This is a genomic window from Bartonella sp. AP19HLJMH (genome assembly GCF_042196245.1).
In the GTDB taxonomy this organism is placed as follows: Bacteria; Pseudomonadota; Alphaproteobacteria; order Rhizobiales; family Rhizobiaceae; genus Bartonella.
Genome location: NZ_JBHIPX010000014.1, coordinates 1 through 57519, shown reverse-complemented (window position 1 = coordinate 57519; position 57519 = coordinate 1). Strand labels below are relative to the sequence as shown.

The following is a 57519-nucleotide window of genomic DNA, read 5'->3' as shown; positions in this document are numbered from 1 at the left end:
TGCATTCTTTATGGTTATAAACGCATATAAAATGCATTGCTATAAACATATCATAAAAGAGAGAGTAACATAAAAAAAGCCGTGTCAAATGATATGACGCGGCTTTCAAATAGCGATTATAATGATAGAAAAATAATCATCCACAATGGAGTAATGAATGCATATATACAAAACGTATCATATTGCAAGCGCTCTATGAGAGATATGAAAACTTATCAAAAGAAACGTAAATGTGCGTATGATCTTTAATCACTCATTTGAATGAGAGAACCTATAACGCTTGTTATGGCTATTAAACGTATCAAATAAATCAAAATGCTCGGTAGCTTTAACAATCCAATCAAAAGAACATGCATATTAAGTGAATATCTTATAACAAAACGGTTTTTTACATTTACGAGCATTGGTTTTTAAAAGCAGATTTTTATAAGATAAATAAACAAACGCTTTTATAAAATGTAAGGTTTGCAAGATTTTGCTCTGCTGTGAAAGCTAAATCTTAGTTTTCTCATAAATGAAACGTTTTTAAGAGCAAATGATAACTAAGTTATAACTGTTATAAAAAAAGTTTTAACGTTTCTTATAAAGATCTCATTTTATGTTTCAAACGTTTAAACGTGCATTTAAAGAGGTTCTCATAAGCGTATTTGTACTTTTCATTAAAACCTAATTTCTTTAAATATTAGCCGGTCCATTTTTGGAGGCATTATCTTAGAATAGAGCATTCTTTAAACATTACAGCTTTTGACTCAAAATTAAGTAAAAACCCATACCTTATGATGTTACAATGGTTTTGAAGTTTGTTTGCTTATCTTTGTCTTAATAGCTGCCCCCAAATTTGGAAAGAGCTCATTTGGTTTCGTATTTTTAAACTATAACTTTTAAAACGTTTTTAGTACCAAATCTAAAGTAGATAGTTATTCTACTGCCATGGCATTATTTGCCTCCATTTTTTTGTGGAAGCGAATAGTTCCATTCTTAAAGACTAGCCTGCAATCTATTCATTAAAAAGCTTTTCATTTCATAAGATATAGCATTTTGAATTTCATGACCTTTATTTCCTACCTCGGTAAAAAAATACCGTGGTTATAAAATCGATCTTGTCTTTAAATCCTTTTATGCAATCTTTAAAATGTTCGGTGTTATGATGATGCTGTTATGACAGCTCTCTATTTTGCGCTCGCCAATTTTGGCGAATGTTAATTTGCTCTTTTATGTGATTAACAATCCAATCTTTAAAACAAGATGTGATCTTTAAACGTATGTTATCGATATTTTCAAACGACTAAATTTAAAACAATGTGATTTGTGCTGTGATAAAAACGTATCATAAAATTTATGAACTGTTATGAATGATATCGGCTTTTCATTTCATTTGAATACACACATGCGTTATAATACTTACATCATGATTTGCTTTTTATGGTCTATTCATGCATGGCAATCTTATATCAAAAATGGTCAAATGAATCACGTATAAAAGTGTGGATTCTTAAGTGGATTCATATAAAATAATTTCACACAACCTATTGACTTTATTGTGTTTTTTGATATGATATCGAATATCAACATAAAACCGAAGATATTGTGGGACTTGATGATTTTAGAGCTAAGATCAACGAAGATCTCACAAGCTATGGTCGTTTAGCCAGCCCCAATGAATGGCAGAATTATAATAAATTTACCAGCAAAGTCACTATGAGTGGTGGCTTAGAACTGTTGGGAAACACATCATTGAATATTACCCATAATAACAAAATGATCACTAACTTAAGTACAAGCGGAAGCTCACTTAAAGGACCTTTGAGAGTCGATGGAGAACTTGTTTATACGAAATCAGAAATAGATATTCTCAAGCAGGAAATTAAAAACATCAAAAAAGATTTGATTAATAAACTCATTATTGCCGATGCTGAATTGCTGTATACGCAAGATGGGAAAATTAAATGGCCAGATTGGGTAACAGACCAAACTAGGTTAGAAATTCAAGCATGGGGTGGCGGGGGGTGGCGGTGGTAGTGGTGGCGGAGCGGATACGCCAAGATTAGGAGGAGGTGGCGGCGGTGGCGGTTGTTCAGTCTGGTATGGCTATAAAGCCAGTTTAAATGGTCATGAAGATATCACAATTGGTAAGGGTGGAACTTCTGTTGCATCACTTCGTGCAACAGGTAATTCTGGAGGAACAACGACCGTTGGCAAAAATTTTATTACGGCGACAGGAGGACATGGTGGTGGGGGTGCTTATTATAATACATCAAGGGGAAATACTTATTACTATTCAGGCATTGGTGGTGCTGGGGGCATTGGGGGAAATTTTGGTTTAGCAACAGACGCACATCTAGGAATTGCCAAAGGCAGAAATGGTTATGCTGGAACGAGTGGAATTACGAGTGAAACAAGCGGCAATGGCGGTGATGCTGGAGGTGATACATCAAGGGGTGGCTCTGGAGGAGTCGGCAAAGGTCACTATAGTTCAGGAAAAGCAGGGCGTGGTTTTGGCGGCGGCGGGGCTGGTGCTCACTCTGATTCTTATCCAAGTGGTGCTGGAGCTGATGGCGCTGTCCTTATAAGGTTATGGAAAGATTAATTACATAACCAAAGATAGCACAAGTCAAATTGATGCTTGTAGCGAGCTTTATATGATTTTAAAAGCCCTTTAAAGAGCTTTTTGACTGACAGTGTCAGTCTTATGAGAGAGTGAGATGATTGTTATGGTCTCTTCATTAATTTGGAGAGCAAAATGACAATAGAATTTAAACTTCGTATTCACTTTATTAAGAATGGCAAGGGATCTAAGTTTTTAGCAATATTTGATCAGACAGCCGTTGGTATGTTTGTAAAATCCTTGATGTTAACGTGCAAATTTATCCCCTCCATGCACCTATTCTTCTCTTTACGCATGAGGTGAAGAAACAGGATAGTGTTCTGTTTCATAAGCTTCAATTAACAAAACAAGAGTTTTCATTCTATCAAATTCTGGAGTATTAACTTCTGGCTGCTTATCAAACATTGCAGACACAATTTCTAAAGCTTCTTGGTACTCCCTCTCAGCACGAATTGGTTTGATATTCATTTCTTAAATTCTTGTAGTTCCACAGTGTTGGCATCAATCACATTAAATTGTAACATTTTTGTTGACAATTGTCACTTAATACATTACATCTTACTTAAAATAAAGTTGTTGAGTTTGCTATGATCAAAACATTTAAAAATAAAGACCTCCAATCTCTCTGGGAAACAGGAAAAAGTAAGATTGATAGCAGGCTTCAACAGCGTATTATTCGCCGTCTTGATGCCCTTGACGCTGCTTCTCAAGTTAGTGATATCAATGTACCAGGTTATAATTTTCATATGCTTAAAGGCTTTACTCCAACTCGCTACACAATTCATATCAATGGTCCTTGGTGTATCACTTTTGAATTTAAAGACAGACACGTTTACCATGTTGATCTAGAGCAATACCACTGAAGGTTTTAAGATTTGTAAAGGAAACTATCCATGACCACACGTAATCCTAATCGTTGTCCTTCTCATCCAGGAGAAATTTTAGCTGAATCCTTAGAACATTTAAATGCAAGCAAAACCGAAATTGCTAGGATTCTTCAAATATCACGCCAGCACTTGCACAGTATCCTTAAAGGAGAACGTCCAGTCACAGCCGTAACAGCAGCTCGCATTGGTAAATTGTTAGGAAATGGACCAGCCCTTTGGCTACAGCTTCAAGCCAATTATGATACATGGCATGCCTTGAGGGACATTGATGTCTCTTCTATTCCAACATTAACAGCTAATAAAGTGGATATACAAATGGAACAGAGCCATTAACTGCCTCCCCGCCTCAAAGACGAGGAGATAAAATCATGTTTTTAACTTAAGCTACTTTTACAACAGGGCTTACTAAAACTCGCTTGGCTTCTTCAACAAGCGTTTTATAATGTTTGCTCTCTTCTGCTAATGTAAAAGCTTTAACAAGATGCATGTGAAGCGGTCCATAAATATAAACAGCTTTTTCAGTAGGTCCCATTTCATCCCAGTTTCTTGGAAAATCAAAGCGTGTATCACGGTCATTATCAATTAATTGGTTTTTTAAATCATAGAAAGCTTTGACGAGTGCTTTTTTGAATGCACGCACCGTATCATTGTTACGCATATAGGTCATGAGTAGAGTGGCTTGTGGTTCGTTGAGAATAGCAACTTCTCTCTTTTGACCACCTTTACCGTCTCTTTTACTCACTTGGATTTCAAATCCAAGTGAACCAAACTCTTCAAAATCCTTACGATTATTGCGTACTAACTGTATAACTGTTTTATGCGTATTACCCACACCCTCTGCAATTTTTAAAGAAGTTGTAACAGCAATACCAGCATTGTTGATTGTCACTAAATTGTTCATGATGAACTCCTAATGGTTTTAATGTCTCTATTGACACCCCCAAGGGTGCCGGGCGTTAGAAACACGGCCATTAGTCCGTCGCTATGTCTTCCCCTCGTGAGAAGGTATTGTATAGCATAGCTACACCCGACAAAATCGTTATATGCCAATAATAGCATAAAAGACAATCAGTATTTTAAATGCATGAGAGAGATCTTACGTGACCTATCCGCTAATGGTTTAGTGTTTCTAGCACTTGTGATTCGATTAACATGAGGGTTTATTAGTGTCAATATGCTTTTAAAAAATTATTTTACATATTGTTGTTTTCAAAGGATCGCATTTGAAATGCTACCCTTTACTATTCACTCGCATTTGAAATGCGAGTGAACCAAAATCCTTATGATTTGCTGTTTTAAAGGGTGCGATTTCAAATCCAACCCTCATTTTTCCCTTTCATTTTCATTCACCCCTCATTTAAAGGAGCATAAAGTATGGCAACAGGTTTTCTACACGGTGTTGAAGTCGTTGAAGTTGACGACGGCACCCGACCCCTTCGCGCGGTACAATCGGCAGTTATCGGGATTGTTGGCACAGCACCCGATGCCGATGAACAAGCATTTCCCCTTAATACACCCGTTTTGGTAACGGGCTCTCTTTCACAAGCAGCTAAACTGGATAAAACGGGTAAGCGTCAAGGCACCCTACCCAATGCCCTTGATCTTATTTTTAAACAAGTAGGAGCAATTGTCGTTGTCGTACGCGTGAACGAGGGTGACAACGAAAATGCAACACTCACCAATATTCTGGGTGGTGTAAACGCAAATGGCGCTTATGAAGGTGTTCATGCTTTTATTGGAGCACAATCCATTGTGGGACAAACACCACGCATTCTGATTGCGCCAAGCTTTACACATCAACGCCCTTCCAGTGTGAATATTGAAGAGAATGGAACTGGTGCAACTGCCAACCCCGTCGCAGCAGAACTGATTGGCATTGCAGAACGTTTGCGCGCCATTGTGGTGCTTGATGCACCCAACACAACAGATGAAGCCGCTCTTAGCACAGCAAAGGATTTTGATTCAAAGCGCGCCATTCTTATTGATCCATTTGTAAAAGTGAATCGTAATGGCAAAATTGTAGAACAGCCAGCAAGTGCAGCAGTTGCAGGTGTCATTGCCAAAACTGATTTTACACACGGTTTTTGGCATTCTCCTTCAAACAAAGTGATCAATGGCATTGTTGGTATTGCACGCCCCATTGATTTTTCCATTGGGGACAGATCCAGCCGTGCCAACCTTCTTAATGAACAAAACATCACAACAATTATCCGCGAAAATGGTTATCGCCTCTGGGGTAATCGCACCCTTTCAAGTGATACAAAATTTGCTTTCTTATCCGTAGTACGCACCGCAGATATGATCAATGATGCCATTTTACGCGGACATCTATGGGCTGTCGACCGCAATATCAAAAAAACCTACATGAATGATGTCAGTGAAAGCGTCAATGCCTATTTGCGTGATTTGAAAGCACAAGGCGCCATTCTTGGTGGGCGCTGTACGCCTGATCCAGAGTTGAATACAGCAAGCGCCATTGAAGGCGGCAGAGTCTATTTCAATGTCGAATTCACACCAACAACACCAGCAGAACACATCACATTCCGTTCACGCATTGTGAATGATTATTTAGAGGAGATTTTTTAATGGCTATACCTGTTTTACCAAGAGTTTTGAAATATTTTAACATTTTTGTCGACGGCATTCCCTATCAAGCAAAATGTGAAAGCGTAACATTACCGAATTTGAATTTGGTTGTTGAAAGTTATCGTGGTGGAGGCATGGATAGCTCTATTGAAGTTGACCTTGGTCTTGAAACCCTCACACTTAGCATGACCATTTCTGATTGCTCTCCAGAATTGATGGCACTGTTGGGGCGCACAGATGTCGATATCTCATTACGAAGTTCAATGCAAGCGCAAGGCACACCAGCAGAAGGTGTTGTCATTACCATGAGAGGACTATGCAAAGGCTTTGAAATGGCAGAATGGCAACCGGGCAGCAAAGCAACATCCACAACTACCTTCACATTGCAGTATTTCAAATATGTCCAGAAGGACGTTGAAATCGTTGAGATAGATGTCCTCAACTTGGTGAGAAAATTCAATGGCGTCAATCAACTCGCAGACCATAGAGACAACATAGGATTATAAAAATGACAGTCCAAACAAGCATTACACATAAATTATTGATACCTGTTACTTTTGAAGGAAAAGAGCACACCGAAATTACTTTACAGCGCCCCAAAACAAAAGATGTGCAAGCAATCGACAAAAAAGAAGGCATAGAGCAAACAATCGCTATGATCGCACGTCTTTCTGGATGGGCACATGAAGCGGTTGGAGAACTCGATATTAATGACTTGTCGAGCATTGGAGAGATTTTGGAGTCTTTTATCAAGCGGCGGGATACCTCGACTGGGAAACCGCCGCTAAACTCATAGCCGATATTACCATTGTGTTCCATTGGTCCCTTTCAAAGATGATGGAAATGGAACCGCAAGAACTCATATTCTGGCGAAATCAAGCAGCAGAAAGGTATAAGACAAAATGAGTGAAAAAGTTGCTGATGCAAAGGTGAAGCTATCTCTTGAAGACAAACTCACCGCACCTCTCAAACATCTTCAAAAAAAATTCGATACATTGTCAAAAACACTCTCACATAGTTTGGGTATTCCCCGCTTTTCTGCTGCTGTCAAAAACATGACAAAAAGCCTTCATGGCGTTCAAAGTGCTCTTGGAGTGGCGGCAAGCCGTGCTTCGGTCTTTACTGGTGTCTTGGGGCTTGCTGGTGGTGGTCTTGTGGCAAGTGTAGCCGCCCTCACCATGAAAACCATGCATCTGGGAGATAGTCTTTATCACGCATCACACCATTTAAATATGAGTGTTGCATCACTTCAATTATGGGGTGATGCAGCCGATAATTCAGGCACTTCTGCCGAACTTTTTCAACAATCCTTAGCGGTTTTAAATAGGCGTTCAGCACAAGCATATGCTGGACAAAAAAGAGGCATGATGGGCTTTGAAGCACTTGGCATTTCTGTCAAAAACACTTCTGGAAAACTCAAATCCACTTCTGTCTTGTTAGAAGAAATTACCGACAAGATGAGTAAGATGAAAAGCCAAGCACAAAGACAGCATATTGCCGCTCTGCTGTTTGGGGGCGATGGTAAAGAAATGGCGACCATGCTTGCACAAGGCATGGCACCCATTAAAGAACTGTTTGCAAAGGCGCGGAAAGGAAAATGGCTGATAGGTGCCGATGTCGCACGCTATGCAGCAGATTTGAGTGATAAGCTTGGTGCTTTTAAGAAAAAAATAGGCGGTATCGCGAGCTTTATTGGCGCCCGTTTCATGCCCGTGATTAATGATATGATTGACGGTTTTTCAAAGTTGATTGATGAAAACCGCGACCTCATTCAAACAACTGTTGCGAGCTGGGCAAAAACCTTAAAAAAAGTCCTTAATGATTTGCTTAATCCTACCTCTGATTTAAGAAAAGGCATCAGTGATCTCACAGAGAGGATTAAAGGCTGGTTCCAATGGCTAGAACCTCTGATTGGTGAAATAACCCTCTTTAAGGTAGGACTTGTGGCACTTGGTTCGTTCATTTTTGGTCCACTCATTGCCGCATTAGCAGCCGTAGGAACAGCGTTTGTTAGCCTTGGTATCACAATTATGACGACACCTATCGGTTGGTTAATGGGTGGCATTGCAGCGCTCTTTGTCCTCTATCAATATTGGGACAAACTCAATGGTTGGGTAGCAGCATCTTTAGCCGCGGTTGGGGCAGTTCTTACCGGAGCATTCATTGCGGCAATGGTACCGGCAGCTTCTGCAGTTGCGGGTCTTGCACTATCTCTTGTAGCTTCACTCATTCCAGCAATAACTGCCGTTAGTTCTGCTTTTATATCGCTTGGTATCGCAATCATGACCACACCTATCGGCTGGATCGCTGGCGGCATTGCAGCTCTTGTTGCTGCTGGATATCTGCTCTACAAACATTGGGATACAGTCATAAGCTTTATAAGCAAGCTATGGGATTCTTTTTACAGCTTATGTAGTAACGTTTTCAATAACCTCTTGACGCTCTTTAAAAACTTTTCACCGCTCTCTTGGATTTCAAAAAAAATCAATGCATTGATTGAGTGGCTGTTTGGGATCAATCTCATGGAAGCAGGAACCAATCTGATTAACGGGCTTTGGGACGGCATCAAAAGCAAATGGGATGATCTGTATAACGGTTTTGGCAATATGATGAAGAAATTAACCAGTTGGATGCCTAATTGGATGAAAGAAAAGCTAGGCTTTAATGTTTCAATCAACAAAACTTCAACCCAAACAATTAAAACCTTTACCGATGATACCAATGCACGTGCAAAAAAAATGGTTGATACAGTAGTGGTTACAAACACCCCGCCTGAAAAACGCAAGAGTGGTTTTAATACAAGTGTCGTTGAAACAGGACAAACGCAGGCAACAAATAAAGTAGGTGCCTTTAAAGCTCCAAAGCCAATTACAGTTCATAAACCTGTTGAAGTAGATGCCCGTGTAACCATTACAAATCTAAATATTTCAGTACCAAATGGTCTCAAGGACGAAATCAGAGACGCTGTCAATCAAGCACTTGAACGCTATGCAAAACAGCAACGTTTAGCCATAGCCTCTAGCCTTTCGGATTAAATACCATGATGTTAGCTTTGGGTGGTTTTATTTTTTCGATTGAAACAGCAGCTTATCAAACACTTGATATGTCTTATGGGGTTCCATGGGTAGAGCAAGGACGATTGGGGCGCAAAGCAGCTCTTCAATTGCCTGCCGTTGCAAATGCGGAATTTTCTTTAACTGGTGTGATTTATCCAGATTTCAAAGGTGGTCACAGACAGCTCGAATATTTACGGCAAATGGCACATGAAGGACCTCACATTCTTGTGACTGGTCAAGGCAAAATCTTAGGTAAGTTTGTCATTCTTTCTGTAGAGGAAAAACAAAGCATTTTTCATCATAATGGCATCCCCAAAAAACAAGAATTTACAATAAAGTTGAGAGAATATGGTGAAGACCTATGAGTGATCTTTATATGACCAAAGATGGTGATATGGTTGATGCCATTTGCTGGAGATACTATGCAAAGGGTCAACAAGCCCTTGCTGTTGAACGCGTCTATGCAGCGAATTTGGGGCTTGCAAACTATGGACCCATTTTAAAAGCAGGCATCACGATACTCTTACCAACCCTCCCCTATCCGAAAGCCACACCAGTAATCAGAATTTGGGGTAGCAAATCATGAAACCTTTTTGCATGGTTCTGGCAAATGGAGAGGACATCACAAGAATGCTGATGGACTATGTTTTATCAATTGAAATTACCGATGAAGCAGAAAACAAAAGTGATCGTATCACTATAGAGCTTGATGACCGTGCGCGTGACAGTGATAACGGCTTTCTTGATATTCCTCTTATCGGGACAGTTATTTCCATAACACTTGGCTATGAAGGCGGGAAAAACCGCGATATGGGAGCCTATCTGATAGACGAAATTTCTGTAAGCAGCCCACCGCAAAGCTTAAGTGTTACAGGACGCGCCGCCTCTATGAACACGTCTTATAGAACACCCAAAAGCCAATCCTATCACCAACAAACCCTTGGCAGTATTATTCAAGAGATAGCACAGCGCAATGGCTATACACCAAAAGTTGACCCTGCTCTTGCCAAAATTGTTGTGCGTCACATTGACCAAACTTCTGAAAGCGATATGGCTTTTGCCACGCGCCTTGCAGAAAACTATGATGCGGTAGCAAAACCCGTTGATGGCAAATTGGTGCTTGCCAAACGGGGTGAAGGCAAAGCCATTACCGGTGAAACACTGCCCGTCGTTGTCATCCATGAAAAACATTGCACCTCTTGGGATTTTAAATACAGCGCACGGGATGAAGCAGGTGCAGCAAATGGCTTAGAAACAGATGTGGGAGACGACCAAAAAGCCGCTGCTGATGCACGAGAACCAGAAGAGATTGATGATGATGAAAACTTTATCCATATGGATGACAATGACAGAGCACCATCATCATCTGAATCAGAAAAAGCAGAAAAAGAATCTGAGAAAGAAGAAGACAAAGAGAAAAAAGGCGGTGTTCTCGCAACCTATCATGATATCCGCAGTGGTGAAAAAAAAGAAGTCAAAGTTGGCAAAGCACCGTTTCATGAACTCAAATATACCTACCATAACCAATCAGAGGCTGTTGCAGCCATTGCTGCTTATCGCAATAAATCATCACGCGGTAAGTCTTCTTTCTCATGTGATATCGGAGGTAATCCGTTTGTACAAGCAGAAGCAAAACTTGTTCAAGAGCCCCCTTTCCGCCCCTATATTCCAGCAGAATGGCGCATCAAGAGCGTTAAACACAAACTTGATAAAACGGGTGGTTACACCACAAAAATAGAGTGCGAACTTTTTGATGCATCACAAGAAGATGCGGCTGGAAACGTTGCAAACACAACACCAGACAAAGATGATACCCTTGACCCAAACGCTCCACCAAACGCATGCGACGAAGGCGAAGGCGTTATCCATATGGATGAGGATTAATATCAACTTTAGGTCATTCGTTGTGCTGTCCCTTTTAGGGAAGAAGGTCAATGAACGTTTACGACAGATATTTTTTCATCTGCAATGCGATAGCTTTAATAACTGGAACAGACACACTGTTTCCAAATTGGCGATAGGCTTGCGTATCAGATACTGGAATCTGGTAGCTTTCAGGAAACCCTTGCAAGCGTGCTGCTTCTCTTGGCGTCAGTTTTCTAGGATTTTTATTATCCTGCATTATAAGTATTTCGCTTCCATCTTTGTAATAACGTGCAGAAAGTGTATTTGTGTATGGCGATTCCACATCGAAAAGCCCATAACCAAATCCCTTTCCTTTCAGTTTATTCAGAACTTTTCTTCGTTGGTGTCCATGCCAAAGAGCATTACTAATTGTATATTTTTCATCAACCTCTTTATCTAAAATATCTCCCACCCTTGTTTTAATATTCATGGGAGAGGGAAATTTAAAATCTATCGAATGATCTAAAAAACCAATGATATATATGCGTTCACGATTCTGAGGAACTCCAAAATCCCGTGCTTTTAAGATATCATAAAAAACTTTATAACCGCTTGATTGTAAATGCTTTATAATACTAGAGAGAGTACGTCCCCTATCATGCCCCTTTAATTGCTTAACATTCTCTAATAAAAATGCTCGAGGCTTCCTATGTGATAAAATTCTATTGATATCAAAAAATAAAGTTCCACGTGCATCCGCAAACCCCTTCTTCAAGCCTGCTTGCGAAAAAGGTTGGCAAGGAAAGCCTGCTAATAAAATATCATGCTCTGGTATTTCTTCTTCATTGATCTGAGTAATATCGCCATGGACGTGATCGTTGTTAAAATTAAGTCGATAAGTTTGAATAGAGTATTTATCAATTTCTGATGTAAAAACACATTGGGCGTTATCTAAGCCAAATGCAGACTCGAAACCCAAACGAATTCCTCCAATGCCGGCAAATAAGTCAATTAGTTTAAACATTTTACTGATTTTTCCAATAATTAAACATCTCAGGTAGTTCTTTTAAAAAATACGTTTCAAAATCTATGACGCTGTGGTTATGCAATATTTTTTCTTGATTTTTAACTGTTTTTAGTACGACGACAACAATGTTATGCTTGTTCATTTGTTCAATTTTATTTACAGAGATTTTATCATCAACTGTCAGTAAGTGAATGTTAGGAACTTGAGATCTTGACTGCTCTTCAATAACTTCTTGCCAACGTTCACGCAAAGTGGTTTTCATTGTGCCAATAATAGCCTTATCGCGTCTTTTCTTAAAATGCTCTATGCTCGGTAGTACTGAATCAACCATTTTACCCAAACCGGCTTTTTGAAATGTTTCTTTTCCGATTTTTTTTTGAGCTTCGAAACGATATCGAAATTGATTATATAAAAAATAAATAATTTCTTCAAATGTTTTTCCCGCACGTGAACGGCGTGACTGTGTATTGCTAAGACATAATAAATAAATATATGGAATAATTTTTCCTGCATATTGGCCAAAACAATTTATTAGCTGCTCGTTAAATTTGTGAGAATCTTGAATGTTAAGCCGAAATAATTTTAAACTTAATTCAGTAATAATTCTTTTAGGCATCTCAAACTGATGGCTAATTTCCATCAAAATCGCAGAATTGAAAGTAGATTCTTGCTTTAACAATGCGGAATACGATAATTCTCGCATATTAAAAATTGTTTTAGAAACTTCCTCTTTTTTGAGCAACTCATCTATAATTTGTTTATTTTCCTGTACTATTTGACTTACTATTTCATCAGTAGGTGAAATCAGTTCACTTCTTCTTTTCTTGAGAAAGTTTACGAAGCTTTTTTTTTCTTCCTCATCAAGCCCACAAAAATCTTCTAAGTTTTTGTATCTTATATCAGTCATTGCATTAAATCCTACGATTAGACAAGTATAACTGATTAGCAGATTCTAAATTTTAACCAATGATATTTTTGTCCGTTACCTGTCCTTTAGGCGAGGAGGAAGTTAATTTTTTTACTAATTGAACGGCTTTTTCAATATCTTTTTGTTGAGTAGATTTCTTACCGTCCTTTAAGAGGGAAAGACGTTCATTTCATATTTTTCACGCATCCCCGCCTTTTGCGGGGCTTTTTTTATGGAGAATCATATGCGAAAAATATCATCAGAAGGACTTGCACTTATCAAACAATGGGAAGGTTTGCATTTAAACGCCTATAAAGATGCCATTGGGGTGTGGACAATAGGTTATGGACATACAAACAGTGCTGGAAAACCTTTTATTTACGAAGGCATGACAATCACTGAAAAGCAAGCAGAAGAACTTCTTTGCCAAGACTTAAGACAATTTGAAAATGCTGTTGAACGCGCTGTTACAGTTTCATTAACAGATGAACAATTCGCGGCGTTAGTGTCCTTTTGCTATAATGTAGGAACAGGAGCCTTTTGTAACTCGACACTGTTAAAAAAGCTCAATCAAGGTGAATATGAAGCTGTCCCTGCAGAGCTACAGAAATGGACCAAAGCAGGCCGGTAAGCGTCTTGAAGGTCTAGCACACCGGCGTGCGGCAGAAACAGGCTTATGGGCGAAAGGGGCTTTTGTTTCCTCCAATTATCAAACAGTAGAAACGCAAGCACCAACGGGGGTTTTCAAAGCCGAAGCCCTTGCACCGATTATTGGTTCTTTTTCTGGGCTTGGAGGCTTATTAGCAGGAAATGGACCAATCCAATGGGCTTTGGCCACCATTATGGTTTTAGCCGCATGTGCTGGTATTTTCTTTGTTGCTAAACGCTTTCAGGAGCACCGCCTATGATCTTATGGATGAAAAAAAATCTGATGGTGACAGGCGCGGTTTTAGCCGCTTTTTTTATGATTTTAGCAAGAGTTTTTACTCTTGGTAAAAAAGCAGAGCAACAAAAGCAAACAGAAAAAACCTTAAAAGCAGCAACAACACGGCTGGAGGTAGAAAATGAAGTTAATCAAAAAAGTGATACTGATGTGCGTGCTGCTCTCTCTGACTGGTTGCGCGACAAATAAATATGCTTCTTCTTGTGTTGGCTGGTTGCCAATTTATTTAGATAAGCAAGATCTGAACGCCATCAGTTCAAACTTAGCAAGAGAGATCTTAAAGCACAATAATCTAGGTGAACGCGTGTGTGGGTGGAAACATGGCTAGAAAAAAAACACAAGATGATACAGAACTTACGGAAGCAGAAAAAGAAATCCTTCAAGAAATCATCATGACCTACAAAAGTGTAAAAGTGATGTCGCGTTATACGAAATGGATTGTACTCATTATACTCTTATTAGCGCTTGATTTTTCACGCCTTATAGATGCTGTAGGAAATATTTTTACACAAAAACCAAATATCCGACTCTAAACATACTCTGAGACGCGCGAAATTCTTTAGAAAATGGTTTCTTAATTTTGCTCGTCTCATGGAGGTGATAGAGAATGTCTTCTTCCATTTAAAACAGTGGATTTCAAAAAATTAAAAATTTGTTCTATAATAATAAAAAATTGTTAATATACGTGCGTTTAATAGGTATATTTCGTAATATTATCGGCTAAAAAGGTGGGAATAATTATGGAAAACGTCGCAGTTCAAAAACAAGAAAAGAATAAAACTGAAAAGTTTTCTATGAAAGAGAATCTTGCTGGAAGAGTTTGTCGTTTTCCTAAACCGTCCACTGAAATGGAAGCTTTGCAGCCTGTTTTTGAAGCGGTAAGCAACGCTATTCACGCGCTTGAAGATTCTAAGCAAGAAGATTACAAAAGCGCGGGTAACATAGATATAGAAATCAAAGATATAGATAAAAATGAAACACTTGAAATTATAGTTAAAGACAATGGTGTAGGATTGGATGATGAGCACTTTCAAGCTTTTCGCACTGTAGATACTAATTTTAAATTAGAAAAAGGAGGAAAAGGAGTTGGGCGGCTGCTATGGTTGGATGCCTTTAAGAAAATACGAGTTAAAAGTATATTCCTTGAAGAAGATCAGCTTTACCAGAGAAGCTTTACATTTTGTTTGGAAGAGGAAAATCAGATTCTTGATCATTCAAAAATACCTCTTATTAATCAAGAAGTAACCGGAACAGAAATTATTTTTACCGGTTTAAGAGATGTAGCGTACCAAAAATATTTTCCACGCAAAACTGAAGCAATTATCGATCATATTGGAGCACATTTTTTTTCAGATTTAATTTTAGAACAACTTCCTCAAATAACTTTTCGTGATAATCAGATATCTGTCAATTTAGCGCAGAAAGTTAAAAAATATTTAGTAGAAAATAGGGGAGAGATTACACTTGAAACCGCAGATTTTGGTTTATTTAAAATTCGTAATTTTATTTGCATGGCGGATGCTAACCTTAACTTTAAAGGGAAGAACCACTATCTACATCTTTTCGCACATGATCGTACTGTGACTACTGAAAGCATCGATAACCTTATTGGTTTCGGAAAATTTGGAGACCAAGGGCTAGTGTATCATGGTTGCATAAGTGGTCAGTATTTAGATGATAGAGTTAATCAAGAAAGAACGCATTTTTCTTTTAAGAATAAAATATTGAAAAATATTTTACGTTCCGTTGCTAACAATATTGTAGATAGCGTTCTTGCTCCAGAAAATGAAGAGTACGAAGAAAAACGTTTAAATAAATTAAAAGAATTTTGTAGAACACATCCTTCCTATTGTTTTGATAGTTATGAAAAACTATTAGAAAAACTTCCTAAATCTGCAAAGGATACAGAAGACTTTGTTAAGACACTGGCTATTCATAAGCTTAGAAGAGAAAAAAAGCAAAATTCGAGAATTGAAAAAATATACCGTGAAATTACTAAAGGGAATACTAATACATACAGCTTTTCCCAAAAAGTTTCTGAACTTGCAAAAGAAGTTAAAGATGAAGAAACAAGACAGTTAGCAGAGTATGTTATACGTCGTAAAGTTATACTTGATATTTTAGGAGAATTAATAATAGAGGTTAAGAAAAATGTTAATGGTCAAGAAGTCCCGCATCTAGAGAAAACATTGCATGAACTTATTTGTCCAATGCGTGTTCGGGGCGATGATCCTGAATCTCAGAAACCTTCAACGCATGATTTATGGATTATTGATGAGCGATTAACATTTACAAGATACTTCACTTCGGATATGTCTATCAAAAAAATCGCGAAGAATAGTACGAAAGGAATTCGTCCTGATTTATTATGTTATGATAAATTACATGCTCTAGGACTTGAAGGTCGTCTTGATGCAGATCTAGACAAGTTAATGTTGGTGGAGTTTAAAAGACCAGGTCAGAAAAAATATAAACCGGGTTACAACCCCATGGAACAAATAAACATATACCTTAATGAACTTAGAGGACAGCGTATAAAGACATTTGATAATAAGAAAATAAAAATTTCAGAACAGTGTGTTTTTTATTGTTATATTATTGCTGATATAGAAGGTGAACTTAAAACGCAAACGTCTACATGGCAAAAAACAGCTAATGGGCGAGGGAGAACTTTTCCTCTACAGGGAGAATTTCGAGGAACCGTTGAAATAATAGAGTGGTGTGATTTATTAGAGGATGCAAAATTAAGGAATGAAGCATTTATTTCTAGATTAAAGGTTTAATTTTTAGATGCGCGAGACAACCTCTTTGCGCATTTAAAACAATAGATTTCAAAAATTAAAACTTCACCCCCTCCCCACTTTTGATACAGGGAAAAAGAGATTATACCGTAATCTATCCGCTAATCACTTAAGTGTTTCTTAGATACCTGAATCGACAATAGACATATTATCAAGCCTTTCCTGATATGAATACAGCCCACTGTTCCAAGAGAACATGTCGCTGTTCTAAAAAATCCGTTCGCATATAAGCTTTTGTCACTGAACTCCCAACTGAATGGGCAAGAACAGTTTCGGCAATCTCGAACGGTGTTGACGTTGTCTCTGCTATCCAATCCCGTAAACTTGAACGAAAACCATGGGGACGATAGGTTAAGCCGCAAACTGTCATATATTTTGCCATGGTGGCATCAGAAATGGGGTTGCCTGTAAGACCAGAAAAGAGAAAACCATTTTTTTCAAAGGGAAGAGACTTTTCAATCACTTTTAAAGCTTCATTACTCAATGGTACTCGAAAATCTGAAACCTTTCCTACAATGCCCTTCATATTTTCTTTGGGTATCGTCCATATATTTTTGTCAATTTGTTCAAGGCGCAAATAGCGCAATGGATATGACCGTGCTCCTGTCAAAATCAATAACTTCAGTGCTAAATTTGAAAGGATCTTATCATCCAAGCTTTGATAAAAAACCGGCACTTCTTGCCATGGCATAGCAGGAATATTTGTTGATGTCGCACGTGGTTTTCCTAAAAGCGCGCGTGCCTTCATACAAGCCTGTAGATCAACATCTAAACCAAGAGCCGCAGCATATTTCAAACAAATATTGATACGGTTAAGTGCTTTTCGCGCTGTATCTGCTTTTTCATGCCAAAGGGGTGAGAGAACATTGCGAATAATATTGGCTGTTAATTTTTCTATAGGTAAATTACCTATGTGTGGAATCACGTGCAACTCTAGTGGAGAAAACCAGCGGCCGTTTTTACCTTCATTTTTTAACTCTGTTTTTTTGCTTTCAAAAGCCGCTTTTGCAATTTCTTGAAAAATATTGCTTTGCTGTTTTAAAATAGTCTGTTCTCGAAAGACAATAGGATCATTGCCTTCTTTAAGAATATCACTATAATATCTTGTAAGCTCACGCGCTTCTTTTAAAGAGAGTTTCGTAACAGGACCAAGTCCCATTTCACGGCGCTTATTGTGGTGCGTATAGCGAAAAAACCAAGAGCGTGTATTGTCTTTTCGAACATTCAACCACAACCCTGCCCCGTCACAATATTTACCCTGCGGAGACGTCTTTACGAATGATGCTGATAACCGATGAATCGCCCTCACTTAACGTCCCCTCTCGTCCACCTTTTCAAGCATTGCTCGTCCACCTTTTTTGGTCCACCTTTTAGACCACCTTTAATTTCTGATTTGAGATTTTTTCTTTAATACTTACTTTTTTTATTGAATCATAAAAAGCTATAGACATCAATACGCCCTTACACATCTTTATATACTTTGAATCTTGTTGCTAAAGCCTGATTCGCTCTCTGGGGGCACCATATGTTTTTTTAATTACGTGTAGCTTATTCATTTTCCGAGTGTTTTTAAATTCAAGAGAAGGTAGAGGTGAACGTGAATTTACAAAACATGTTATTTTTATCAAACTTCTTTTTAATGCTTTAAATTCAGCTAATTTCTACCAAAGTTTAAGTTTCTAATGAATATACTAACAACTTCATAACATTGGTAAAATTATCCGGCGGACTATTATTAAAAGAATCAGAAAGTTTTTTGTAAAATTCTTTCCACAAACATTTTTTTCAATAAAGCCACCTAATTCATCAGCCTTAACTTTAGCAAAGATATAAGGCATGTGTTTCATTTATTAAAGAAAAGAATTTGCTTTAAAAAGGTTATAGCCTTCTATCTAACAGCGTTTTTGCTGTAAAATTCAAATTATCTATCTGCTCAACTAAAGAACTTTTATTGTTTAGCTTTTGTGCTTTTTTCAAAGAGATGTGGGCTTTCAAGAATAAGCTTTTCTCGTGCTTTTTGTAACTGTTTAATGACTTCATCAATCTTTGATGGAGAACAAAAAGATTCTTGGCTATTCAACAAATGCAGCCTCTCCTTTCCCTCATACAAACATTGCATCTGAGATTGAAGTATTCTAACTTCTTGAAAAAAAAGACGTCCTGTTTCCTTAAAACCATTATTAAGTGCAAAAAGTTGATCAGAAATGGATAGCAGAATTTGTTTTAAAAAACGCTCATTTTCTTGGCGTTTACGATATTCTAAAATAAGAGCATGGCTTATCTCATCTAACTGTTTTTTTGTAGAATCAATTTGACGCAATAAATTTGGTTTTTCCCCCATATCACCTTTTCTCACCTTCACAAGCATAGCATGAATGTCTAATAACTTAATTGCGGAATGAGATAAATAATCAACAACTGTAGGCGTATTAACATAGCGTTTCCGTGCAATCATCACAAACTCACCTAATGACTGTTTTTTACATTCATCCCGCTATTTATTTTTCATTTTACAAGACCATTCTAAAGAAAGTGCTAAAAAATATTACCTCCAATACATTATTCGATGGAGCCCCTTCTCTCTTTTCACGATCAACGTGGAATCCGTGGAGAGAGAAAACGTACAGGTGTATAAAGGATAAGATGTGTTGTTTTTTCCAACACACTACTGCCATCAGCAAGAAGGGCTTGACTAGGTGACAATTCTGTACCTTGCATAATTGTGGAAGCCAAAGAACCTTCTCGAGAAAGAGCCATCAACGTTGGCGAAGATGCAAAGACATTGTGTGCTCCCCCATCCACATGAGAAAAATCAAGAACAGCTATTCCATTTTTACGCAACATTTCAATATCTGAGCCATCGCCCACACGATGATGTCCACCCGTAAGACGTCCTGAAACCGCAAGAGCTTTATCCGCTCTGGATACTAAAATAGCGGTTGGCTGCGGAAGTTTTTTTATATCATTAAGTTGGCGCTCAAATACATCAACATCAATATCTGGTGCAGCCATTAATAAACTTGTAATACGACGAATAGGCTTATATTTTCCCTGTAACGCTAACGTTCTAAATGCTTCCATTATAACAAAATTGCCCATAGAATGTGCAATAACCGAAATTTGATCAGCATTGGTTTCACTAATAAGTGTTAAAAGCTCTATCAATCCGTCACGGGCAAAATTAGCACTGTCACGATCATAAATATAAAGAGGAACTGATCCGGCCGAAGGCCAAGAATAATGCACAGCGACAACATTTAAAGAATAATCGTGTGTAAACTGTGCTGTACGAAATGTACCATCTGCAAAATTATTATTATACCCATGGATAAAAAGAAAAATTTCTCTTTTTCCTTTTGGCTTTTTTGCTAAAGCAGCATTTAATTGCTGTTTAAACTGTTCTTTATTATCGTATTTTTGCAATGCTACTGCTGCAAAATACTTATCATGCGTAGGTTTATAGGCATTTATTTCAACAACTCCCTTTACATGTTGCTGAGGAATTCCTACGTCAACGCGATTATAATGAACTTTATTTGATCGCTCTGCACCATAAGGTTGAGCGTAATTATTTTGCATCATACGACTTGTTGCAACATACACTGGAACGATGGCTTTTGGAGAAACTGGTTTCCCTTCAACTTCCCTTTCTACGGCAGTCATAGAAGGTGTTGCATGCACCCCATGCCAAAGTACAGCACGTGAATCACTACACGCTGATAATAAAGAAATACAAATAAGAAGTGTTAAATATCTCAGAATCATTATACTTCTCACTGCAACTTCACCCCACCTTATAAAAATATAACATTTCAAATGCATAGATAAAGTAATAAAAAACGAAACATTATTGGCAACACACCAACAAATAACATACAAAAAAGATTTTTCTATAATGCCTATAAATCCCCTCTCTCTAACATAACTTCATCTCATTATGGAGAGACTCACTGCTAACTGGTGCGGTCGAGAAGACTCGAACTTCCACGGGTTGCCCCACAGCGACCTCAACGCTGCGCGTCTACCAATTCCGCCACGACCGCACGTGGAAAGAAAAAATCTTGGTTTTTAGCCTTTAACAAATCATAAAGAAAGGTACAAGCCAATTTTCTTTTTCTCATAATTTATTTTATCCGGATGCTTTATAACTTAATAAAGATTACGAGAAATATGGGCTTTACTATGACCTTTGAACCATCATCATAAAATGTGCTTGTGCCGCTTGATCTTTTTCATAATAACCATGAAAGTTTTTTGTAATTGTTGTAGAGCCCTGTTTTTGGATTCCTCTCATAGCCATACACATGTGCTCAGCCTCAATCAATACTGCTACACCATGAGGCTTCAGATACGTTTTTAACGCGTGAGCCACTTGCGCTGTCATAGCTTCTTGAGTTTGTAAACGACGAGAAAAAATATCTACAACACGTACAATTTTTGAAAGACCAACAATTTTTGCATTAGGAAGATATGCTATATGTGCTTTCCCAATAATTGGGATCATGTGATGCTCACAGTGTGAATAAAAAGGTATATTCTTTACGATTACGGCTTCATTGTATCCTGAAACCTCTTCAAAAACTGTACCTAAGGTTTCTTTAACCGATTGACTATAACCATTAAAAAGCTCGCGATATGCCTTGGCTATACGTTTTGGAGTATCTAAAAGCCCTTCTCTATTTGGATTTTCCCCTATCCATAAGAGTAATGTACGAATCGCTTCTTCCACCTTTTCAATACTCGGACGCTTTTCTTCAGATAAAATTGCGTCTTCTTTAACAACATTACGCATTCAAAAACTCCAAGCTTACTCTATACAAAGCATTTGCTCCATACCTATCTCATTTTGTATAATCTCTATATAAGCGAATTAAAAGTTTAAACAATCACGACTCTCAAAATTTCAGGCAATAGCGCATGATTGATAATATCTATAATGATAAAATACTTAAATATGCTGCACATATAGGCAAAATTGGGCGTCTTAATAATCCTGATGCAACATCAAGAAAACATGCACACCTTTGTGGTTCGACAATCACTGTAGATTTAAAAGTGGAAAATGGTATTATTACCGATTTTGCTCACGAAATACATGCATGTGTGCTAGGGCAAGCTTCAGCTTCACTTTTAGCATCTCATATCATCGGACAAACAACTCAAGATCTTAAAATATTGCGTGAAGTTATCTACCAAATGCTAACGCAAAATGGTCCTTCTCCTCAAGCTCCATTTGAGGATTTTTCTTGCTTACAGCCCATTAAAGACTATAAAGTGCGCCATGCAGCAACACTACTACCCTTTGATGCAATGATAGACTGCATTCAAAAAATTGAAGAAAAATAAATGTTCAAATCACAATCTAGACAAAAAAAGTTGACTCGGAATTACACAGGCACTTGGAAAAAAACACCCGGACGATTATTGGGTATTTTCTTAATACGGTTCTATCAAATAACACTTTCGAGCCTTATAGGCAATCAATGTCGCCATGCTCCGACTTGTTCAGAATATACATATGAAGCGATTGCTCGCCATGGGCTTTGGGCTGGTGCATGGATGGGACTCTTTCGTATCATGCGTTGTGGGCCCTTTGGAACAGATGGCTTTGATCCAGTCCCTCCATCGCTTGGAAATTCTTGCTGTTTTTATAAACCTTGGCGTTACTGGAAAATTTCTGACAAACACAACAAATAATCCTTTTCTTTTTTCACATGTATTGATAAAAAATTAGTCTATAAGCTTTTTACTCAATTTTCACGAAACCATCCGCAATCGTTAGCGGAATTGGATTAAAAGGGTGTTTTTATGTCTTGCTCTATTTCTCTTTTTTTTCCCGATGGTTCAAAACGTAATTACCCCGCCGAAATGACAGGCTTGGAATTAGCAGAATCTATTTCTAAATCACTTGCAAAAAAAGCAGTCGCCTATAGTCTTGATGGTATCACGCGAGACTTATCGGATCCATTGGGACAATCTGGTCAAGTAGAGATTATTACCCGAGAAGATTCACGCGCTCTTGAGCTCATAAGGCATGATTGCGCCCATGTCCTTGCTGAAGCAGTGCAAGAGCTCTTTCCTGAAACGCAAGTAACAATAGGTCCTGTCATTGAGAACGGATTCTATTATGATTTTGCACGCCAACAACCTTTCACATTAGATGATCTCACCGTCATTGAAAAGAAAATGCGTGAAATTATCCAACGCAATAAACCTTTTAGAAAAGAAATTTGGTCTCGTGAAAAAGCAAGAAAAGTTTTTTCTGAGAAAAAGGAATTTTATAAAGTTGAACTTATTGATAGCATTCCTGAAAATCAAGATTTAAAAATCTATTATCAAGGGGAGTGGTTTGATCTTTGTCGCGGACCGCACATGCAATCTACAGGGCAAATTGGGAATGCTTTCAAATTAATGAAAGTTGCAGGAGCTTATTGGCGTGGCAATGCCAATAATCCAATGCTCACGAGAATTTATGGAACAGCATTTGCAAATGAAAATGACTTAAAAGCCTACCTCCATATGCTAGAAGAAGCTGAAAAACGTGATCATCGCCGCTTGGGACGTGAAATGGACTTATTTCACTTTCAAGAAGAAGGGCCAGGAATGATTTTTTGGCACAAAAAAGGTTGGAAAATGTTCCAAAATTTGATCAGCTATATGCGTAGACGCCTTGATGATCATCAATATGCTGAAGTTAATGCACCACAAGTTCTCGATAGGTCACTCTGGGAAATATCTGGCCATTGGGGTTGGTATAAGGAGAATATGTTCAAAGTAATTTCAGCAGAAGAAGATTCAGATCATGGGAATGTTTATGCCCTTAAACCAATGAATTGCCCTGGTCATGTGCAAATTTTTAAACATGGTTTAAAATCTTATCGTGATTTGCCTATTAGACTTGCTGAATTTGGACTTGTTCATCGTTATGAGCCTTCAGGCTCTTTACATGGTCTTATGCGTGTGCGTGGTTTTACACAAGATGATGCGCATATTTTTTGTACTGATGAACAATTAGCCGATGAATGTCTCAGTATTAATGATCTTATTTTATCAACTTATGCTGATTTTGGTTTTAAAGAAATTAGTCTTAAGCTTTCAACACGTCCAGAAAAACGAGTTGGATCTGATGCATTATGGGATCATGCAGAAAGTATCATGGAATCTGTCCTTAAAACGATTGAAACAAAATTTGCAGGACAAATCAAAACAAGCATCCTTCCAGGTGAAGGAGCATTTTATGGTCCAAAATTTGAATATACATTAAAGGATGCTATCGGTCGTGAATGGCAATGTGGAACAACACAAATAGACTTTAATCTCCCTGAACGTTTTGGTGCATTCTATATTGATAAAGATTCAGAAAAACGTCAACCTGTTATGATCCACCGTGCTATTTTTGGATCAATGGAGCGTTTTCTTGGTATATTAATTGAAAATTTTGCTGGACATATGCCACTTTGGCTTGCTCCTGAACAAATTGTTGTTGCAACAATTACATCCGAAGCAAATGAATATGCCCAAAAAATAACAGCAAAACTTAAAGCTGTTGGGCTTTCCGCAACAATAGATCTCCGCAATGAAAAAATTAACTATAAAATACGAGAACATTCTTTACAAAAAGTCCCCGTAATTTTGGTATGTGGCAAACGTGAAGCTGAAACAAACAGCGTAAATATGCGCCGCTTAGGAAGTACAAATCAAACCCTTTTATCTGTAGAAGATGTGATTAAACAACTCTCAAATGAAGCAACACCTCCAGATTTGCAACGTGTAATAAATGCATAATACCACAGAAGATGGTAATACGTTAATTTTTTACTATAAATCTTCAGTTTTTGTACAAAATGAAATAATTTGATATTGTAGTGTGTTTTTGTTTCATGCACAATGACCTATCATCAGAAAGAATAACGTGCTCTTCCTCTACAAGATAGATTGGTGAAAAAGTTGAATATAAGCTATGAGCTGTTTAAATTGCAAAAATCATAGACAATTGAATATTAATAATAACATTAATCTTTTACCTTTATAATGAAAAGATGCTGCTATTATCATGGATAGATCATTACAATAATTATAGCAACATCAAGCAAGAAAACTGAAAACAAGATTATATTTATTAATAAAAAATATGTAAAATTAGCTGAACAATGATATTTCTTATTCGTAAGATAAGCCCTTATAAAAATGACAAGATATTGATTTATAATGATAATATATCGTTATTCATATTAAATAAGGTTTCGAATATCATAGGCTTCTCTTATTTTTAATATGTTTATGTTGAATCTATCAAAATCATTTGCTTGCACGAAACAAGCGGAATGAGTGTGTGGATAAAAATTATTGAGAAAGGATTTTTAAAATGCCTACAATGAACCGCCTAAAGTGCTAAGAATTGTTGCAGTTATTGAGAACAGGCTATAATTATAATGATGATGCCGACTTGAACCTTCATAAGTATAAAAATAGCGGTACTCAACGAGTTTACCATTAATCATTCACGAGGCATTATGGTAAAATAAGATTAAGAAGCCTTAAGAAACATCTCTTTAAAACAAGCACATGAATTGGTAAGCTAATGGCATTCTACATCCCGCAATCTACACTGATGAGATATTGCCTTAATTTTTATAAAGCCAAATCAAAAAAAATGGCAAAACTCAGCGTTTATTCTTTCTCTTCTTCATGTTTTACCAAATGAAAAACTCTTATAAAAAACTCGTTAAATATACACATACGATATATGACTACTCGTTGAACGTATAAACTTCTGGGCACATCCATAAAACATCTAAATATCTACGAAACACATATAAAATAAAAAAATATTATTATCGTGCTCTATCAAGAACACGCTTACATTCAATGAGTTCAAACAGAATTTCTTGTAACAATGCTTTATCAGTTTTATCTTTGTAAAGATTCACAGAACCGACAGATGTTTCTCCCTCATTCCTCATGAAACTCAAAAGCCCAAAAGAAGATTTCTTAGGCTTATTGCTAGCATTTTCAGAAGTTTGTCCTGCATGTTTCTTCTCTATGACCACATTCATAGCATCAAGATCACCATTACCCAATGCAGTCACAAAAGCAACACCATTTTCTTTCAAAAGGCGTTGCACACCTTTTATCGTATAACCCTGATCATATAGTAACTGCTTAATACCATTGAGCAAATCAACATCGACCGGACGATAATAGCGCCTTCCTCCCCCACGTTTCATTGGTTTAATCTGCCTAAAACGTGTTTCCCAAAATCTTAAGACATGCTGCGGAAGCTCCAATAACTCCGCTACTTCGCTAATTGTGCGAAAAGCATCAGAGCTTTTATCCATTTTGTAACACCTTATTTAAAACAAAATAAATTACTTCACAATGACTCATTCTGTCTCAATTTCTCAACAAGATTAGTCAAAAATAAGACCATCATTGATACCTTACTCACCAGTCTTTTTCTAAAAAATAAAGACCCTTATTTTATACATTTCTTTAACAAATACCAAACATACCATGGCATTTATTTATGAGATATCATTTTTTCTGTTTTGCACGATGCGAATCTAAAATTCTCTGTTTAAGAACATTGGCAGCCTTAAACGTCACAACACGTCGCGGCGGAATCGGTGCTTCAACACCTGTTTTTGGATTGCGTCCAACACGTTCATTTTTACTGCGAACCTGAAAAGTTGCAAAAGAAGATAATTTAACCGCTTCACCTCTTACAAGTGAGTTGCAAATCTCATCCAAAACCAATTCGACTAAAGCTGCTGATTCAGTATGTGACAAGCCCACTCTTTTACAAACTACGCTCGCTAAATCTGCACGCGTTACTGTCTTACTTGTCATTATAACCACCTATTAAAATATTAAAAATTACAAAATGACTTATACGTTTTCTTGAAATATGGTCAAGTAGCCATAATTTACCAACGAATAAGAATTGCTCCCCATGTAAATCCACCTCCCATGGCTTCTAACATGATAAGATCTCCTTCTTTTATTTTTCCATCGCAAACAGCTGTTGTTAAAGCCAACGGAACTGATGCAGCAGACGTATTACCATGTTGATCAACGGTAATCACAACTTTATCTAGTGAAATTCCCAGTTTTTTAGCAGATGCTTCAATAATGCGCTTATTAGCCTGATGAGGTACAAACCAATCTAGTTGTGAAGAATCCATACCTGCAGCTGCAAAACAATCATCAACCACATCCGTTATCATACCAACAGCATATTTAAAAACTTCTCGTCCTTCCATACGCAAATAGCCTGTCGTTTGTGTTGTTGAAGGTCCACCATCAACATATAGCTTATCTATATAAGCACCATTAGAGCGCAATTTCGCAGACAATATACCACGCTCAAAAGCAATATCACCCTCAGTTTCTAGTGCTTCCAAAATAACAGCACCCGCACCATCACCAAACAAAACACATGTCGTACGATCTTCCCAATCTAAAATTCGAGAAAATGTATCAGATCCAATAACTAAAATTCTTTTAGCCGCTCCACATCGTAAATAAGAATCTCCTGTTGTTAAAGCAAAAATAAAACCAGAGCAAACAGCTTGAATATCAAAAGCAAATCCATGGCTCATTCCCAAAGCATGCTGAATTTCAACAGCAGAAGCAGGAAAAGTACGATTCGGGGTGGACGTTGCTAAAATAATACAATCGATGTCTTTTATTGTTAAACCAGCATTTGTAAGTGCTGCTTGCGCAGCCTCAACTCCTAAAGAAACAGTTGTTTCATTTTCACTGGCAATATAACGTTGGCGTATTCCTGTACGCTGAACAATCCATGAATCTGACGTTTCAACAAACTTTGCAATCTCATCATTTGATAAACTTCTTTTCGGCAAAGCACTTCCTACACCACGTATAATTGACCGAATCATTCAGCTCTTACCTTTTCTTCAAATTTTTTATTTCTATTATAAGAGCTTATCATAAGGACTCTCCATTCATCACCGCTTCATCTTCTTGGTCAAAAAGTGTTGCTTTATTTTCATGAAATCGCCGTAAATCAGCCGTTATTTTTTGTAAAAGTCCATTATTAACCATTTTATAACCAACGCGGATAGCAGAAGCAAAGCCATTAGCATTAGCACTGCCATGACTTTTTATAACAACACCATTCAAACCTAAAAGAACTCCTCCATTCACCCTATCAGGATCCATTTTATGTTTCAGTATACGAAAAGCACCCCGTGATAAAAAATAACCAAGAGATGTTAAAAAAGAACTGCGCATTGCAGAGTTTAAAATCTCTCCTATCTGTCGCGCGGTTCCTTCTGCGGTTTTTAAAGCAATATTACCAGAAAACCCCTCTGTCACAACAACATCGACTGTTCCTTTTCCAATGTCATTGCCCTCAACAAATCCTTTATATTCCAATCCTTCTAATTGCACTTCACGCAATATCATTCCTGCTTTTTTTATTTCATAAAGTCCTTTAACCTCTTCCACCCCCACATTTAAAAGCCCAACACTTGGTCTTTCAGTGTGATATAAAGCGCGAAACATACCTGCTCCCATAACCGCCAAATCAACCAACTGACTAGCAGAGGCACCAATTGTTGCTCCAATATCTAAAACAATACTCTCACTGCGCAGTGTTGGCCAGATACCCGCAATACCAGGACGTTCAGCCTCTGCAAGCATTTTCAAACAAAAATAAGACATGGCCATGAGTGCACCCGTATTACCAGCAGAAATGCAAGCATCAGCTTCACCATTTTTTACCGCTTCAATGGCGTACCACATTGATGATTTACCACGTCCATTACGAAGTGCTTGGCTTGGCTTTTCATCCATGCGTGTATAACTTTCTGTAGGGCAAAAGCGCGATACAGAATCCAAACAGGGATATTTTTTTAAAACCGGACGAACAGCCTCCTCTACTCCATAAAATAGAAAATAAATATTTGATAAATATTTTTGTACAATTGCTGCTCCTGCAATAGCTGCTTCTGGACCGTAATCACCGCCCATGACATCCACAGAAATTCTAATCACGCTTGCATATCCCACATCTTTTCATTTACATCTTTAAATACATATTATGATTTTTGGCTCCTGAATACTCACACAGCACATCTTGCGAAAATCGCTCCGCAGAAAATACCGTTTAGCATACAATAGATATTTTTTGTATGTTTCTACAATCACTTCCAATTTTTCAAAACAGAAAATGGAGAGAATTTTCGCTCTGCTTCTTCTAAATTTTCACCCATATTCATCTTTATCCCTTCTTTACGTGGATAATGATTAATAGACAACTCAAAAAACTCTTCCATGATTGCGCCAATATCAATTTTATCATCATAAAACACTTCAGGAGTATCAAGCCCCTCCACATCTAAAAACAATTCCCCTGTATCCTCTGATATTTTTGGCTTCATCAAATTTGAATCTTCAGGAACAAAAACAACCTCAATATTTTCACAAAGGATATTTTCTAATGGTTCCAATGTAACAACACATAACTGTAGTATACGCGCTTGCAACAGACCTTTTATACGCACTCCGCGTTTTTTCCACGGGAAAATATGGAATTTTCCCTCACAAGATTTTACTTCAATTAAATCATGGTTCTGGGCTAAATGTGTACATTCTTTTTTGTTTGCACAAAAATGAACCCTTATACCTTTAGCAGGTAGAGAACGTACAGATATTGGATAAGCCAAAGCAAATGTCATTTGAGGAACATTTTGAACATTCATTGACAACTCCCAAACATAAAAACGCGTAAAGCACTATGTTTTTATTTATCTCAAGTATTTATGCATTTTTTTCTTTTCTAAAGAAATTCTATATGGCATAATTTGCTTTATAACAGGGAAACTCAGTGTAAGCTACGGTAGATTAAGTTAAAATTAGAAAAAACTTGAGGTTGCCTTCTTGTCCTACATCTCAGTATAAAAAGGAGATACCATTGTTTCAAATGCCTCACATAATAGCCTTAATCAAACGTAAATTATTGATTGGTCTATCAATAGCAAGCATAGGAATGCTTGCTGGGTGTAGCCTTCTTGATTCTTCAGGTTCGAGCCAAATTTATAGAGAGGGCTATGTTCTTGATAAAAATGCTCTAAGTTCTATCTCTATTGGCTCAAGTCAAGAGCAAGTTCTTTTAACTTTAGGGACCCCTTCATTAAAAACAAAATATGATAATGAAGTTTTTTATTACATCTCACAGACACGTTATCGTGGGATGCAGTTTATGAAAACAAAGATTATTGATCGCAAAGTTTTAGCCATTTACTTCAGTAAAAATAATCAGGTTACAAAAGTTGCAAATTACGGATTACAAGACGGTCAAGTGTTTGATTTTATTACACAAACAACACCAACTGTAACGAAAGAACATCCTTTCTTAATTCAAATTATAAAAGGCCCTGCGAATTTGCCACCCCATAACTAAATTATATAGTCTGCATACCGTTTCAATATTATAGGTCTGATAATATCAGATCTATAATAGGGGGGGATTTGTAACTCTTAGAGGCGGACTTTTTTTGCCATACTGTCGAGAACTGCATTAACAAGTTTTGGCTCATCACCTTCAAAAAACGCCTTTGCTATGTCAACATACTCATTCATGACAACTGCAACGGGAACATCTTTACGGTTGATCAACTCCCATAAACCTGCTCGTAAAATTGCTCGCAATATAGAATCAAGACGTGAAAGAGACCACTCTGCAGAAAGCTGTTGATGAAGCAGCGGATCAAGCTGCTTTTGATCTTTTACAACACCCGTTATAATAGCCAAAAACCATTGAAAATCAGCTTCAAGATATTGATCTCCATCAATATCTTTTCCCAAACGATAAGCCTCATACTCAGCTGCCGTTTCCATCACCCCCGAACCCACGATATCCATTTGATAGAGTGCTTGAACTGCAGCGAGTCTTGCTGCTCCACGTTTATTGGCTGAACGCGGAAAATGTCTGCTTTTTATATCAGCCATATTTAACGATTATCTCCAAATCTCTTTTTTAGAGCGATCATACATAAAGCAGCTTCAGCCGCAAAACCACCTTTATTTTTGTCATCTAGTTTTGCACGCACCCATGCTTGTTCTTCGTTTTCAACAGTCAAAATACCATTTCCAATAGCCAAGTGCTGATGAACAGTTAAATCCATCAATGCACGACAAGAATCATTAGCAACAATTTCAAAGTGATATGTTTCACCCCGAATAACACAACCAAGAGCAACATAACCATCATACGATATCTTGTTTTGTTCAGCAAAAGCTATTGCACTTGGTATTTCTAATGCTCCAGGAACCGTTACAACATCATAACTTGCTTCAGCTTTTTGCAAAGTATTCACTGCACCTCTCAAAAGTGCATCAGAAATCCCCTCATAAAAACGTGCCTCAACAATCAATACGTGAGGCTTTTTACCTATCTCTTTCATCATAATGGAATTCCACAAAAAACGAATCAAAAAAATCAAAGTTATAAAGCATAAAATTCTGAAAACGATCAATAGAGTGTTGGCTTATTCATCTTCTCTTTTTAAAGCAAAAAGTTTTGCAGCATAACGAGCAAGTTGATCAATTTCCAAATTGACCCGATCTCCAATTTTAGCTTGTCCCCACGTTGTCATTTCAAGTGTATGGCGAATAATAAGAACATCAAAAACACAATCCTCAACACCATTAACAGTCAAAGATGTCCCATTAAGTGCAATAGATCCCTTATTAACAATGAAAGGCATAAATTGTCTTGAAACTTTTAAATAAAAGCGAATTGCATCCCCTTCATTTTTTTGATCAATGATTTCAGCCAAACCATCAATATGACCAGAAACTAAATGTCCTCCCATTTCATCACCCAATCGAAGCGAACGTTCCAAATTAACAAAAGTTCCTTTTATCCATTGTGCAAGATTCGTTAAACGTAATGTTTCTTCCCACGCCTCGACAACAAACCAATTGGAATCTTCTTGCTTTAATCCTCGCTCTACAATTGTCAGACAAATTCCTGAACAAGCAATTGACGCCCCAATTGCTAAGCTTTCTATAGCATAGCGGGTAGAAATCTTTAAACGCATCCCCTGCTTTAAAGGTTGAACATCTTCAACACAACCAATATCCGTTATAATTCCTGTGAACATAATGTCTTACGTCTCCACTTATAAAAACGGTCATTTCCAAACATTCTTGTCTCAATCTCATGAAACTGCGAGAGATAATTTCCAAAATGAGGGGCTTCAATACGATTTTTGCCTAAAACAATGGGGGTATGAAAACATATCAAATGATCAACACAACCAGCATTCAAAAATTTTTCCCCTGTCTTGACGCCCCCTTCCAATAAAACACTATTAATCCCATGTTTATAAAGCATCTGTAAAAGAGCAAAGGGTTCTACACAACCATTGTTCATCTCGACCGAATAAACAGACACACCATATTGCTCCAATGCATTTTTTTTGCTTTTCTTTGAAATATCCACATCACAAATAACCCATGTAGGAATTTTTATGGCTGTTTGGACAACTTTTGCATCAAGGGGGATAGATAAATCTGCATCCAAAATAATACGAATTGGTGAGCGCATCTCCATCCCTGGCAAGCGGCAATTGAGTTGTGGATCATCTGCTAATATAGTACCAATACCAACGAGGATAGCATTATTTTGAGCACGTAGAATATGCGTATGGGCATGAGAAAGTGTTCCACTAATTTTTACGCTGCCCTTCTCTCTTTTTCCAACACCATTATCGGCAGAAATTGCCATTTTAAAAGTGACCGCACAGCGTTGTATCTTCCTTATGCACCAATGCGTCCATAAGGATTCAAAAGCCTCTTCAGCTAAAATGCCCTCAACCACTTCAATACCCGCCGCTCGCAAAAGAGCAATACCATGACCATCAACACGCTTGTCACAATCAGTCAGCGCAATAACAACTCGAGAAACACCTGAATCAATAAGCGCATTCACACACGGCGAAGTTTTTCCATAATGCGCACAAGGTTCTAAAGTAACATAAGCAGTCGCTCCTTGAGCCAAAGAACCTGCCATGTGTAAAGCTTGCACTTCCGCATGAGGACTCCCATGAATAGCTGTTACGCCATAGCCAACAATAAAAGCCCCCACAGCACCATTATCGTTTCGCACAATTAACGTACCAACGGAAGGATTCTCACCTGTAAGACCGACATGACGTTCTGCTAAACGAATAGCTGCAGCCATAAACCGTTCATCTTGCACTTTTTTATTCATCAAAACGAGATTCTGTATCCGCGATACCCTTTGACAATTCATCTATAACATCGTGAAAATCGCTTGCATTACGAAAATCTCGATACACAGAAGCAAAACGAATATAAGCAATATCATCAATTCTTTTCAATGCTTCCATCACAAGATGCCCAATTTTTTCTGAAGAAATCTCTGGTTCTCCCAAACTTTCAAGCTGGCGTACAATGCCAGAAATTGCTCGTTCAATATGATCAGGATCAATATTGCGCTTACGTACAGCCACATCAACTGATCGCATTAACTTATCACGATCGAAGGGTTCACATCGTCCACTTTTTTTAGCAACCAAGAGCTCACGCAACTGAACACGTTCAAAAGTTGTAAAACGACCACCACAAACAGAACACACACGGCGGCGGCGAATCACTGCCCCCTCTTCTGCTGGACGTGAGTCTTTGACCTGTGTATCCTCATATTGGCAGTAAGGACAGCGCATCCTTTGTATCCTTAACGAGTGGTAAGATAAGAGTAAAGAGGAAATTGATTCGTTATATCTTTTACCTTTTTCTCAACAGCCATTTCAACGGCATGATTATCTTCATCACTTTTTGCACTCCGAAGACCATCAAGAACTTCTGAAATCAGATGACCAACTTGAATAAACTCTTTTTCTAAAAAACCACGCGTCGTGGCAGCAGGTGATCCCAAACGAATTCCCGATGTTATAGATGGCGTTTCAGAATCAAAAGGAATGCCATTTTTATTGCAGGTAATATGAGCGCGTCCCAAAGCCAATTCAGCACGTTTACCTGTTAGATTTTTGGAACGTAAATCAACCAACAACAAATGATTATCTGTACCACCAGAAACAATATTAAAACCATTACCCTGTAATGTTTTTGCTAAAGTTTTCGCATTAGCGACAACATTGGCACTGTAACTCTTGAAAGAGGGACGCAAAGCCTCCTCAAACGCAACAGCCTTTGCGGCAATCACATGCATTAAAGGACCACCTTGAAGACCAGGAAAAATTGCAGAATTAATTTTTCTGGATAAAGCCTCATCATTTGTCAATATTAAACCACCCCGGGGACCTCGAAGCGATTTATGTGTTGTTGTTGTTACAATATGCGCATGTGGAACAGGTGAAGGATGCACGCCACCAGCAACAAGACCAGCAATATGAGACATATCAACGAGTAAATGAGCACCGATTTCATCTGCAATTTCACGGAATCTTTCCCAATCCCATAGCCGTGGATAAGATGAGCCCCCTGCTATAATAAGTTTTGGCTTACGTTCTTTTGCAAGCTGCTCAACCTCATCCATATCAATAATCTGATCTTCTTGACGCACACCATAGGAAACAACATCAAACCATTTTCCTGACATATTAACAGGTGAACCATGCGTAAGGTGACCTCCAGCATTTAAATCCAACCCCATAAATGTGTCACCAGGCTGAAGTAAAGCTAAAAAGACAGCTTGATTCATTTGGCTACCAGAATTAGGCTGTACATTCGCAAACGCAGCACCGAAAAGCTGTTTTGCCCTTTCAATAGCTAAATCTTCAACGACATCAACAAATTGACACCCACCATAGTAGCGCTTTCTTGGATAACCTTCTGCATACTTATTGGTTAAAACAGACCCCTGCGCTTCAAGGACCGCTCTTGAAACAATATTCTCTGAAGCAATAAGCTCAATTTCATGTTGTTGACGCTCAAACTCCCCTCTAATTGCGTCAAAAATTGCACCATCAACAGTTTGTAAATTATCATTAAAAAAGCGCTTTTGTGCGTCATTTTCTTGCTGAGTCATAAAACACATTCCTAACATAAAAAAAATAAAGTCAAGGAACGATAACACAGCAAACCATGCAAACCAAACATTTTAAACTACTTACACTCAAAAATAATGAGGCAAATATTTATCTTATTCTTTGTTATAAAAACAGCGAAAAACTTTCCTCTCGAGAATAGTAAAAAATGAGATTACATTTCTTTTTTTACACTCTTATTTGTTTACACCTTTTACAAAAAATATCTATAATCTAAAGAAATTCAATAATTTAATGATTAAAAATAATTTATAATGTGAAAAGCTGAATATAATAGGCAAAGTTAATACGAAGGCAAATAAGAATGCTAACCAAAGTTTTTATTGATGGTGAACATGGCACAACCGGACTACAAATACAAAAACGCTTAGAAAGGCGTACAGATTTAAAACTACTCTCTCTTGCTCATAAAGATCGCCATAATGTTCATCTGCGACAAGACTATCTTAATCAAGCCGATATTGCTATTTTGTGTCTTCCAGATGATGCTGCACGCGAAACAGTTCATTGGCTTCAAAAAAATAAAAACATTAGGATTATTGATAGCTCGACAGCCCACCGTGTTGCACCAGACTGGGTTTACGGTTTTCCTGAAATGACAGCAGGACAAAGAAAGCGCATCCAAGCAGCACATTATATAACCAATCCCGGATGCTATCCTACCGGTGCCATTAGTTTGATTCGCCCACTCCGTGAAGCAGGACTGCTAGACGCCGATTATCCCATCTCGATTAATGCAATCTCCGGCTATACCGGTGGTGGAAAACAGTTGATTTTACAAATGGAAAATCAATCTCAACAAAATATTCAGGACAATTATTTTATCTATGGTCTTAATCTTGAACACAAACATGTGCCAGAAATTAAAATCTATGGACAAATCAATCAACCCCCAGTTTTTATACCAAGTGTGGGTCGTTTTCCCCAAGGAATGATTGTGAATCTTCCTCTGCATCGCCATTTATTCACAAAATCAGCAAACTGTTCTGATTTGCGCGAAATTCTCGCAAACCATTACGATGGACAAAATACCATTTTAGTTGCATCACAAGAAGAAACTGCTTCACTTCAAAGACTTAATCCAGAGTGTTTAGCCAATAAAGATGGTATGAAACTGTTCGTATTTGGAAATGATCGTGAAGGTATTTTTAATCTCAGCGCCATATTCGATAATTTAGGAAAAGGCGCATCAGCTGCAGCTATCCAAAACCTCGATTTAATGCTTTCAAGCGACTAAACCTCCCTACCCACAAACTTTTATTCAACAACGCGATAAGCCCCTTTTGTTGCTCGCCAATGTGCAACAACAAAACACAACACGACTAATGCCATACTTTGATGAATGAGCCCCAAACTTATCGGAACCTCATGTAACAGTGTTAAGATACCCAAGACTGCTTGGATAATAATCATAACACAGATAAGAAATGCACGACGAGAATGAGTTGAATGTGGAGCATTTTTTTGTACATAGAAAGCATGAATAGCCGAGGCAATCAATAAAAAATAAGCAAAAAATCGATGAATAAATTGAACCATTAAGGAATTTTCGAATAAATTGAGCCAAACAGGACGATGCTGCAACAATCCATCAGGAATAATCTGCCCATCCATAAGGGGCCATGTATTATAGACTTTTCCAGCATGAAGCCCTGCAACCAAAGCTCCGAAATAAATCTCTATCAAGACGAGAATAACAAGCCATGCCGCAAAATATTGCACCTTTTTATTTGCTGGTTTTTCTGAATATTCTGCAAGCCCTCGAGATAAATAAGTAACAAAAACAATAACAAAACATGCCGTTATAAGATGAAATGCCAAACGATATTGGCTCACACTTGTTAAATTACTTTGCCCAATCCCTGAAGCAACCATCCACCAACCAATAAAGCCTTGAAAGGCGATAAGAATAGGTACAACAATAAGCGGGAGTAAGATATTTTTTTCAACACGCTTAGTCGCCCAAAACCAAATGAGCCCCAATAAAGCGACAAGACCAACAAGACGCCCAAGAACACGATGCGCCCATTCCCACCAAAAAATGACCTTAAAAGCACTTAAAGTCATATCAGGATTAAGCAGCTTATACTGTGCTATCTGTTGATATTTTAAAAATTCCTCTTGCCATTGATCCACACCAATCGGTGGAATAACGCCATGTATTGGCTTCCATTCCGTTATAGATAATCCTGATCCCGTCAAACGAGTAGCGCCACCCACTAAGACAATTGCCAAACAAAGCAATAAAATAGAGTAAAGCCACACCTGTATTTGTTTTCTATTTTTCTTTTGCACAGGTGTTAAAATGCTATTGTTTAATCTCTTTACTGCCATCTCTGATTGCCCCACGCTTCTCTCCAACTAAAATGCATTTTTAAAATTTAAACATTAACTCTTTGTCTATTTTAGTATGTACTACAACTTTAGCAAAAAACAAGCGTACCACTATAACATGCGATACATATTTCTTTTTTACGAAGCTTATGATGCAATAATGCGATAAACAGTCTTTGGAAAGCTGTCTACCATACGCATCATCCATTCTTGTTTATTAAGAACAGTATTACAAATATAATAGTCTGTTAGCTCTGCAAATTGCTCAAACCCATATTTGGGTTCGCTTGCCATCTCTAGGATGATAAAATCATATTCTTTTTTAAATTCTTGTAATATATGAAAAATATCATTTGAAAAATCTTGTGCTGAAATAGCACTTGTTAACCCCTGAGGAAGAATATCAACCCCCGTATCATAATCACGGTAAATAACATCATGCAACTTGGCATTGCCCGTTAAAATATCACTCAGTCCGCGATGTGGGCCTATGACTTTCTCTATTTGTTGACCAGAAATATCGACCAACAAAATTGTTTTGTTCTCTTTTGTGAGATGAAGTGAAAGCTTTGCCGCTGTCCGTGCAGCTTCTGGTCCAATGATTGAAATAATGGTTGAAGCACGCCATTTCAAAACATCAGATAATCCCTCTATCGTAATAAAAGCTTCAAAATTTTTCATTTCTTGAGAGACTAAAATACTCTCATTCTTCTTAAGATCATTTTCTTTTGATCTCAAATCCTCTTCTGAGATTTGGTCTTTTTTCCTTTTAAAGCACGGATAGAATAACAATATTCCTAGCAAAAGAGTAAGGAAACTGGCCAATGCACTCACAAGAATATTTTTTCCATAAAGAGCCATAAAAGAAATTGGTGCTAACGTTGTTGGCGTGACCACGTAGATATTTGTATTTTGTAAGAGAAGAGGATCATCACTCAATCTCCGATATGAATCAATAATTTTTTCTCTTCGTTGAGCAGACTTGCTCATCGCTTCATTTTGGGCATCGACTGCTACTTTTATTTTATTTTCAAACTCGTTAAATATTTCATTCAAAGATTGGGATTGATCTTTTACAAAAAAGTTCATTCTTTTTTTGAGCTGTTTTTCTAATTCCGTTGCAATAACCTCATCTGAATGAACTTGATAAACGATTTGTAAAATTTTATTTTTTAATTGATGAGAAACTGTCTCTAATTCTGCAGTCATCGCTTTAATTTGAGGATGTGTCCACCCTAATTGCACAGCCATATGTGCTCTTTGTGTTTCCAAGAGATCACGTTTAGATTCCAGAGCAGCAATTGCTGAATTGCCTGCAATAAACGATAAAGACAGTAAAGACTGCCCATTTTCACGCATCATGTTAATCGTTGAATTCAAACTTGTTAAATGAATACGCTTTAAAGTTGCTTGCGTTAATTGCATCGAAAGATCATGAAGCTCTGTTTGTTTTACACCACGCTGAATAAAAGAATCAATAGATTTACAAAATTCCTGCACGATATTAAGGATTGCAATATTATCATATTGTTTGTCTTCTAATTTATCATTTAACAAGAATTGTTTCTGTTTTATGATTGCTTGTGAAAATGCGGAAAACCAAGTTTCCAACCCACGTTGAGCTGCTTCAAGTGTCTCGGCTTCAAAAGTAAGATCGATAAAATCACCATGACGCGATAAACGGATATTTTCATGATTTTTTTTCTTATAAGAAGCACTTAAAGAAAAATTCGAATCATTGAAGAACATAGGCTGTGAAAACAAAAAGGCGATAACATTGTCTTTCTTTTTAATTGGTAATGGCTTTCCTACAGAATCAGATAATGAAAATGTTAAAGTTGCTTGGTAACCACGAGGCTGGACAAAATAATACAACCAAATCAAAGATACACATAGCATTTGTAATAGCAAAACAATCAAAATGCTTCGCCATACGGTACGTACGAATAGTCTTTTATTACATGTAAGACTCATCTTTATTTTAACCAGCAAAATACTTCTTCATATTGTTTTATTAAGAGAAAGTAGTAACTATCCTCTTAACTTGCTGTCATATTATTTTGAGCTAATAAAAATATAAAATTTAAGAACAAATGTTCAAAAATAGCTTTAAAGAACTTAATTCATATTTTTTTTGAGGCTCTCTAGTTGTTTTTTTGCTTCAGAAGTAACAACCGCTCTAATGGTAATAGACCCATCATCATGCCCTTCTTGCACTATTTCCGCAGAGTTTTCATAAAACCAATCAATAAGCGACATTTCATGAGGTTGTAAAAGATATTCAATGCTTTGCACCTCTCCAAAAATTCGCTTTTCAATGGCTCTTAATAATTGATCGAGTCCATCCCCCTTAAGTGCTGATACCATGAGAGCAGGATTTAATCGCGTCTTTGCGCTTGTTTGTAAAACATTCAATGCTTGCTCATCTAACATATCAATCTTATTCCAAACTTCTATGATATGCTCCATATCATCAATATCGATATCAAGACTTGAAAGCACTTCTAAAACATCTTGGGCATGTGCTCGATGATCAAGATCTGACATATCTCTTATATGAAGAATGAGATCCGCTTCAACCACTTCTTCAAGGGTTGCTCTAAAAGCTGCAATCAAATTCGTTGGCAAGTTAGAAATAAACCCTACAGTATCAGACAAAAGAACAGTTTTTCCATGGGGAAGCACAACTTTGCGCAAAGTCGGGTCAAGCGTTGCAAATAACATATTCTTTGCTAAAACATCTGCACCGCTTAAACGGTTAAAGAGAGTTGACTTTCCTGTATTCGTATATCCTACCAGTGCCACAACAGGATAAGATGTTTTTTTCCTTTTTGCTCTATGAAGTGCACGTGTTTTAATAACCGTTTGCAATTCGCGGCGAATACGAATAATTTTTTCTTGTAAAAGACGCCTATCTGCTTCAATTTGCGTCTCACCAGGTCCACCTAGGAAGCCACGCCCCCCCCGTTGCCTTTCCAAGTGCGTCCAACTCCGCACAAGCCTCCCTTTTTGATAGGACAAGTGCGCTAACTCTACTTGCAAAACTCCTTCTTTTGTTCGTGCACGGTCCCCAAAAATTTCAAGAATCAAAGCCGTTCTATCGATAACTTTGCAATTCCACAATTTTTCTAAATTACGCTGCTGTACTGGCGTTAAAAAGTGATCTACAATCGCAAGCTCAATAGAATATTCATCTATATAACAGGTTAACGCATCTACTTTACCTTTTCCAAAGAGAGTCGCAGAGCGAGGCGTTGCAATATTAATCGTTTCATAATTAACAACTTCTAACCTTATAGCACGCGCTAACCCCAATGATTCTTTAACACGAGAAGATATAGAACACTCTCTCAAAGAGCTTTCACTTCTATTTTCTTGAAAAATCGGTATCAAAACAAGTGCGCGCACCTGTCCTGTATTCTGCGAAAATACCCCTCCTAATCTCTCATTTTCATTTATCATAGCAATCTAAGTACTTTTAAATGGGATAAGAGGTCTATCTTAAAATGATATGTTTACTCAGGACTTTCACCCTCAAACATCTGTACAGGCTGTCCAGGCATAATCGTAGAAATAGCATGCTTATAAACCAATTGCGCGTGTCCATCTCGGCGCAAAAGAACACAAAAATTATCAAATGAAGTTACAATACCCGTGAGTTTAACGCCATTGACAAGAAAAATTGTAAGGGAAATTTTTTGCTTACGCACCGTATTTAAAAACACATCTTGCAGGTGTTGTGATCGCTCTGCCATTATTCTTACACCTTTATCTAGATTGCATAAAATATTCGTGCATGCATATCGACTGAAAAATATCCAATTGTCAACGTAGAAGCTTAAAAATTCAGCAACAAACAACTGAAATTAGAGAAAAAACAGCTCTTTAAGACAATAATAAAGTACAACTTACGAAAAGCTATATTAAATTAAAAATTTTTCCACGTTTACTTTTTTATGAGCTTACAATTCAAAGGCATACTTTTATACATCCTAAGCTATTACAGACTATACGTGATGATGAATCTGCTTCGTTTAGAATCAATAAAAGTAAGCGGACAACAACATTTATTAACGATTATCGATATTAAAGAGAGACATTCGCACCTTACTGTATATATAACCGCTATTAAATTGTCCTTATTTCAAAGACTGCCGGCTTATAAAGCTTTCTATAAACACAAGTTGTAAACAGTATTTTTGTTTTAGTTAGATTTAAATAATAAATTGTTTTTACTATATTTTATAACATTTTTAAACAGGGTACAAGAAACCGCGTTAACTTTATCTTGATAAGTTTTTAAAATTTTTCCCTAAGCATATTCCTTTCTAAATAATTAACAGCTAGTATGTAGAAATTATGTGGAAGAGGACGTATCCCTTTTCCGGCTGTAAGAGTACGAGGCGAGTATGGCACGCAGAACAAAATTGCAAACATTTGAAGTTGAAGTTGAAGAAGCCCTCACAAAAGCTATGAACTTTGATTTCGATGACACAGGATTTGAAACGATATCATCCAATAATTCTGAAAATGTTGTTAATGTCGATGATCTGATTCAAAAAATTGCAATGGCAGAAGAAGAATTTTTTGCTGAAAACGGTACGTCAACTTTTGTTTCTAATATTCATGATGAAGCTGTTGTTGATAAATCCGTTGTTGAACAGCTTTTTGCTCCAAAACCTTCACCTGATATTTCAGGTGGAACTGTTCATAATACATTATTGCCTACAAAACTTCTTCCTGCAAATGATGATATAACAACCCCTGTAAATTTTGGACCATTCAAGCAGCGTTCTTCCTCTCGAGTCTACTGGTATACAACAGCGCTTAGTGCTTTATGGGCAACGGGAGGAGCTTTTATTGCGCATAAACTCGCACCTACCGGACTCAGCTCCTTATCCAATATCAGCACTTTTGTTACATCCCCAACAGGACTTGCTGTAGCAGCCGGAACAGCAATTCCTATCCTTATATCTTGGGGCGTTGCTCAATTAACAAAACGTTCAAACGACTTGCATAATATTGCGCTTCTTATGACCAATGCTGCACAGCGCCTTAGTGAACCACAACATCTATCTGAAAAACAAGCTATTGCTATAGGGCAAACCATTCGTGAAGAAGTAGCGGCAATGAACGAAGGTATTGAACGTACCCTCGGACGTGCTGTTGAACTTGAAGCAATCATACAAGGTGAAGTTCACAATCTAGAACAAGCCTATGCTGAGAATGAATCACGCATTCACACATTAATCAAAGAATTGAGTAATGAACGCATAGCCATTTTGAATCACGCAGATCGCGTACAATCAACAATTAAAGGAACCCAAGAACAACTGAGTGATGAATTTGGTTTGGTTACCTCTAACATTGTGACCAATGTTGAAAAGCTTGCACAAACCCTTTCTCAAACTTTACAAAAACAAGGTGAAGACCTTGTTGAAAAACTTTCCTATGCCGGTGATGGCGTAACAAATCAACTTGTTGAAAAATTTAACAAAACAACAACACAAATTCAGCAGAAAAACACGGAATTTTTTCATGAATTAGGAAAAAACTTTGATGGTTTTGCAAAACGATTTGATCATAATGAAAAACAAATAGAAAAAACCTTTAATGAAACAGCTGAAAAAGCGGAAGTACATGTTGCTAAAATTGCAACACATATACAAGCAGTAACAGATCAAACTTTGCACGCTGTCGATGAAAAGTTTAAAGCCTTGGATAAAGCTCTTATTGATCGTAATAATCAATCTCTACAGAATTTTGATGAGAAGATCTTAAAGCTCGACGACCAAGCACATAAACTCTCTTCTAAATTTGATAACGTAACCTCGCAAGCAATTGGAGCCTTTGAACAACGTTTAGCAACTGTTGATCTTTCTCTTAAAGAACATAGTGATTCCATCATTGATTCCTTTATAGAACGCAGTCAGGCTTTAGAGGATAATGCTGAAAAACTTGGTAACTTCTTGGAAGCTCATGTCTTGAAAATAAATGAGAACCTCCAAGAAAAAACAGCAGACATTACCCATGCATTTACAAATGGACGTGAAGCTATTCTTTCTGCAATTGATAAAAGTAAGGAAAGTCTGAGAGAAGAAATTCAATATGTCGACAATGCCATTGTTGATATCATACAAGAACGTTCACAAGATTTTAAAGTACAACTTTCTGATCAACGAGCTCTTATGGCAGACATGCTCGATAACGAGAAAAATAAAATTGCGGATACATTAAGAAATCAAATTGATGTTTTGTCCCAAAATACTTCTCATATTGAAAAAGTTTTGGCTGATAATGTTCAAGTCGTTGATAAACAAGCTGAAAATCATATTACAAACATCATTCAATGCACTGAAAAGTTACAAGATGTCATTGTACAAAGTTGTAATACAACCCAAGATGCTTTAGAAGCACAAGCGAGAAATATTGATATCCGTGCCGATGCTCTGCGCGATTCTTTAGCGATTAATAGTTTTTCTCTCAATGAAGTTCTTGCCGATCAAGCACGCACACTTGAACAACGCATGGAAACAATCCATAATCTCATTGCAAAAAGTGATATACGTGTCGATGTTGCATTGAAACAACAAATAGATTTAGTTGAGAGTGCAATTGTCGCCAATAATAAAAACATTACTGAAACGGTTCAAGATCATATCAAAAACCTTGAAAGCCATGCCGAAATTTTAAAGAATACTCTCTCTCAATCGAGTGGTGTTTTCTTTGAAACCCTTGAAACACGTATGGAATCATTCGATACAGATCTAGAAGATCGTGCACACAAAATTTTTGAACGGACAACAACGCTAGAGGAAACATTATCTGAAAAATTTAGCCAAATCTGTGAAGCCATTGATATGCAAACATCTGTTATTGAGGAACGTTCTGACACATTAAAAACGTCTCTCATGATTAGTAATGAGCAAAGTCAGATAATTCAACAAGCGCTGGAAAGCAGTGTTGACAATATGCGTGTAACCTTAGAAGACTCTGTTAATACAGTGACAGATAACCTGCATAATAAGATTATAAAAGCTTCTGATATTCTTTCTTCTACGAGTGAACAAATTCTTTCATCTGTTACAAATGTTACTGCACAAGCAGAAAATATTCTCTCAGAATCAGGCAATCGCATTGTATCAAATGTCAAAAAAACTGTTTATGATACCAGTGAAAAAGTTCTGTCAGTTCTGTCTGAACAAACAGCGCATACTGTCGAAGCTTTCGCAACAGCCAGCCATAATGCACAAGCATTATTGAATGAAACTATTCACACATCAACAACAGCAATAGAACAAGTTCTTAATGAACGCTGTGATGTTCTTCATCACTCTATGCAAAATCTTAAAAATAATTTAGGATATCAGCTCTCTGATGTAACGAGCCGTCTGGAAGATGCTGGAAATCAAACAACAACACAAATTTCACAACATGTTGGAAAAATAACAGAGCTTACAAATCACTTAAATCAAGCAGCGCAAAATACGACAGAATCAATTGATTCTTTAACACAGCATATCGGTGAACAACTCTCTCTTTCCACACAAGATGCTGAACAAAGAATTTATGCACATAATGAATCTTTAGTGAATAGCTTAACCAAAGCTAACTCTGAAACACTTCAAACAATAACGATTATGAAGGAAGAGCTTGTTAATAATGTCTCATCCATCTTAACACAGTTGAATCAATCAATTTACAATTTTCAGGAAAATAGTAATGTTTTATTATCGGCTGTTCAAAATATTGATGGGCAGTTTAATGAGAGTACGAATAATTTTTTCCGCAACACGGACCAAGTAGCAGAGCGTTTGTCAGCTTCAAATCAAGCGCTCAATACTAATGTTGAAATTCTGCAAGGACTTTCAAAGAGTACCTTTGAACAAATTAATCATATAACGAGCAGTTTTGGTGAACATGCAAAGACACTTTCCCAAACTATTCATGTTCTTGAACAGTCTGAAAATTCACTTAGTGCAACACTTGAAGAAAAACATAATACGCTTTCTGTATTAAGTGATGCTCTTGTTTCAAAGTCTCATGAAATTAATCAAATGATTGGGCATTATGAAAAAATCTTCAACTTAGCACTTGAACGCTCTGATAAGAATGCGCGTAACTCCACAAATTCATTCCAACAATCACTTAATAAGCTTGTTAGTGAAGCATCAACGCGTTTTTCAGAAGCAGCAGAAGATATACGTCGCTCCGCTGATGAAGTTCGTTTAGAGCTTTCAAAGATTAATAATGATATCAATGAAAATGTAAAAAAACTTCCAGAAAAAACAAAAGAAACAACGCAAACAATTCGCACAGCTTTGAATGAACAGATTACAGCGTTACAAGATTTAGTCAGTGTTATACAAAATGATCAAAAGAGCGCACAAAAACAGCTAATGTCAGCATTTCCTACATCATCAATGTTTAATCAAAAAAGTGACAGTTCCACTGAGTCTGTTAAAAAGATTGTGCCACCTAAGCCTATTTTGCAACAAGATCAAAGCAAAAAAAGACCAAATAAATGGGTATCAAATCTCTTAGAAAGAGCTTCACGTGAAGAAACATTTTATGATGCTCCCCCTAGTGATGATGTTTTAACATCAGTGCAAACAAAACCATCTCCTGCAAACTGCTCTCTTAATTCATTAGCTTCTGGTATAGTGCAAGCTATTAATCACAATGCCATTGTTGAGCTATGGGATCATTATCAACGTGGACAAAAAAACATCGTAACAGAACGCCTTTATACCTTAAATGGACAAAAAATATTTGAAATGATTAAGAAAAAATATATGAGCGATTTTGGGTTTAAACGTTCAGTGAATCAATATGTTACAGATTTCGAAAAGCTCTTACGTGATATATCGCGCAGTTCTGGCTCTTCCAACTCAGTTCGCAAGTACTTGATATCAGATACCGGAAAAGTTTATACTATGCTTGCTCATGCAAGTGGTCGAATCCAATAACAAATAAGAAAGTGGAAAAAGATATTTTTTCCACTTTCTCTCTCCAGTTGTTTTAATGGCTCATCATAGAATGCTTTTTTTTTCAACTGTAGCTTTGTACTTCAAAGGTTGGGATAATTGGCATGCGGTTTTCTTTGATATCCTAAGCAATAACCCTAAAGAAGCGTAATGGCTTATCAAACAACGTATCATTCCAAGAATGATAAAGCATGTTTTCTATTTCCTTATCTTTTTCTTAACTCCTTTATTTTTCATAGTTTCATAAAGGTACAAAATCGGTAATAATTATTTTTATTAATTGTGAAAAAAATTCATGCTTTTGTATTAAAATAGCTCATAGAAACACTTCTATTTATTTTTTTAATGTTTTTTATCCACATATTACTCTCGTTTGAATTATGTAAGTAAATATTTTTTATTATATTAGATGAATTTGAGCTAAAAGAATCTTATTGTATTCAAATTTCTCATTCAACATACGAGATGATTCATTATAAATTATAAAGTTTGCATTATTAAGAGTTCAATGGAATAATAAACAAAACAACTCCCATTTTTAAAGTTCCAATTTCCTTTTAAATAGCTGCAAAAATAATTTATAAATTGCAAATTGTTATTTAAAATTTCTTCTACCTCCCTATAGAAATTTAAATAAAGAAGATGAAGTTAATAGAAAACACTCTTCTTTTCTTTCCTTAAGTTGTAAGCATTGCAAAAAAAATAATGGCTTGGTAATGTAATTATTAGTAATATTTTATTTGTTTGTAGACTAATCAATTTTTACGGGTTTTATTAAGGAAAGAAAAAACTAATCGTGCTGCTATCAATGAAATTATTCATGCACACAAACAAAAAGAATCATCAAACTGGTTTTACGATCCAGAAGAATTTTCTCATACTCATGCATTTTGATATTCAGAGAAATGAGGATTTATTAGTGGACAAAACCTTATCGTAGATGGAACATCTCATATACACATACGCTAACTTGGATATCATAAAAATGTCTAGAGAACGAAATAGTGATTTCAGTTCACCAAAAGCTGAACTTGACAGTGCCGCACTTTTTTATCACCAGTACCCTAAACCTGGAAAATTGGAAATACAAGCAACAAAACCTCTTGATAACCAACGTGATTTAGCTCTTGCTTATTCTCCAGGTGTTGCTGCACCATGTCTTGCAATTCATGAAGATCCTAATCTTGCTGCTCAATATACCTCCCGTTCTAATTTAGTCGCTGTTATATCCAATGGAACTGCTGTTCTTGGTTTAGGAAATATTGGCCCTCTTGCTTCAAAGCCAGTTATGGAAGGTAAAGCCGTTTTATTCAAAAAATTTGCGAATATTGATGTCTTTGATATTGAAATTGATGCATCCGATATAGAACAAATGGTACAAACGGTATCGACTTTAGAACCTACATTTGGTGGTATTAATCTTGAAGACATTAAGGCTCCTGAATGTTTTGACATCGAAGAAAAGCTTCGTGCTAAAATGAAAATTCCAGTTTTTCATGATGACCAACATGGAACTGCCATTATTGTTTCTGCCGCTGTATTAAATGCCTTAAATCTTTCAGGAAAAAAAATTGAAAATGCAAAAATAGTTACCTCAGGTGCAGGTGCTGCTGCCCTCGCTTGCCTTAATCTTTTGGTTCGTCTTGGGGCAAAAGTTGAAAATATTTGGCTTAGTGACTTAGAGGGTGTTGTTTATGAAGGTCGCAAGACCCTTATGGATCGTTGGAAAATCAATTACGCACAAAAAACGGACGCACGAACTTTATCTGATATTATTGATGATGCGGATATTTTTCTAGGCCTATCTGCAGGTGGTGTTTTAAAGCCTGAATATCTTAAAAGAATGGCTCAAAATCCACTCATTTTAGCACTGGCTAATCCAGTACCAGAAATTATGCCTGAAGAAGCACGCTCTATCCGACCAGATGCAATGATCTGCACAGGACGCTCTGATTATCCCAATCAAGTTAATAATGTCCTTTGTTTTCCCTATATCTTCCGTGGTGCATTAGACGTAGGTGCTAGTGCAATTAATGAAGAAATGAAAATGGCCGCTGTTCATGCGATTGCTGCCCTTGCACGTGAAGAAACTTCAGATGTTGTAGCACGTGCATACTCAAAAGAACCACCCAATTTTGGACCAGACTATCTAATCCCCTCTCCTTTTGATCCGCGTTTAATACTGCGTATTGCCCCCGCTGTTGCTAAAGCAGCAATGACAACTGGTGTCGCCATTCGTCCCATTGAAGATATGGAGGCCTACTATGATATCCTCAATCGATTTGTCTTTCTTTCTGGTTTAACAATGAAACCTGTTTTTGCTGCAGCAAAAACAGCAAAACGTAAACGCGTCATCTATGCCAATGGTGAAGATGAACGCGTCCTTCGTGCGGCACAAGTTGTCATTGAAGAACAAACAGCAACGCCCCTCCTTATCGGCCGTCCACATGTCGTAGAAGCAAGATTAAAACGCTTTGGTTTAAGAATTCGTCCCGGTATAGATTTTGAATTAACAAACCCTGAAGATGATCCACGTTTTCGTGATTATGTTAATTTATTTTTTCATTATACAGGAAGGCGTGGTGTTACGCCTGAAATGGCAAAAACAGTAGTGAGAACATCAACAACGGCTATTGCTGCCCTTGCCGTTATGCGTGAAGAAGCAGATGCAATGATTTGCGGCTTAGAAGGACGCTTTGAACGTCAACTTGAATTGATTGAACAAATTATCGGTCTTGATCCTCATGTTCACCGTTTTTCTGCTATGAGTTTGCTTATCTCTCAACAACGTACTCTTTTCCTTACAGATACTTACGTCAATGAAAATCCTTCTGCAGAAGAAATCGCTGAAATGACTGTGTTGGCAGCTCAAGAAGTTGAAGCATTTGGAATAACACCAAAAGCAGCCTTATTATCACACTCAAACTTTGGTTCTAAAAACACAGAAAGTGCGCGTAAAATGCGACGTGCAACAGAAATTCTTGCCAAATTACACCCTGATTTAGAAGCAGATGGTGAAATGCATGCTGATGCTGCCCTTTCCAAAGTTTTTCGTGATCGTGTTTTTCCTAATTCTCGTCTTAAAAGTGAAGCTAATTTGCTTGTCTTTCCAACACTTGATTCAGCCAATATCACGCTCAACACTGTTAAAAGCCTCACAAATGCACTCCATGTTGGTCCTATTCTAATCGGGGCAGCACGTCCCGCCCATATCTTAACACCTTCAGTAACTTCCCGGGGAGTTGTTAATATAACAGCCCTTGCTGTCCTTGCTGCCAATAGAAAAAATAGTCTCGTAAAATAAATGCGTAATAAAATTTCAAAGTTTTTTAAATATTGAGATATAGTATTTCATGTACTGTAAACCTCTTTTCTCTATAGATAAAGACAGCTATATTCTGGATTAAGTCTTTTTTTTAAAGAGAAAAAAGGCTAGAAGAACAATATTAAATGTATTTTGAATTTACTAACTCTATAATAAGGAATCCGTACATTGCCTTCCACGTTTGATAAAGTTGCTGATATCATTGCAGAAATCAGTGAAATTGATCGCAATACAATTACACCTGAGAGTCATACAATTGACGATTTAGGAATCGACAGTCTTGATTTTCTTGATATTGTTTTCGCTATTGATAAAGCTTTTGGAATAAAAGTCCCTCTAGAACAATGGACACAAGAAGTCAACGAAGGTACCGTTGCAACAGAAGAATACTTTGTTCTTAAAAACCTTTGTGCAAAAATTGATGATCTCGTTGCCTTAAAACAGGCGGAGTAGTTTTTTCGCCATGCATGATCAATCTGTATTCATCACTGGTATAGGTCTCATAAGCTCTCTGGGGGAAGGAACTGATCAACATTGGAATCTCTTAAATGATCCAATCCGTACACCAAACCTAGATTATACAACTTTTTCACCTTACACGGTTCATAAATTGCCCGAAATTGATTGGAGTTTACAAATTCCTAAAAAAAGTGATCAACGGCAAATGGGAACATGGCAGCGTCTTGGTACCTATGCGGCTGGTCTTGCTCTTGATGATGCCGGCATGAAAAATAATGAACAACTCACTTCAACAATGGATATGATCGTAGCGGCAAGTGGGGGAGAACGTGATATTACTGTTGATACACAGATTCTTTCTAAAGCGCGCGCTGTTGCCGATCATGCTTCTATGTTAAATGTTGCTCTTTCAACTGAACTTCGTCCAACATTATTTTTGGCACAACTTTCAAACCTTTTGGCAGGAAACATTTCAATTGTTCATAAAGTCACTGGATCATCTCGTACATTTATGGGAGAAGAAGGCAGTGGTCTTTCTGCACTTCAAATTGCTGTAGCTCGTATTAAATCAGGTCAAAGTACCCATGCTCTTGTAGGAAGTTCCTATAATGCACAAAGTTATGATATGTTGTTGGCGCATGAGCTTGGTGGTCTTTTAACCCATAATGGATGGAGCCCAGTGTGGGATCGTGGAATCTATCCAGGCGGCGGTGTCATAGCAGGTTCTGGTGGGATCTTCCTAGTTATTGAAAGTGGAGAACATGCCAAAAAACGCAACGCACGTGCTTATGCTGAAATTAGCCAAATTATTACAGACCAAACAGATAGAACCAAAATTCCACTTAGAGATTCAATTGCAACAATGTTAAAAACTGCGGGCGCTAAATCTGCCTTAGCCATTTCAGCAGCCTCAGGAGCTCACGAAGCAACAAAAGCAGAACAAAATGCTCTTGATAATGCTGATCTATCTTACCGTGGCATTACAACATTATTTGGTTATATGCGGGAAGCACAATTTCCTCTAGCTCTAGCTCTTGCAGCACTTTCAATTGAAAAAAAACGCGGTTTTCCAGCGTTAAGTCCTCATGAAAAAACTTTTTCTAAAGAAGTACGTGAAATATTTGTTACAACGATTGGTATAAAAAGAGCTGAAGGTATTGTGCGTCTTACTGCTGTTTGAAGGGGAATTTCTATAGTGAAATATCATGATCATTTTGGGCGTCCACTTGTAGCAATAACTGGTGCAGGCATTGTCACATCACTGGGACAAGGGAAACATGAAAATTGGCAAAAATTAACAAGCGGTGTAAGTGGTATCCACAAAATAACACGTTTTCCCGTTGAGGGATTAAATACATATATTGCTGGAACAATTGATTTTCTTAAAGAAAGTACACTTGGTGCTTCAGCTCTCTCTGAGAAGCTTGCACATCTTTCTGCTGAAGAAGCTTTAGAACAAGCTGCTATTGATAAAAAAAACTTTAATGGACCACTCTTTCTAGCTGCTCCTCCTGTTGAACTTGAATGGAAAGCACGTTTTAGTCTTGATCAAGAGGAAGAATTCAATAATGAGCCTTCTTATGCACATCTTCTTAAAGTCTGTAAAGATAAACTCCATGAGACGCTTTTTGAATCCACACAATTTGGTGCAATTGCAGAAAAACTTCAAAAAACATTTGGCACAAAAGGACTTCCTGTTACACTTTCCACTGCCTGTGCATCTGGTGCAACAGCAATTCAATTAGGTGTTGAGTCTATTAGACGGAGAGAGACAAATAGAGCTCTCATAATTGCGACAGATGGATCAGTTTCAGCAGAATCTCTTATTCGTTTTTCGCTACTATCTGCTCTTTCAACTCAGAATGAGCCTCCAGAAAAAGCAGCAAAACCCTTTAGCCGTGATCGGGATGGTTTTGTTATGGCAGAAGGCTCAGGCGCTCTTGTTCTTGAATCTCTTCAAAGCGCATTAAACCGTAATGCTACAGTTTTAGGAATTTTAGCTGGCTGTGGAGAAACCGCCGATGACTTTCACCGTACACGTTCAAAACCCGATGCATCACCAGCAATTGAATCCGTTCGCAAAGCTTTAGACGATGCAAAAATAACCATCAATGAAATTGACTATATTAATGCCCACGGAACTTCAACACCTGAAAATGAAAAAATGGAATATCTTGCATTATCAACAGTATTCGGTGATCTTTTAGAGCATATTCCTGTCTCTTCTAATAAATCAATGATTGGGCATACATTAACTGCTGCTGGTGCAATAGAAGCGGTTTTTTCGCTTTTAACCATTCAATCGGGAATACTTCCACCAACAATAAATTATGATAATCCTGACCCTACTATCCCCTTAGATGTTGTTCCTCATCATAGCCGTAAGGCCTGTGTCAATGCGGTTTTGTCAAACTCATTTGGATTTGGTGGTCAAAATATGAGTCTTGTTATCACTGCATATAAAGGATAATCCTGTAATAATAAAATTTTATAACGCTAACCAATAATATATTTAAGGGGGATGATAATGCGTGCACTGCAACTCTTCGATGATCGTCGGCTTGAAATCACCAATATTTCCCCGCCATCTTCACCTAGTATAGGTGAAGTAACTGTGCGGATAAAAGCCGTTGCTCTTAATCATATTGATGTATGGGGATGGCGTGGCATGGCTTTTGCGAAAAGAAAAATGCCACTCATCATTGGTGCAGAAGCCTCTGGTGAGGTTATACAAATAGGAGATGGCGTTGAACATCTCCAACTTGGACAGATTGTCTCAATTTATGGTGCACAAACCTGCGGAGTATGCCAAGCTTGTCATGAAGGACGGGATAATCTTTGCAGTAATGTAAAGGGAGTCTATGGTTTTCACCTTGATGGATTTGCGTGTGAGCTTGTCAATTTGCCAGCACGTTTATTAGTTCCATCACCTCCCCAATGTGATGAATTGCAAGCAGCAGTTGCTCCAATTACTTTTGGTACCGTAGAACATATGCTTTTCGATAACGCAAAACTACAAGCAGGAGAAACAATCCTGGTACAGGCTGGTGGCTCAGGTATTGGTTCTGCAGCCATTCAACTTGCAAAACACATGGGCTGTACAGTTATCACAACTGTAGGTTCAGATGAAAAAATTGCAAAAGCGCACTCTCTTGGGGCAGATCATGTGATTAATTATCGTAAAGATCGTTTTGAAGGTGTAGTGCGTAAATTAACCCAAAAAAAAGGTGTTGACGTTGTTTTTGAGCATGTTGGTGTCGATACATGGAACGGTTCTCTGTTATGTATGAAAAAAGGAGCACGCTTAGTGACTTGCGGTTCTACCTCTGGTGTTTCAGCACCAATAAATCTCATGCAACTATTCCAGCAACAGCTTAAAATATTCGGTTCATTTGGCTGCCGTATGGAAAATATGAAAAATGCCATGCAAAAAATGGCACAAAAAGCCGTACACCCTGTCATTGATACAATTGTTGGGCTGGATGAAATTGATACAGCTTTAAAACGAATGGAGAGTCGTGATGTTTTTGGTAAAATTATCCTTAAAATCGATTAAATCATGATGAAGCTTTCTCTTAAAAATCTCATATATCGTATTAAAATTATAGCTAAAAAAATATCCTACTTGTTATGGGCATATCTACTCTTTGGTTCTTTATTTATTCTAAAATGTTTTCCAGCCAAAATGGGAATTTCTTTTTTTGCTTGGTTAGCAAAAAAAATTGGTCCCCTTGTACATCGTCATCAAATCACACTTGCAAACCTTAGGAGTGCATATCCAGAAAAAACAGAGCAAGAACTCCGTGCGATTGCAATAGAAATGTGGGAAAATATAGGACGTTTCCTAGCCGAATATATTTTTCTTGATAAAATTTTTGATTTTGATCCTCATGCAGACGAGCCAGGTTTCATTGAGGTTAAAGGCATTGAAATATTTGAGCGATTAAAAAATGAAAAAAAACCACATATTTTTTTCACCGCACATACTGGCAATTTTGAACTTCTGCCTATTTGTGCACAAAGTTTTGATCTTAATGTTACGGTATTATTTAGACCACCCAATAATCCCTATGTTGCCAAACGAATCCTTAAAGCACGACAAACTTCTATGGGACATCTTGTTCCCTCCAAGGCCGGTGCCGCATGGGCATTAGCAGCCAAATTAGAAGAAGGTGAAAATGTTGGTATGCTCGTTGATCAAAAATTTCGCCGCGGTATCATGGGAACATTTTTTAACAGACCTCTTAAAACAAACCCCTTAATTATAAAACTTGCTCGACAATATGACTGTGATATTTATCCAGCACGTTGTATTCGTTTGCCTAGAGGACGTCATCGTTTAGAGTTATATGAACATGTAGAACTTCCACGTGATGAAAAAAATGATATCGATATAGCTGCTTCTACGCAAAAATTAAATGATATTGTTGAATCTTGGGTCCGTGAATATCCTGGACAATGGATGTGGTTACATAGACGTTGGGACATCTAACATAAGCTCTATTGCTTACAAAGGAAGTGCAAAATGTTAGCCTCAAAAGATATCAAAGATCTCACTGCAATTATCACTGCATTACGAAACTCTGATAATGGTTGTATCTGGCATAAAAAACAAACTTTTGAATCCCTCATACCCTATATGCTCGAAGAAGTTTACGAAGTCATCGATGCCATTGAACGAAAGAATCGAAAGGATCTCTGTGAAGAACTTGGGGATCTTCTTTTACAAGTTGTCTATCATGCTACCATAGCACAAGAAGAAGGCAGCTTTACTTTTGAAGATGTTGTTTATGCAATCACGGAAAAAATGATTCGACGCCATCCTCATGTTTTTGGAAATACCGAGCAAAAAAAACGAGGATTTATAAAAGAGGAGTGGGAATATATAAAAAAAAGAGAACAGGTTGAACAAAAAAGAATGTGCGAAGAAAAAAACAACAATTCCTCCATAGGCATACTCGCAACAGTAAAACAAATCCAGCCAGCAAACCAAGAGGCACTTGCTTTACAAGAAGCAGCAGCTAAAGTAGGTTTTGATTGGCAAAAAAGTGATAAAGTTTTTGAAAAAATAGAAGAAGAACTCGAAGAGCTCAAAGAAGCCATCAAAAATAAACAAAACTCAGAGATAGAAGCAGAGTTTGGAGATCTCTACTTTATACTTCTTAATCTCGCGCGCCACTTAGCGATTGATTCACAAAAAGCATTAAAAAAAACGAATATAAAATTTCGAAATCGTTTCGCCTATATTGAAGAAAAGCTATCCACTCAATCTAAAACACTCACTGACGCATCCTTGAATGAAATGGAAGCACTTTGGAAGCAAGCTAAAAATGAACGATAAAAAATAGTAGATTTCTTCTACCTAAAAGAACAAGCCCCTCTAAAATTACTTAATTATAATTTAGCTCAGCTCAATTTGTTTTATATTGATCCTGCGTAGCAGGACGAAGTTCCACCGATTCGCCACACCCGCATGCTGAAACTTGATTAGGATTTTTAAAGACAAAACCAGACCGCAGCGTTGTCACTTCATAATCCATCTGCGTCCCTAATAAAAATAATACCGCATCATGTGCTACAAAAACACGGGCACCATTCACTTCAACAACATCCGCATCTATCCCGTTTTCTTTGACAAGAGTAATTGTATACTCCATCCCTGCACAGCCACCTTTTTTGATACCAACAAGAATACCCTGTGCATCTTTTGCATCCATAATCGCTTTAACACGATCCACTGCTGCTTGCGTCAAATTTATTACCGAAAAACGGCTCATCCTTTACTCTTTTCTTAGTTCAATAGACACTTTGAAAGTTTTTCCTCTATAATATTTTATCTGATATTTTAGAAAAAAAACAACAAAACATAAATTAAAGCATTCTGATCTTGTTTATTTGGATAAAAATACATACCCGTAAAATGAGATTTGTGATTATACAATCCAGAACTTACAATTTTTTATCCATATAAAATGAAAATACCTCGTCTATAAAACTCTAAAAAACGAAAACTTTTCAAAACCATACATTCACTCCTCTTCTTTTGAAAATCTTTATCTTTTTAGAAAAGTAACGATTAGGTAAGAAAAAAATATACCTTCAGCACTCATTTGCTCCAATTCATACCTCTACACCAATCTTACCCCCCTCCTCACAATCTCAAAAGTAATTAAATTGCATACATCTATTAACTATAGAGCTAAAAATTTAATGATCACAAAGAATTTTACAAATTCGTTATTTATCTTGAATTAACAACAAAATATTGATGTCCAAAATTTTTACTTTCAAAAGCTCTAAGTGCAAGAGCATTTTAGATTTTATTCTGTTTATTTTTTCTCTTGCCTTTAAAGAAACAGTCATTTAATCGTTTTACACGAACTCGGAGCGTAGCGCAGCTTGGTAGCGCACTTGACTGGGGGTCAAGGGGTCGTGGGTTCAAATCCCGCCGCTCCGACCATTTTTAAAATGCTATAAAATAAGCTTACTTAAAAAGTGAATTATTATGCATTTCAATTGCACACACATGAACTTTTTCTTCAACGTAGAATAATGTGCAATGATATTTTATCATAAATTCGAGATAAGCTGTTTTATTAAAATGCGCTTCGTTCTTAGATAACACATTGATTTATAATGATAATATAGCGTTATTCATATTGAATTAGAATCCCGAATAACGTAAGATTCTCTCATTTCAAATCTGTTTATCTTGAATCAACTAAAACCACTCATTTGTACATAACAAGTGGGATGAGTGTATGGATAAAATTTGTATAAGAAAGGACTAAAAATGGCTCTTATGAACCGTCTTAATGCAAGGGCTGTCGCAACATTGGGAGCTGGCAAATATAATGATGGTGCCGGCTTGTTACTTCATAAGCGTAAAGATGGAGGTGCTCAATGGATTTACCGTTTTACCATTCATGGGCGGCGCCGTGAAATGGGCTTGGGTGCCTTGAGAGATGTCTCTTTAAAACAAGCCCGTGAATTGGCAACTGGGTGGCGTTCTGTTCTTCGTGAAGGTCGTGACCCCATTAAAGAACGCAATAAACAAAAGCGTGAGGCAATACGTAATCTCCATTATTTAAAAGATATCGCGTTGGATGCTTTTGAAAGCCGTAAAGCTGAACTAAAAGGAGATGGTAAAGATGGGCGTTGGTTTTTACCCTTAAAACTCCATATTCTCCCCAAATTAGGTTGCCTCCCCGTTTCAGAGATTACACAAACAGAGATACGCAATACCCTTGCTCCCATTTGGCATACAAAAGCAGCAACAGCTGATAAAGCTCTTACCCGCCTTAATATTTGTCTTAAACATGCGGCTGCCTTAGGATTGGATGTTGATTTACAAGCAACAGAAAAAGCACGCGCTCTCTTAGGTAAACAACGCCATAAAACGCAAAATTTTCCAGCTATGGATTGGAGAGATGTCCCTGCCTTTTATAAAACACTTTGCGAAGCATCAACCTTAACACAACTGGCTTTGCGTTTGCTTATTCTGACAGGCGTTCGTACCAACCCTTTGTGTCATATTCATAAAGACCAAGTTGATGGCGATATCTGGACAATCCCTGCTGAAAATATGAAAGGTCGACGTGATACTACAGAAGAGTTTCGCGTGCCTCTATCATCAGAAGCATTAGAAATCTTAAAACAAGCGCGCTTGCTTTCTCGCAATGATTTCTTCTT

General features: G+C 37.3%; 53 protein-coding genes, 2 tRNA genes and 1 pseudogene. 31 read left to right on the top strand and 25 right to left on the bottom strand.

What is annotated here, in order from left to right:
* The first annotated feature begins 1587 nt into the window (after nucleotides 1-1587).
* Together ACFINR_RS07350 and ACFINR_RS07345 are read left to right on the top strand one after the other, a co-directional pair.
* A complete protein-coding gene (locus ACFINR_RS07350; protein ID WP_375653752.1) occupies nucleotides 1588-2019 on the top strand; it encodes a Bgr_08870 family protein in 432 nt (143 codons plus the stop codon).
* Nucleotides 1997-2587, top strand: a complete 591-nt coding sequence (locus ACFINR_RS07345) for a hypothetical protein (RefSeq protein WP_375653749.1) — start codon at nucleotides 1997-1999, stop codon at nucleotides 2585-2587. The genes ACFINR_RS07350 and ACFINR_RS07345 overlap by 23 nt, the downstream gene beginning before the upstream one ends.
* Nucleotides 2588-2893: 306 nt before the next feature.
* Here the strand turns inward: ACFINR_RS07345 and ACFINR_RS07340 are convergent, their stop codons facing one another.
* Nucleotides 2894-3073 carry a hypothetical protein gene (locus ACFINR_RS07340; protein WP_375653746.1) on the bottom strand — a complete coding sequence of 60 codons (180 nt, stop codon included), beginning with the start codon at nucleotides 3071-3073 and terminating at the stop codon, nucleotides 2894-2896.
* A 119-nt stretch (nucleotides 3074-3192) separates the two neighbouring features.
* Here ACFINR_RS07340 and ACFINR_RS07335 point away from each other — a divergent pair, with 119 nt between their 5' ends.
* Nucleotides 3193-3468: a type II toxin-antitoxin system RelE/ParE family toxin gene (locus ACFINR_RS07335; RefSeq protein ID WP_273791641.1), complete on the top strand. Its 276-nt coding sequence runs from the start codon at nucleotides 3193-3195 to the stop codon at nucleotides 3466-3468.
* Between the two features lie 30 nt (nucleotides 3469-3498).
* The gene (locus tag ACFINR_RS07330) at nucleotides 3499-3825 is read left to right on the top strand and encodes a HigA family addiction module antitoxin (protein WP_375653742.1); all 327 of its coding nucleotides are present in this window, start codon (nucleotides 3499-3501) and stop codon (nucleotides 3823-3825) included.
* Nucleotides 3826-3871: 46 nt separating this feature from the next.
* Here ACFINR_RS07330 and ACFINR_RS07325 read toward each other — a convergent pair whose 3' ends face one another.
* Nucleotides 3872-4393, bottom strand: coding sequence for a Rha family transcriptional regulator (locus ACFINR_RS07325; protein WP_375653740.1), 522 nt, complete (start codon nucleotides 4391-4393; stop codon nucleotides 3872-3874).
* Nucleotides 4394-4866: 473 nt separating this feature from the next.
* On the opposite strand from ACFINR_RS07325, the gene ACFINR_RS07320 reads away from it, so the two are divergent.
* Genes ACFINR_RS07320 through ACFINR_RS07285 form a run of 8 tightly spaced genes read left to right on the top strand, consistent with a single transcriptional unit; the run spans nucleotide 4867 to nucleotide 11018 of the window.
* Nucleotides 4867-6078: a phage tail sheath subtilisin-like domain-containing protein gene (locus ACFINR_RS07320; RefSeq protein ID WP_375653737.1), complete on the top strand. Its 1212-nt coding sequence runs from the start codon at nucleotides 4867-4869 to the stop codon at nucleotides 6076-6078.
* Nucleotides 6078-6584, top strand: a complete 507-nt coding sequence (locus ACFINR_RS07315; RefSeq protein ID WP_375612345.1) for a phage major tail tube protein — start codon at nucleotides 6078-6080, stop codon at nucleotides 6582-6584. The genes ACFINR_RS07320 and ACFINR_RS07315 overlap by 1 nt, the downstream gene beginning before the upstream one ends.
* A gap of 2 nt (nucleotides 6585-6586) precedes the next feature.
* The gene (locus tag ACFINR_RS07310; protein WP_375612344.1) at nucleotides 6587-6874 is read left to right on the top strand and encodes a phage tail assembly protein; all 288 of its coding nucleotides are present in this window, start codon (nucleotides 6587-6589) and stop codon (nucleotides 6872-6874) included.
* A gap of 38 nt (nucleotides 6875-6912) precedes the next feature.
* On the top strand, nucleotides 6913-6984 hold the full coding sequence (locus tag ACFINR_RS07305; protein WP_081486138.1) for a GpE family phage tail protein: 72 nt from the start codon (nucleotides 6913-6915) through the stop codon (nucleotides 6982-6984).
* On the top strand, nucleotides 6981-9113 hold the full coding sequence (locus ACFINR_RS07300) for a phage tail protein (protein WP_375653733.1): 2133 nt from the start codon (nucleotides 6981-6983) through the stop codon (nucleotides 9111-9113). The genes ACFINR_RS07305 and ACFINR_RS07300 overlap by 4 nt, the downstream gene beginning before the upstream one ends.
* A 5-nt stretch (nucleotides 9114-9118) precedes the next feature.
* Complete coding sequence (locus tag ACFINR_RS07295) at nucleotides 9119-9499, top strand: phage tail protein (RefSeq protein ID WP_375630019.1); 381 nt, start codon at nucleotides 9119-9121, stop codon at nucleotides 9497-9499.
* The gene (locus ACFINR_RS07290) at nucleotides 9496-9720 is read left to right on the top strand and encodes a tail protein X (RefSeq protein ID WP_375653729.1); all 225 of its coding nucleotides are present in this window, start codon (nucleotides 9496-9498) and stop codon (nucleotides 9718-9720) included. Before ACFINR_RS07295 ends, ACFINR_RS07290 begins: the two co-directional genes overlap by 4 nt.
* Nucleotides 9717-11018, top strand: a complete 1302-nt coding sequence (locus ACFINR_RS07285) for a contractile injection system protein, VgrG/Pvc8 family (RefSeq protein ID WP_375653725.1) — start codon at nucleotides 9717-9719, stop codon at nucleotides 11016-11018. The genes ACFINR_RS07290 and ACFINR_RS07285 overlap by 4 nt, the downstream gene beginning before the upstream one ends.
* Before the next feature lie 58 nt (nucleotides 11019-11076).
* On the opposite strand, the gene ACFINR_RS07280 is transcribed toward ACFINR_RS07285, so the two are convergent.
* Both ACFINR_RS07280 and ACFINR_RS07275 read right to left on the bottom strand, forming a co-directional pair.
* Nucleotides 11077-12003: a DNA cytosine methyltransferase gene (locus tag ACFINR_RS07280; RefSeq protein WP_375631819.1), complete on the bottom strand. Its 927-nt coding sequence runs from the start codon at nucleotides 12001-12003 to the stop codon at nucleotides 11077-11079.
* A gap of 1 nt (nucleotide 12004) precedes the next feature.
* A complete protein-coding gene (locus ACFINR_RS07275; RefSeq protein WP_375631818.1) occupies nucleotides 12005-12913 on the bottom strand; it encodes a type II restriction endonuclease in 909 nt (302 codons plus the stop codon).
* 244 nt (nucleotides 12914-13157) lie between these two features.
* On the opposite strand from ACFINR_RS07275, the pseudogene ACFINR_RS07270 reads away from it, so the two are divergent.
* The 4 genes and pseudogenes from ACFINR_RS07270 (at nucleotide 13158) to ACFINR_RS07255 (ending at nucleotide 16639) form a co-directional block, all read left to right on the top strand.
* Nucleotides 13158-13821: pseudogene (locus ACFINR_RS07270) on the top strand (lysozyme).
* Nucleotides 13818-14045: a hypothetical protein gene (locus tag ACFINR_RS07265; RefSeq protein WP_375653722.1), complete on the top strand. Its 228-nt coding sequence runs from the start codon at nucleotides 13818-13820 to the stop codon at nucleotides 14043-14045. Before ACFINR_RS07270 ends, ACFINR_RS07265 begins: the two are co-directional and overlap by 4 nt.
* Before the next feature lie 131 nt (nucleotides 14046-14176).
* On the top strand, nucleotides 14177-14389 hold the full coding sequence (locus ACFINR_RS07260; RefSeq protein ID WP_375653719.1) for a hypothetical protein: 213 nt from the start codon (nucleotides 14177-14179) through the stop codon (nucleotides 14387-14389).
* Nucleotides 14390-14596: 207 nt separating this feature from the next.
* Complete coding sequence (locus ACFINR_RS07255) at nucleotides 14597-16639, top strand: ATP-binding protein (RefSeq protein WP_375653714.1); 2043 nt, start codon at nucleotides 14597-14599, stop codon at nucleotides 16637-16639.
* 169 nt (nucleotides 16640-16808) lie between these two features.
* On the opposite strand, the gene ACFINR_RS07250 is transcribed toward ACFINR_RS07255, so the two are convergent.
* From ACFINR_RS07250 to folE, 5 genes are all read right to left on the bottom strand, one after another.
* Nucleotides 16809-17966 carry a tyrosine-type recombinase/integrase gene (locus ACFINR_RS07250; protein WP_375653710.1) on the bottom strand — a complete coding sequence of 386 codons (1158 nt, stop codon included), beginning with the start codon at nucleotides 17964-17966 and terminating at the stop codon, nucleotides 16809-16811.
* Nucleotides 17967-18605: 639 nt separating this feature from the next.
* Entirely contained in the window at nucleotides 18606-19112 is a 507-nt protein-coding gene (locus ACFINR_RS07245; RefSeq protein ID WP_015856440.1) for a hypothetical protein, read from the bottom strand.
* A 137-nt stretch (nucleotides 19113-19249) separates the two neighbouring features.
* Entirely contained in the window at nucleotides 19250-20422 is a 1173-nt protein-coding gene (locus ACFINR_RS07240) for an alpha/beta hydrolase (protein ID WP_375613054.1), read from the bottom strand.
* A 193-nt stretch (nucleotides 20423-20615) separates the two neighbouring features.
* Nucleotides 20616-20700: transfer RNA gene (locus tag ACFINR_RS07235), tRNA-Leu, on the bottom strand.
* A gap of 137 nt (nucleotides 20701-20837) precedes the next feature.
* On the bottom strand, nucleotides 20838-21449 hold the full coding sequence (folE, locus tag ACFINR_RS07230; RefSeq protein ID WP_375653705.1) for a GTP cyclohydrolase I FolE: 612 nt from the start codon (nucleotides 21447-21449) through the stop codon (nucleotides 20838-20840).
* Nucleotides 21450-21574: 125 nt separating this feature from the next.
* Between folE and ACFINR_RS07225 the strand changes: the two genes are divergently transcribed.
* The 3 genes from ACFINR_RS07225 to thrS all read left to right on the top strand — a co-directional run bounded on the left by ACFINR_RS07225 (nucleotide 21575) and on the right by thrS (nucleotide 24442).
* On the top strand, nucleotides 21575-22003 hold the full coding sequence (locus ACFINR_RS07225) for an iron-sulfur cluster assembly scaffold protein (RefSeq protein ID WP_375653703.1): 429 nt from the start codon (nucleotides 21575-21577) through the stop codon (nucleotides 22001-22003).
* A complete protein-coding gene (yidD, locus tag ACFINR_RS07220) occupies nucleotides 22004-22354 on the top strand; it encodes a membrane protein insertion efficiency factor YidD (RefSeq protein WP_375632204.1) in 351 nt (116 codons plus the stop codon).
* 111 nt (nucleotides 22355-22465) lie between these two features.
* Entirely contained in the window at nucleotides 22466-24442 is a 1977-nt protein-coding gene (thrS, locus tag ACFINR_RS07215) for a threonine--tRNA ligase (RefSeq protein WP_375653701.1), read from the top strand.
* A gap of 1049 nt (nucleotides 24443-25491) precedes the next feature.
* Here the strand turns inward: thrS and ACFINR_RS07210 are convergent.
* The 5 genes from ACFINR_RS07210 to ACFINR_RS07190 form a co-directional block, all read right to left on the bottom strand.
* Entirely contained in the window at nucleotides 25492-25995 is a 504-nt protein-coding gene (locus ACFINR_RS07210) for a MerR family transcriptional regulator (protein ID WP_375607116.1), read from the bottom strand.
* A 196-nt stretch (nucleotides 25996-26191) separates the two neighbouring features.
* Complete coding sequence (locus ACFINR_RS07205; protein ID WP_273791377.1) at nucleotides 26192-26506, bottom strand: integration host factor subunit alpha; 315 nt, start codon at nucleotides 26504-26506, stop codon at nucleotides 26192-26194.
* Nucleotides 26507-26583: 77 nt separating this feature from the next.
* Nucleotides 26584-27558 (bottom strand): beta-ketoacyl-ACP synthase III, encoded by a 975-nt coding sequence (locus tag ACFINR_RS07200; RefSeq protein ID WP_375653699.1) that lies wholly within the window; start codon nucleotides 27556-27558, stop codon nucleotides 26584-26586.
* 49 nt (nucleotides 27559-27607) lie between these two features.
* On the bottom strand, nucleotides 27608-28678 hold the full coding sequence (gene plsX, locus ACFINR_RS07195; protein ID WP_375613059.1) for a phosphate acyltransferase PlsX: 1071 nt from the start codon (nucleotides 28676-28678) through the stop codon (nucleotides 27608-27610).
* A gap of 149 nt (nucleotides 28679-28827) precedes the next feature.
* On the bottom strand, nucleotides 28828-29385 hold the full coding sequence (locus tag ACFINR_RS07190) for a DUF177 domain-containing protein (RefSeq protein ID WP_375618504.1): 558 nt from the start codon (nucleotides 29383-29385) through the stop codon (nucleotides 28828-28830).
* Nucleotides 29386-29606: 221 nt separating this feature from the next.
* On the opposite strand from ACFINR_RS07190, the gene ACFINR_RS07185 reads away from it, so the two are divergent.
* Entirely contained in the window at nucleotides 29607-30086 is a 480-nt protein-coding gene (locus tag ACFINR_RS07185; RefSeq protein ID WP_375613146.1) for an outer membrane protein assembly factor BamE, read from the top strand.
* 77 nt (nucleotides 30087-30163) lie between these two features.
* Here ACFINR_RS07185 and nusB read toward each other — a convergent pair whose 3' ends face one another.
* The 6 genes from nusB to glyA all read right to left on the bottom strand — a co-directional run bounded on the left by nusB (nucleotide 30164) and on the right by glyA (nucleotide 34703).
* Nucleotides 30164-30634, bottom strand: a complete 471-nt coding sequence (gene nusB, locus ACFINR_RS07180; RefSeq protein WP_015856452.1) for a transcription antitermination factor NusB — start codon at nucleotides 30632-30634, stop codon at nucleotides 30164-30166.
* Nucleotides 30635-30636: 2 nt separating this feature from the next.
* On the bottom strand, nucleotides 30637-31092 hold the full coding sequence (locus tag ACFINR_RS07175) for a 6,7-dimethyl-8-ribityllumazine synthase (RefSeq protein ID WP_375611572.1): 456 nt from the start codon (nucleotides 31090-31092) through the stop codon (nucleotides 30637-30639).
* 81 nt (nucleotides 31093-31173) lie between these two features.
* Nucleotides 31174-31791: a riboflavin synthase gene (locus ACFINR_RS07170; protein WP_375613061.1), complete on the bottom strand. Its 618-nt coding sequence runs from the start codon at nucleotides 31789-31791 to the stop codon at nucleotides 31174-31176.
* Nucleotides 31773-32903, bottom strand: a complete 1131-nt coding sequence (gene ribD, locus ACFINR_RS07165) for a bifunctional diaminohydroxyphosphoribosylaminopyrimidine deaminase/5-amino-6-(5-phosphoribosylamino)uracil reductase RibD (protein WP_375611590.1) — start codon at nucleotides 32901-32903, stop codon at nucleotides 31773-31775. Before ribD ends, ACFINR_RS07170 begins: the two co-directional genes overlap by 19 nt.
* Nucleotides 32896-33378: a transcriptional regulator NrdR gene (nrdR, locus tag ACFINR_RS07160; protein ID WP_375611570.1), complete on the bottom strand. Its 483-nt coding sequence runs from the start codon at nucleotides 33376-33378 to the stop codon at nucleotides 32896-32898. Before nrdR ends, ribD begins: the two co-directional genes overlap by 8 nt.
* Before the next feature lie 11 nt (nucleotides 33379-33389).
* Entirely contained in the window at nucleotides 33390-34703 is a 1314-nt protein-coding gene (glyA, locus tag ACFINR_RS07155) for a serine hydroxymethyltransferase (protein WP_375611569.1), read from the bottom strand.
* Between the two features lie 323 nt (nucleotides 34704-35026).
* Between glyA and argC the strand changes: the two genes are divergently transcribed.
* Nucleotides 35027-35959, top strand: a complete 933-nt coding sequence (gene argC, locus ACFINR_RS07150; RefSeq protein ID WP_375613064.1) for an N-acetyl-gamma-glutamyl-phosphate reductase — start codon at nucleotides 35027-35029, stop codon at nucleotides 35957-35959.
* A gap of 20 nt (nucleotides 35960-35979) precedes the next feature.
* On the opposite strand, the gene ACFINR_RS07145 is transcribed toward argC, so the two are convergent.
* The 4 genes from ACFINR_RS07145 to hfq form a co-directional block, all read right to left on the bottom strand.
* Nucleotides 35980-37056, bottom strand: a complete 1077-nt coding sequence (locus tag ACFINR_RS07145) for a COX15/CtaA family protein (protein WP_375653698.1) — start codon at nucleotides 37054-37056, stop codon at nucleotides 35980-35982.
* Nucleotides 37057-37203: 147 nt separating this feature from the next.
* Nucleotides 37204-39030, bottom strand: coding sequence for a hypothetical protein (locus ACFINR_RS07140; RefSeq protein ID WP_375653695.1), 1827 nt, complete (start codon nucleotides 39028-39030; stop codon nucleotides 37204-37206).
* A 144-nt stretch (nucleotides 39031-39174) separates the two neighbouring features.
* The gene (gene hflX, locus ACFINR_RS07135) at nucleotides 39175-40518 is read right to left on the bottom strand and encodes a GTPase HflX (RefSeq protein WP_375629395.1); all 1344 of its coding nucleotides are present in this window, start codon (nucleotides 40516-40518) and stop codon (nucleotides 39175-39177) included.
* Nucleotides 40519-40571: 53 nt separating this feature from the next.
* A complete protein-coding gene (gene hfq, locus ACFINR_RS07130; RefSeq protein WP_005773461.1) occupies nucleotides 40572-40811 on the bottom strand; it encodes an RNA chaperone Hfq in 240 nt (79 codons plus the stop codon).
* A 654-nt stretch (nucleotides 40812-41465) separates the two neighbouring features.
* Here hfq and ACFINR_RS07125 point away from each other — a divergent pair.
* The 8 genes from ACFINR_RS07125 to mazG all read left to right on the top strand — a co-directional run bounded on the left by ACFINR_RS07125 (nucleotide 41466) and on the right by mazG (nucleotide 55168).
* Complete coding sequence (locus ACFINR_RS07125) at nucleotides 41466-46025, top strand: hypothetical protein (protein WP_375632194.1); 4560 nt, start codon at nucleotides 41466-41468, stop codon at nucleotides 46023-46025.
* 1003 nt (nucleotides 46026-47028) lie between these two features.
* A complete protein-coding gene (locus tag ACFINR_RS07120) occupies nucleotides 47029-49347 on the top strand; it encodes an NADP-dependent malic enzyme (RefSeq protein WP_375611563.1) in 2319 nt (772 codons plus the stop codon).
* Between the two features lie 189 nt (nucleotides 49348-49536).
* Nucleotides 49537-49821, top strand: a complete 285-nt coding sequence (locus tag ACFINR_RS07115; protein WP_005773457.1) for an acyl carrier protein — start codon at nucleotides 49537-49539, stop codon at nucleotides 49819-49821.
* 10 nt (nucleotides 49822-49831) lie between these two features.
* On the top strand, nucleotides 49832-51007 hold the full coding sequence (locus tag ACFINR_RS07110; RefSeq protein ID WP_375653691.1) for a beta-ketoacyl-ACP synthase: 1176 nt from the start codon (nucleotides 49832-49834) through the stop codon (nucleotides 51005-51007).
* A gap of 15 nt (nucleotides 51008-51022) precedes the next feature.
* Complete coding sequence (locus ACFINR_RS07105) at nucleotides 51023-52297, top strand: beta-ketoacyl-ACP synthase (RefSeq protein WP_375653687.1); 1275 nt, start codon at nucleotides 51023-51025, stop codon at nucleotides 52295-52297.
* 57 nt (nucleotides 52298-52354) lie between these two features.
* Nucleotides 52355-53383 carry a zinc-binding dehydrogenase gene (locus ACFINR_RS07100; RefSeq protein ID WP_375613072.1) on the top strand — a complete coding sequence of 343 codons (1029 nt, stop codon included), beginning with the start codon at nucleotides 52355-52357 and terminating at the stop codon, nucleotides 53381-53383.
* Nucleotides 53384-53389: 6 nt separating this feature from the next.
* A complete protein-coding gene (locus ACFINR_RS07095) occupies nucleotides 53390-54319 on the top strand; it encodes a lipid A biosynthesis lauroyl acyltransferase (RefSeq protein WP_375632258.1) in 930 nt (309 codons plus the stop codon).
* A 33-nt stretch (nucleotides 54320-54352) separates the two neighbouring features.
* Entirely contained in the window at nucleotides 54353-55168 is an 816-nt protein-coding gene (gene mazG / locus ACFINR_RS07090) for a nucleoside triphosphate pyrophosphohydrolase (protein ID WP_375653684.1), read from the top strand.
* Nucleotides 55169-55238: 70 nt separating this feature from the next.
* Here mazG and ACFINR_RS07085 read toward each other — a convergent pair whose 3' ends face one another.
* Nucleotides 55239-55604, bottom strand: a complete 366-nt coding sequence (locus tag ACFINR_RS07085; RefSeq protein ID WP_375632191.1) for an iron-sulfur cluster assembly accessory protein — start codon at nucleotides 55602-55604, stop codon at nucleotides 55239-55241.
* Nucleotides 55605-56210: 606 nt separating this feature from the next.
* Between ACFINR_RS07085 and ACFINR_RS07080 the strand changes: the two genes are divergently transcribed.
* Together ACFINR_RS07080 and ACFINR_RS07075 are read left to right on the top strand one after the other, a co-directional pair.
* A tRNA-Pro gene (locus tag ACFINR_RS07080) sits at nucleotides 56211-56287 on the top strand.
* 333 nt (nucleotides 56288-56620) lie between these two features.
* The coding region (locus tag ACFINR_RS07075; protein WP_375653680.1) for a tyrosine-type recombinase/integrase at nucleotides 56621-57519 on the top strand (899 nt) is incomplete at its 3' end.

Excerpts from the sequence above, each read along its gene's own strand:
- ACFINR_RS07340 (WP_375653746.1), bottom strand. The coding sequence starts at position 3,073 with ATGAATATCAAACCAATTCGTGCTGAGAGGGAGTACCAAGAAGCTTTA.
- ACFINR_RS07335 (WP_273791641.1), top strand. The coding sequence starts at position 3,193 with ATGATCAAAACATTTAAAAATAAAGACCTCCAATCTCTCTGGGAAACA.
- ACFINR_RS07330 (WP_375653742.1), top strand. The coding sequence starts at position 3,499 with ATGACCACACGTAATCCTAATCGTTGTCCTTCTCATCCAGGAGAAATT.
- ACFINR_RS07325 (WP_375653740.1), bottom strand. The coding sequence starts at position 4,393 with ATGAACAATTTAGTGACAATCAACAATGCTGGTATTGCTGTTACAACT.
- ACFINR_RS07320 (WP_375653737.1), top strand. The coding sequence starts at position 4,867 with ATGGCAACAGGTTTTCTACACGGTGTTGAAGTCGTTGAAGTTGACGAC.
- ACFINR_RS07315 (WP_375612345.1), top strand. The coding sequence starts at position 6,078 with ATGGCTATACCTGTTTTACCAAGAGTTTTGAAATATTTTAACATTTTT.
- ACFINR_RS07310 (WP_375612344.1), top strand. The coding sequence starts at position 6,587 with ATGACAGTCCAAACAAGCATTACACATAAATTATTGATACCTGTTACT.
- ACFINR_RS07300 (WP_375653733.1), top strand. The coding sequence starts at position 6,981 with ATGAGTGAAAAAGTTGCTGATGCAAAGGTGAAGCTATCTCTTGAAGAC.
- ACFINR_RS07295 (WP_375630019.1), top strand. The coding sequence starts at position 9,119 with ATGATGTTAGCTTTGGGTGGTTTTATTTTTTCGATTGAAACAGCAGCT.
- ACFINR_RS07290 (WP_375653729.1), top strand. The coding sequence starts at position 9,496 with ATGAGTGATCTTTATATGACCAAAGATGGTGATATGGTTGATGCCATT.
- ACFINR_RS07285 (WP_375653725.1), top strand. The coding sequence starts at position 9,717 with ATGAAACCTTTTTGCATGGTTCTGGCAAATGGAGAGGACATCACAAGA.
- ACFINR_RS07280 (WP_375631819.1), bottom strand. The coding sequence starts at position 12,003 with ATGTTTAAACTAATTGACTTATTTGCCGGCATTGGAGGAATTCGTTTG.
- ACFINR_RS07275 (WP_375631818.1), bottom strand. The coding sequence starts at position 12,913 with ATGACTGATATAAGATACAAAAACTTAGAAGATTTTTGTGGGCTTGAT.
- ACFINR_RS07265 (WP_375653722.1), top strand. The coding sequence starts at position 13,818 with ATGATCTTATGGATGAAAAAAAATCTGATGGTGACAGGCGCGGTTTTA.
- ACFINR_RS07260 (WP_375653719.1), top strand. The coding sequence starts at position 14,177 with ATGGCTAGAAAAAAAACACAAGATGATACAGAACTTACGGAAGCAGAA.
- ACFINR_RS07255 (WP_375653714.1), top strand. The coding sequence starts at position 14,597 with ATGGAAAACGTCGCAGTTCAAAAACAAGAAAAGAATAAAACTGAAAAG.
- ACFINR_RS07245 (WP_015856440.1), bottom strand. The coding sequence starts at position 19,112 with ATGATTGCACGGAAACGCTATGTTAATACGCCTACAGTTGTTGATTAT.
- ACFINR_RS07240 (WP_375613054.1), bottom strand. The coding sequence starts at position 20,422 with ATGATTCTGAGATATTTAACACTTCTTATTTGTATTTCTTTATTATCA.
- folE (WP_375653705.1), bottom strand. The coding sequence starts at position 21,449 with ATGCGTAATGTTGTTAAAGAAGACGCAATTTTATCTGAAGAAAAGCGT.
- ACFINR_RS07225 (WP_375653703.1), top strand. The coding sequence starts at position 21,575 with ATGATTGATAATATCTATAATGATAAAATACTTAAATATGCTGCACAT.
- yidD (WP_375632204.1), top strand. The coding sequence starts at position 22,004 with ATGTTCAAATCACAATCTAGACAAAAAAAGTTGACTCGGAATTACACA.
- thrS (WP_375653701.1), top strand. The coding sequence starts at position 22,466 with ATGTCTTGCTCTATTTCTCTTTTTTTTCCCGATGGTTCAAAACGTAAT.
- ACFINR_RS07210 (WP_375607116.1), bottom strand. The coding sequence starts at position 25,995 with ATGGATAAAAGCTCTGATGCTTTTCGCACAATTAGCGAAGTAGCGGAG.
- ACFINR_RS07205 (WP_273791377.1), bottom strand. The coding sequence starts at position 26,506 with ATGACAAGTAAGACAGTAACGCGTGCAGATTTAGCGAGCGTAGTTTGT.
- ACFINR_RS07200 (WP_375653699.1), bottom strand. The coding sequence starts at position 27,558 with ATGATTCGGTCAATTATACGTGGTGTAGGAAGTGCTTTGCCGAAAAGA.
- ACFINR_RS07190 (WP_375618504.1), bottom strand. The coding sequence starts at position 29,385 with ATGAATGTTCAAAATGTTCCTCAAATGACATTTGCTTTGGCTTATCCA.
- ACFINR_RS07185 (WP_375613146.1), top strand. The coding sequence starts at position 29,607 with ATGCCTCACATAATAGCCTTAATCAAACGTAAATTATTGATTGGTCTA.
- nusB (WP_015856452.1), bottom strand. The coding sequence starts at position 30,634 with ATGGCTGATATAAAAAGCAGACATTTTCCGCGTTCAGCCAATAAACGT.
- ACFINR_RS07175 (WP_375611572.1), bottom strand. The coding sequence starts at position 31,092 with ATGATGAAAGAGATAGGTAAAAAGCCTCACGTATTGATTGTTGAGGCA.
- ACFINR_RS07170 (WP_375613061.1), bottom strand. The coding sequence starts at position 31,791 with ATGTTCACAGGAATTATAACGGATATTGGTTGTGTTGAAGATGTTCAA.
- ribD (WP_375611590.1), bottom strand. The coding sequence starts at position 32,903 with ATGAATAAAAAAGTGCAAGATGAACGGTTTATGGCTGCAGCTATTCGT.
- nrdR (WP_375611570.1), bottom strand. The coding sequence starts at position 33,378 with ATGCGCTGTCCTTACTGCCAATATGAGGATACACAGGTCAAAGACTCA.
- glyA (WP_375611569.1), bottom strand. The coding sequence starts at position 34,703 with ATGACTCAGCAAGAAAATGACGCACAAAAGCGCTTTTTTAATGATAAT.
- argC (WP_375613064.1), top strand. The coding sequence starts at position 35,027 with ATGCTAACCAAAGTTTTTATTGATGGTGAACATGGCACAACCGGACTA.
- ACFINR_RS07145 (WP_375653698.1), bottom strand. The coding sequence starts at position 37,056 with ATGGCAGTAAAGAGATTAAACAATAGCATTTTAACACCTGTGCAAAAG.
- ACFINR_RS07140 (WP_375653695.1), bottom strand. The coding sequence starts at position 39,030 with ATGAGTCTTACATGTAATAAAAGACTATTCGTACGTACCGTATGGCGA.
- hflX (WP_375629395.1), bottom strand. The coding sequence starts at position 40,518 with ATGATAAATGAAAATGAGAGATTAGGAGGGGTATTTTCGCAGAATACA.
- hfq (WP_005773461.1), bottom strand. The coding sequence starts at position 40,811 with ATGGCAGAGCGATCACAACACCTGCAAGATGTGTTTTTAAATACGGTG.
- ACFINR_RS07125 (WP_375632194.1), top strand. The coding sequence starts at position 41,466 with ATGGCACGCAGAACAAAATTGCAAACATTTGAAGTTGAAGTTGAAGAA.
- ACFINR_RS07120 (WP_375611563.1), top strand. The coding sequence starts at position 47,029 with ATGTCTAGAGAACGAAATAGTGATTTCAGTTCACCAAAAGCTGAACTT.
- ACFINR_RS07110 (WP_375653691.1), top strand. The coding sequence starts at position 49,832 with ATGCATGATCAATCTGTATTCATCACTGGTATAGGTCTCATAAGCTCT.
- ACFINR_RS07100 (WP_375613072.1), top strand. The coding sequence starts at position 52,355 with ATGCGTGCACTGCAACTCTTCGATGATCGTCGGCTTGAAATCACCAAT.
- ACFINR_RS07095 (WP_375632258.1), top strand. The coding sequence starts at position 53,390 with ATGAAGCTTTCTCTTAAAAATCTCATATATCGTATTAAAATTATAGCT.
- mazG (WP_375653684.1), top strand. The coding sequence starts at position 54,353 with ATGTTAGCCTCAAAAGATATCAAAGATCTCACTGCAATTATCACTGCA.
- ACFINR_RS07085 (WP_375632191.1), bottom strand. The coding sequence starts at position 55,604 with ATGAGCCGTTTTTCGGTAATAAATTTGACGCAAGCAGCAGTGGATCGT.